General features: G+C 63.0%; 57 protein-coding genes and 1 pseudogene (1 of these 58 cut by a window edge). 35 read left to right on the top strand and 23 right to left on the bottom strand.

The features are described from left to right. The 6 genes and pseudogenes from ATN38_RS18785 to ATN38_RS18760 form a co-directional block, all read right to left on the bottom strand. Positions 1–572 (bottom strand): annotated as a pseudogene (locus tag ATN38_RS18785) (NADH-quinone oxidoreductase subunit C); its annotated part reaches 67 nt to the left of the window's first position; the annotation flags it as partial. 20 nt (positions 573–592) lie between these two features. After that, entirely contained in the window at positions 593–1,147 is a 555-nt protein-coding gene (locus ATN38_RS18780; RefSeq protein WP_003942234.1) for an NADH-quinone oxidoreductase subunit B family protein, read from the bottom strand. Between the two features lie 80 nt (positions 1,148–1,227). After that, positions 1,228–1,587: an NADH-quinone oxidoreductase subunit A gene (locus ATN38_RS18775; protein ID WP_003942165.1), complete on the bottom strand. Its 360-nt coding sequence runs from the start codon at positions 1,585–1,587 to the stop codon at positions 1,228–1,230. A 211-nt stretch (positions 1,588–1,798) separates the two neighbouring features. Beyond that, the gene (locus ATN38_RS18770) at positions 1,799–2,191 is read right to left on the bottom strand and encodes a response regulator transcription factor (protein ID WP_042450864.1); all 393 of its coding nucleotides are present in this window, start codon (positions 2,189–2,191) and stop codon (positions 1,799–1,801) included. A gap of 180 nt (positions 2,192–2,371) precedes the next feature. Continuing rightward, positions 2,372–2,806 (bottom strand): SRPBCC family protein, encoded by a 435-nt coding sequence (locus ATN38_RS18765; protein WP_003942203.1) that lies wholly within the window; start codon positions 2,804–2,806, stop codon positions 2,372–2,374. An 87-nt stretch (positions 2,807–2,893) separates the two neighbouring features. Continuing rightward, the gene (locus tag ATN38_RS18760) at positions 2,894–3,373 is read right to left on the bottom strand and encodes a toxin-antitoxin system HicB family antitoxin (protein WP_003942206.1); all 480 of its coding nucleotides are present in this window, start codon (positions 3,371–3,373) and stop codon (positions 2,894–2,896) included. Positions 3,374–3,527: 154 nt separating this feature from the next. Between ATN38_RS18760 and thyX the strand changes: the two genes are divergently transcribed. The 6 genes from thyX to ATN38_RS18730 all read left to right on the top strand — a co-directional run bounded on the left by thyX (position 3,528) and on the right by ATN38_RS18730 (position 11,844). Further along, a complete protein-coding gene (gene thyX / locus ATN38_RS18755) occupies positions 3,528–4,280 on the top strand; it encodes an FAD-dependent thymidylate synthase (protein WP_003942250.1) in 753 nt (250 codons plus the stop codon). 43 nt (positions 4,281–4,323) lie between these two features. Beyond that, entirely contained in the window at positions 4,324–5,229 is a 906-nt protein-coding gene (gene dapA / locus ATN38_RS18750) for a 4-hydroxy-tetrahydrodipicolinate synthase (RefSeq protein WP_003942142.1), read from the top strand. Continuing rightward, on the top strand, positions 5,230–7,239 hold the full coding sequence (locus tag ATN38_RS18745) for a ribonuclease J (protein WP_003942231.1): 2,010 nt from the start codon (positions 5,230–5,232) through the stop codon (positions 7,237–7,239). 59 nt (positions 7,240–7,298) lie between these two features. After that, positions 7,299–7,922 carry a TIGR03085 family metal-binding protein gene (locus ATN38_RS18740; RefSeq protein ID WP_003942175.1) on the top strand — a complete coding sequence of 208 codons (624 nt, stop codon included), beginning with the start codon at positions 7,299–7,301 and terminating at the stop codon, positions 7,920–7,922. Between the two features lie 124 nt (positions 7,923–8,046). Further along, positions 8,047–10,818, top strand: a complete 2,772-nt coding sequence (locus tag ATN38_RS18735; protein WP_218748348.1) for a DNA translocase FtsK — start codon at positions 8,047–8,049, stop codon at positions 10,816–10,818. Positions 10,819–10,863: 45 nt separating this feature from the next. After that, entirely contained in the window at positions 10,864–11,844 is a 981-nt protein-coding gene (locus ATN38_RS18730) for a TerC family protein (RefSeq protein WP_019748181.1), read from the top strand. Between the two features lie 16 nt (positions 11,845–11,860). Here the strand turns inward: ATN38_RS18730 and ATN38_RS18725 are convergent, their stop codons facing one another. Together ATN38_RS18725 and ATN38_RS18720 are read right to left on the bottom strand one after the other, a co-directional pair. Then, positions 11,861–12,145, bottom strand: coding sequence for a YciI family protein (locus tag ATN38_RS18725; protein WP_003942124.1), 285 nt, complete (start codon positions 12,143–12,145; stop codon positions 11,861–11,863). A 58-nt stretch (positions 12,146–12,203) separates the two neighbouring features. After that, a complete protein-coding gene (locus ATN38_RS18720) occupies positions 12,204–12,728 on the bottom strand; it encodes an amino-acid N-acetyltransferase (protein ID WP_007735157.1) in 525 nt (174 codons plus the stop codon). Positions 12,729–12,848: 120 nt separating this feature from the next. Here ATN38_RS18720 and pgsA point away from each other — a divergent pair, with 120 nt between their 5' ends. The 5 genes from pgsA (at position 12,849) to ATN38_RS18695 (ending at position 16,283) form a co-directional block, all read left to right on the top strand. Beyond that, a complete protein-coding gene (pgsA, locus tag ATN38_RS18715; RefSeq protein WP_003942125.1) occupies positions 12,849–13,490 on the top strand; it encodes a CDP-diacylglycerol--glycerol-3-phosphate 3-phosphatidyltransferase in 642 nt (213 codons plus the stop codon). After that, positions 13,487–13,984, top strand: coding sequence for a CinA family protein (locus tag ATN38_RS18710; protein WP_218748347.1), 498 nt, complete (start codon positions 13,487–13,489; stop codon positions 13,982–13,984). The genes pgsA and ATN38_RS18710 overlap by 4 nt, the downstream gene beginning before the upstream one ends. A gap of 90 nt (positions 13,985–14,074) precedes the next feature. Beyond that, a complete protein-coding gene (locus tag ATN38_RS18705; RefSeq protein WP_030535559.1) occupies positions 14,075–14,437 on the top strand; it encodes a helix-turn-helix domain-containing protein in 363 nt (120 codons plus the stop codon). A gap of 156 nt (positions 14,438–14,593) precedes the next feature. Then, positions 14,594–15,406, top strand: a complete 813-nt coding sequence (pspA, locus tag ATN38_RS18700) for a phage shock protein PspA (RefSeq protein WP_003942098.1) — start codon at positions 14,594–14,596, stop codon at positions 15,404–15,406. 31 nt (positions 15,407–15,437) lie between these two features. Further along, complete coding sequence (locus ATN38_RS18695) at positions 15,438–16,283, top strand: hypothetical protein (protein WP_256931972.1); 846 nt, start codon at positions 15,438–15,440, stop codon at positions 16,281–16,283. 39 nt (positions 16,284–16,322) lie between these two features. Here the strand turns inward: ATN38_RS18695 and ATN38_RS18690 are convergent, their stop codons facing one another. The 3 genes from ATN38_RS18690 to ATN38_RS18680 are packed head-to-tail and all read right to left on the bottom strand — an operon-like array spanning position 16,323 to position 18,208. Then, entirely contained in the window at positions 16,323–16,928 is a 606-nt protein-coding gene (locus tag ATN38_RS18690) for an energy-coupling factor transporter transmembrane protein EcfT (RefSeq protein ID WP_042450682.1), read from the bottom strand. Beyond that, a complete protein-coding gene (locus tag ATN38_RS18685) occupies positions 16,925–17,605 on the bottom strand; it encodes an energy-coupling factor ABC transporter ATP-binding protein (RefSeq protein ID WP_007735161.1) in 681 nt (226 codons plus the stop codon). The genes ATN38_RS18690 and ATN38_RS18685 overlap by 4 nt, the downstream gene beginning before the upstream one ends. Before the next feature lie 6 nt (positions 17,606–17,611). Then, positions 17,612–18,208, bottom strand: a complete 597-nt coding sequence (locus tag ATN38_RS18680; RefSeq protein WP_007735162.1) for a biotin transporter BioY — start codon at positions 18,206–18,208, stop codon at positions 17,612–17,614. 237 nt (positions 18,209–18,445) lie between these two features. Between ATN38_RS18680 and ATN38_RS18675 the strand changes: the two genes are divergently transcribed. The 8 genes from ATN38_RS18675 (at position 18,446) to recX (ending at position 24,936) form a co-directional block, all read left to right on the top strand. Beyond that, the gene (locus ATN38_RS18675) at positions 18,446–18,622 is read left to right on the top strand and encodes a hypothetical protein (protein WP_003942133.1); all 177 of its coding nucleotides are present in this window, start codon (positions 18,446–18,448) and stop codon (positions 18,620–18,622) included. A gap of 17 nt (positions 18,623–18,639) precedes the next feature. Beyond that, positions 18,640–19,353, top strand: coding sequence for a PIG-L deacetylase family protein (locus tag ATN38_RS18670; protein ID WP_007735164.1), 714 nt, complete (start codon positions 18,640–18,642; stop codon positions 19,351–19,353). 73 nt (positions 19,354–19,426) lie between these two features. After that, complete coding sequence (locus ATN38_RS18665; protein WP_218748346.1) at positions 19,427–20,065, top strand: TetR/AcrR family transcriptional regulator; 639 nt, start codon at positions 19,427–19,429, stop codon at positions 20,063–20,065. Between the two features lie 2 nt (positions 20,066–20,067). Next, the gene (locus ATN38_RS18660) at positions 20,068–21,603 is read left to right on the top strand and encodes a glycerol-3-phosphate dehydrogenase/oxidase (protein WP_054825714.1); all 1,536 of its coding nucleotides are present in this window, start codon (positions 20,068–20,070) and stop codon (positions 21,601–21,603) included. A gap of 12 nt (positions 21,604–21,615) precedes the next feature. After that, positions 21,616–22,779, top strand: coding sequence for a glycosyltransferase (locus ATN38_RS18655; protein WP_042450679.1), 1,164 nt, complete (start codon positions 21,616–21,618; stop codon positions 22,777–22,779). Between the two features lie 52 nt (positions 22,780–22,831). After that, the gene (locus tag ATN38_RS18650; RefSeq protein WP_003942185.1) at positions 22,832–23,026 is read left to right on the top strand and encodes a DUF3046 domain-containing protein; all 195 of its coding nucleotides are present in this window, start codon (positions 22,832–22,834) and stop codon (positions 23,024–23,026) included. 288 nt (positions 23,027–23,314) lie between these two features. Then, positions 23,315–24,352, top strand: coding sequence for a recombinase RecA (gene recA / locus ATN38_RS18645; protein ID WP_007735170.1), 1,038 nt, complete (start codon positions 23,315–23,317; stop codon positions 24,350–24,352). An 8-nt stretch (positions 24,353–24,360) separates the two neighbouring features. Further along, entirely contained in the window at positions 24,361–24,936 is a 576-nt protein-coding gene (gene recX, locus ATN38_RS18640; protein ID WP_042450677.1) for a recombination regulator RecX, read from the top strand. A 116-nt stretch (positions 24,937–25,052) separates the two neighbouring features. Here the strand turns inward: recX and ATN38_RS18635 are convergent, their stop codons facing one another. From ATN38_RS18635 to gluA, 4 genes are all read right to left on the bottom strand, one after another. After that, the gene (locus tag ATN38_RS18635; protein WP_218748344.1) at positions 25,053–25,949 is read right to left on the bottom strand and encodes an amino acid ABC transporter permease; all 897 of its coding nucleotides are present in this window, start codon (positions 25,947–25,949) and stop codon (positions 25,053–25,055) included. Continuing rightward, the gene (locus tag ATN38_RS18630) at positions 25,946–26,626 is read right to left on the bottom strand and encodes an amino acid ABC transporter permease (protein ID WP_042450674.1); all 681 of its coding nucleotides are present in this window, start codon (positions 26,624–26,626) and stop codon (positions 25,946–25,948) included. The genes ATN38_RS18635 and ATN38_RS18630 overlap by 4 nt, the downstream gene beginning before the upstream one ends. Positions 26,627–26,726: 100 nt before the next feature. Next, positions 26,727–27,563, bottom strand: coding sequence for a glutamate ABC transporter substrate-binding protein (locus tag ATN38_RS18625; protein WP_030535553.1), 837 nt, complete (start codon positions 27,561–27,563; stop codon positions 26,727–26,729). 124 nt (positions 27,564–27,687) lie between these two features. Then, positions 27,688–28,416, bottom strand: a complete 729-nt coding sequence (gene gluA / locus ATN38_RS18620) for a glutamate ABC transporter ATP-binding protein GluA (RefSeq protein WP_007735175.1) — start codon at positions 28,414–28,416, stop codon at positions 27,688–27,690. A gap of 231 nt (positions 28,417–28,647) precedes the next feature. Here gluA and miaB point away from each other — a divergent pair, with 231 nt between their 5' ends. Both miaB and ATN38_RS18610 read left to right on the top strand, forming a co-directional pair. Then, on the top strand, positions 28,648–30,195 hold the full coding sequence (gene miaB, locus ATN38_RS18615; protein WP_218748423.1) for a tRNA (N6-isopentenyl adenosine(37)-C2)-methylthiotransferase MiaB: 1,548 nt from the start codon (positions 28,648–28,650) through the stop codon (positions 30,193–30,195). Then, positions 30,192–30,782, top strand: coding sequence for a hypothetical protein (locus tag ATN38_RS18610; RefSeq protein WP_003942155.1), 591 nt, complete (start codon positions 30,192–30,194; stop codon positions 30,780–30,782). The genes miaB and ATN38_RS18610 overlap by 4 nt, the downstream gene beginning before the upstream one ends. Positions 30,783–30,875: 93 nt before the next feature. Here the strand turns inward: ATN38_RS18610 and ATN38_RS18605 are convergent, their stop codons facing one another. Further along, a complete protein-coding gene (locus ATN38_RS18605) occupies positions 30,876–32,261 on the bottom strand; it encodes a DUF349 domain-containing protein (protein ID WP_003942193.1) in 1,386 nt (461 codons plus the stop codon). Positions 32,262–32,400: 139 nt separating this feature from the next. On the opposite strand from ATN38_RS18605, the gene ATN38_RS18600 reads away from it, so the two are divergent. The 7 genes from ATN38_RS18600 to ATN38_RS18570 all read left to right on the top strand — a co-directional run bounded on the left by ATN38_RS18600 (position 32,401) and on the right by ATN38_RS18570 (position 39,675). After that, entirely contained in the window at positions 32,401–33,162 is a 762-nt protein-coding gene (locus ATN38_RS18600; RefSeq protein WP_058226374.1) for a class III extradiol dioxygenase subunit B-like domain-containing protein, read from the top strand. After that, the gene (miaA, locus tag ATN38_RS18595) at positions 33,150–34,085 is read left to right on the top strand and encodes a tRNA (adenosine(37)-N6)-dimethylallyltransferase MiaA (protein WP_218748342.1); all 936 of its coding nucleotides are present in this window, start codon (positions 33,150–33,152) and stop codon (positions 34,083–34,085) included. The genes ATN38_RS18600 and miaA overlap by 13 nt, the downstream gene beginning before the upstream one ends. A gap of 84 nt (positions 34,086–34,169) precedes the next feature. Further along, positions 34,170–34,841 (top strand): class F sortase, encoded by a 672-nt coding sequence (locus ATN38_RS18590; protein ID WP_065352412.1) that lies wholly within the window; start codon positions 34,170–34,172, stop codon positions 34,839–34,841. Positions 34,842–34,873: 32 nt separating this feature from the next. Then, complete coding sequence (gene dapF / locus ATN38_RS18585) at positions 34,874–35,743, top strand: diaminopimelate epimerase (protein WP_063316726.1); 870 nt, start codon at positions 34,874–34,876, stop codon at positions 35,741–35,743. 75 nt (positions 35,744–35,818) lie between these two features. Continuing rightward, complete coding sequence (gene hflX, locus ATN38_RS18580; RefSeq protein WP_003942213.1) at positions 35,819–37,294, top strand: GTPase HflX; 1,476 nt, start codon at positions 35,819–35,821, stop codon at positions 37,292–37,294. A 10-nt stretch (positions 37,295–37,304) separates the two neighbouring features. Next, positions 37,305–38,294: a hypothetical protein gene (locus ATN38_RS18575; protein WP_232319096.1), complete on the top strand. Its 990-nt coding sequence runs from the start codon at positions 37,305–37,307 to the stop codon at positions 38,292–38,294. A gap of 55 nt (positions 38,295–38,349) precedes the next feature. Beyond that, positions 38,350–39,675 (top strand): esterase family protein, encoded by a 1,326-nt coding sequence (locus ATN38_RS18570; protein WP_007735188.1) that lies wholly within the window; start codon positions 38,350–38,352, stop codon positions 39,673–39,675. Positions 39,676–39,714: 39 nt separating this feature from the next. Here the strand turns inward: ATN38_RS18570 and ATN38_RS18565 are convergent, their stop codons facing one another. From ATN38_RS18565 to ATN38_RS18550, 4 genes are all read right to left on the bottom strand, one after another. Then, the gene (locus tag ATN38_RS18565) at positions 39,715–39,972 is read right to left on the bottom strand and encodes an HPr family phosphocarrier protein (RefSeq protein ID WP_003942144.1); all 258 of its coding nucleotides are present in this window, start codon (positions 39,970–39,972) and stop codon (positions 39,715–39,717) included. Between the two features lie 97 nt (positions 39,973–40,069). Then, the gene (locus ATN38_RS18560; protein WP_007735189.1) at positions 40,070–42,139 is read right to left on the bottom strand and encodes a fructose-specific PTS transporter subunit EIIC; all 2,070 of its coding nucleotides are present in this window, start codon (positions 42,137–42,139) and stop codon (positions 40,070–40,072) included. A gap of 18 nt (positions 42,140–42,157) precedes the next feature. Then, entirely contained in the window at positions 42,158–43,153 is a 996-nt protein-coding gene (gene pfkB / locus ATN38_RS18555; protein ID WP_030535546.1) for a 1-phosphofructokinase, read from the bottom strand. Next, positions 43,150–43,917 (bottom strand): DeoR/GlpR family DNA-binding transcription regulator, encoded by a 768-nt coding sequence (locus ATN38_RS18550; RefSeq protein WP_003942134.1) that lies wholly within the window; start codon positions 43,915–43,917, stop codon positions 43,150–43,152. The genes pfkB and ATN38_RS18550 overlap by 4 nt, the downstream gene beginning before the upstream one ends. Before the next feature lie 191 nt (positions 43,918–44,108). Here ATN38_RS18550 and ATN38_RS18545 point away from each other — a divergent pair, with 191 nt between their 5' ends. The 3 genes from ATN38_RS18545 (at position 44,109) to ATN38_RS18535 (ending at position 48,470) form a co-directional block, all read left to right on the top strand. Next, positions 44,109–45,782, top strand: a complete 1,674-nt coding sequence (locus tag ATN38_RS18545) for a putative PEP-binding protein (RefSeq protein WP_050655800.1) — start codon at positions 44,109–44,111, stop codon at positions 45,780–45,782. Between the two features lie 75 nt (positions 45,783–45,857). Continuing rightward, positions 45,858–47,138 (top strand): uracil-xanthine permease family protein, encoded by a 1,281-nt coding sequence (locus tag ATN38_RS18540; protein WP_020907537.1) that lies wholly within the window; start codon positions 45,858–45,860, stop codon positions 47,136–47,138. 189 nt (positions 47,139–47,327) lie between these two features. Then, positions 47,328–48,470: an acyl-CoA dehydrogenase family protein gene (locus tag ATN38_RS18535; protein WP_007735194.1), complete on the top strand. Its 1,143-nt coding sequence runs from the start codon at positions 47,328–47,330 to the stop codon at positions 48,468–48,470. A gap of 92 nt (positions 48,471–48,562) precedes the next feature. Here ATN38_RS18535 and lexA read toward each other — a convergent pair whose 3' ends face one another. After that, positions 48,563–49,291, bottom strand: coding sequence for a transcriptional repressor LexA (lexA, locus tag ATN38_RS18530; protein ID WP_007735195.1), 729 nt, complete (start codon positions 49,289–49,291; stop codon positions 48,563–48,565). A gap of 264 nt (positions 49,292–49,555) precedes the next feature. Between lexA and ATN38_RS18525 the strand changes: the two genes are divergently transcribed. Then, positions 49,556–50,269: a LysM peptidoglycan-binding domain-containing protein gene (locus ATN38_RS18525; RefSeq protein WP_054782108.1), complete on the top strand. Its 714-nt coding sequence runs from the start codon at positions 49,556–49,558 to the stop codon at positions 50,267–50,269. Positions 50,270–50,463: 194 nt separating this feature from the next. Continuing rightward, a complete protein-coding gene (gene nrdR, locus ATN38_RS18520; protein WP_030535543.1) occupies positions 50,464–50,961 on the top strand; it encodes a transcriptional regulator NrdR in 498 nt (165 codons plus the stop codon). Positions 50,962–51,247: 286 nt separating this feature from the next. On the opposite strand, the gene hrpA is transcribed toward nrdR, so the two are convergent. Beyond that, the gene (gene hrpA / locus ATN38_RS18515; RefSeq protein ID WP_218748341.1) at positions 51,248–55,153 is read right to left on the bottom strand and encodes an ATP-dependent RNA helicase HrpA; all 3,906 of its coding nucleotides are present in this window, start codon (positions 55,151–55,153) and stop codon (positions 51,248–51,250) included. Between the two features lie 101 nt (positions 55,154–55,254). Here hrpA and ATN38_RS18510 point away from each other — a divergent pair, with 101 nt between their 5' ends. Next, entirely contained in the window at positions 55,255–55,884 is a 630-nt protein-coding gene (locus ATN38_RS18510) for a Pr6Pr family membrane protein (RefSeq protein WP_003942129.1), read from the top strand. On the opposite strand, the gene ATN38_RS18505 is transcribed toward ATN38_RS18510, so the two are convergent. Continuing rightward, on the bottom strand, positions 55,855–56,172 hold the full coding sequence (locus ATN38_RS18505) for a DUF2322 family protein (protein WP_030535540.1): 318 nt from the start codon (positions 56,170–56,172) through the stop codon (positions 55,855–55,857). The two genes, ATN38_RS18510 and ATN38_RS18505, sit on opposite strands and share 30 nt — an antisense overlap. Positions 56,173–56,301: 129 nt before the next feature. On the opposite strand from ATN38_RS18505, the gene ATN38_RS18500 reads away from it, so the two are divergent. Continuing rightward, the coding region (locus tag ATN38_RS18500) for an aminotransferase class III-fold pyridoxal phosphate-dependent enzyme (protein WP_218748340.1) at positions 56,302–56,593 on the top strand (292 nt) is incomplete at its 3' end.

The following is a 56,593-nucleotide window of genomic DNA, read 5'->3' as shown; positions in this document are numbered from 1 at the left end:
CCGAGCGGATAGTCCTTGCGCTGTGGGTGGCCCTTCCAGTCGTCGGGCATCTCGATACGGGTCAGGGCCGGGTGACCGTCGAAGACGATCCCGAAGAAGTCGTAGGTCTCACGCTCGTGCCAATCGTTGGTGGGGTATATCCCGACGATGGACGGAATATGTGGATCGGTGTCCGGCACGGACACTTCCAGTCTGATCCGGCGGTTGTGCGTGATCGAAGCAAATGGATACACGGCGTGGAGCTCGCGACCGGTGTCCTGCGGATAGTGGACTCCATCGACACCCAGGCAAAGTTCGAAGCGCAGTTCCGATTCGTCGCGCAGTCTGCGCGCGACCTGCGGGAGGTGAGACCGTTCGACATGCAGCGTCATCTCGTCTCGAAAGATCACTACCCGCTCGATTGCATCGGTGAAAGTGCTGCCCGCGCTGCGCAATGCGGCATCCAAGGAGTCCGCAACTTCGTCGAAGTATCCACCGAACGGTCGAGAGGCCTTGTCCTCTACTGAGATCGGCGGGGCGAGCCGGCTGTAGCCCGAGGTGTCACCACTGCCGCGGACTCCGAACATCCCCCTCGATCCGTTGTTGCCCGCGGTCATCGCAGAAGCCCCTTCATGTCGATGGTGGGGGTGGATGCCAGTGCGGCGCGCTCGGCTGCCGCGCGTGCCTCTTCGCGGTTCACGCCGAGGGGCATCTCCTGGATCTTTCGGTGCAGTTCGATGATCGCGTTCAGGAGCATCTCCGGCCGCGGCGGACAGCCGGGCAAGTAGATGTCGACCGGCACGATGTGGTCGACGCCCTGTACCACTGCGTAGTTGTTGAACATACCGCCGGACGACGCACACACACCCATGGCCAGAACCCATTTCGGCTCGGCCATCTGGTCGTAGACCTGACGAAGTACCGGCCCCATCTTTTGACTGACCCGCCCGGCCACGATCAGAAGGTCTGCCTGTCGCGGCGACGCGCGGAATGCCTCCATGCCGAACCGCGCCAGGTCGAAGCGACCTGACGTGGTTGCCATCATCTCGATCGCGCAGCACGCGAGCCCGAAGGTGGCAGGCCACAGTGATCCTTTGCGGGCATACCCTGCCAGGCCCTCGACAGTGGTCAGTAGAAATCCGCTGGGGAGCTTTTCTTCGAGACCCATATCCGACTCTTTTCAGTCGTAACAGCTGCGGTGTGACCGGTTTTGTCTGACGTATGTGTGCTGTACCTGTGTCCGCTGGCCTAGTCCCAACCGAGACCGCCTCGTCGCCATTCGTATGCGTATGCCACCGAGACGTTGACTATGAAAAGGCCCATCGCCGCGAGGCCGAACAAGCCGAGCGAATCGAAATGCACCGCCCACGGGTAGAGGAAAACGATCTCGATGTCGAAGATGATGAACAGCATTGCCGTCAGATAGAACTTGACGGGAAACCGCCCGCCACCGGCGGTACGGGGTGCCGGTTCGATTCCGCATTCGTAGGCTTCGAGTTTCGCCCTGTTGTACCGCTTCGGGCCGACCACGGACGCGAGAACAACCGACACCACAGCGAAGGCCATCGCGATGACCCCGAGGACGAGAATGGGGATGTAAGCGTTCATGTCACCCGAACTCCTCTCCGCTGTGCGGATGTCCGCCCAGCCCGAAGGTGCCGTTCGATTTCGATACTGCCAGCAATTCGATACTTATGTGACCTGCGACACCCACACTAGGGGAGGCCTCCGACATTGGGTTCGTTTTCGGGGTGCCGAGTTTCGCTCTCGAAAGTCCGAAGTAGTCGGCGCCGCAACGAATCACCGCTGCAACGGGTGCTCACCGGCTCAGTTGTCGACGCAGAAGCGCGATGACGGTGGAAGCAAGTTCGATCGGATCTATCGGCTGCGGCACTGAGGCTTCCGCTCTCGACCACGACGCCAGCCACGCATCGTCGGGTCGACCGGTCAGTACGAGGATCGGTGGACAGTCGGCGATCTCGTCCTTGAGTTGTTTCGCGACGCCCATGCCGCCCGCCGGACTCGCCTCGCCGTCGAGAATGGCGAGGTCGATTCCGCCGGCATCGAGCTTGGCTACGACGATCGGTGCCGTCGCGACCTCGATGTAGTCGATGGTGGGCATCGACGGATGTGGGCGCTCTCCGAGAGCGAGCCGAACTTGCTCGCGCGTGTGTGCGTCGTCGCTGTAGACGAGGATGCGCACGGGTGCCATGGAGTTGGGCTCTGCGGTCTCGGCGGACACGCGGCCGACGTTACTCCGGGCGGTCCCTGGCTACCGGCGAATCTTCAACATCGGCAGGGACTTCCGCGAAAACACAGCTCGGCTTCACAGCAAACGGCCCTTACCCGGCGATGAACGCCGAAGTAAGGGCCGCCTGAATTGCGTGTGTGCTCAGAAGTTTTCGACGAACTTCGTCAGGCCCTTGCTCGCTGTTTCCAGGGCCGTCTTCTGTGCCTTCTTCACCAGGAAGCCCGGCAGCGGGATCTTGGGATCGATGGTCAGTTCGAAGGTGACTTTGGTTCCACCGTCGGTGGGAGTCAAGACGTACGAGCCGTCCTGCTGGTTCTGCTGACCGCTCTCCACGAGGGTCCAGGTCACCTTCTCGTCGCCCTCGAAGGTGTAGTCGACTACCTGCTCGTCGTTGATTCCCAGAATGGACACGGCCATGCGAACGCGATGGGGGCGACCGTCGTCGTGGGTGCTCTCGATGGTGATCTTCTTGTGTGCAGACGACCACTCCGGCAGCCGATCGACGGCTGCTACGGCCTTCATCACCGTTTCCGGATCAGCCTTGATCTCGAATTCCTTGACGCCCGAAACGGCCATGAACGTGCTCCTTCTCGCCTTGCGGCAACGGTTCGTGATTACTGCAGTTGCGCAATTAGATCATTCGGTGATCGGGTTGGCGTCGAGCTAGTCCATGCCGTTCTTGCGCATCTGGTCCCGCAATGCGCCCTGGACGGCTTGTGAAACCCACGAGTTGAGGGAGACTCCGTTCTGATTGGCGGCCTCCTCGGCGCGGGCTTTGATCTGTTCCATCATCCTCAACGTCACCCGGCTGATATCTCCGCTGACGTCGTCGAACGAGTAGGTTGAGTCCTTCTTCTCGTCGTCTGCCTTCTCGTTTGCACCTTCGCCGCCGGTCGAGTTCGGCGGGCGAACAACGTCGACCAGTAATTCGCTTCCGTCGAGATTCACCTTGACCTCTCGGTCGCCCAGCTTCGCCCCGATCTCCTTGGCCAGTTCCGTCGCCGCGGCCAACAAGACCAGGCGGACCGAGGGTTCGATGGCGGCGGACAACGACGCCGCAATCCGGCGCGTGTGATCGTCGCCGAGTTCGGCTGCAGTGGCGAGGTCGTTCTGCAGCTTTGCGGTGTACTCCGAAATGTCCATGACACCACAGTGGCGTCAAAAGTGACGTCAGTCAAGGATGTGATGACGTCACTCGGTATCGAGGGCGGTCGACCGCTATAGAGTTGCCCAGCACCTGAGGCGAACGGCGCCCGGGTTTCGTGCTGGTCGTTTCGTGCTTGTCGAGGAGTGGGTTGTGCCGAACACGGTGTCACTGAAAGTGCAGTTGGTGGCGAAGTCCGAGTTCTTCCCGCCCGAGGACATTCCGTGGGAGACGGACGCGGATGGTGGCGAAGCGCTGGTCGAGTTCTCCGGTCGAGCCTGCTACCAGAGTTGGTCCAAGCCGAATCCGCGAACCGCAACCAACGCCGGCTATCTGAGGCATCTGCTCGAGGTCGGACACGTTTCGGTGCTCGAGCATGCGACAGTGAGCTTCTACATCACCGGTATCTCGCGCTCGTGCACTCACGAATTGATTCGTCACCGGCACTTCTCGTACTCGCAACTCTCGCAGCGATTCGTCCGTGAGAACGATGCAAACGTCGTCGTGCCTCCTGCTGTCGAAGGTGATCCCGAGCTCGAAGCACTGTTTCTGAATGCCACCGACGAAAGCCGTCGCGCTTACGGGGAACTGCTGACTGCCCTCGAAGGGAAACTGCAATCGGTGCCCGGTGCCCCGATGCGGGGCAAGCAAGCCAGGCAGGCTGCGCGCTCGGTGCTGCCCAACGCCACCGAGACGCGCTTGGTCGTGACCGGGAACTATCGGGCCTGGCGGCACTTCGTCGAGATGCGTGCCACCGAACATGCGGATGTCGAGATCCGGCGAGTCGCGGTCGAGTGCCTGCGTCAGCTTCGTGATGTCGCGCCAAATGTGTTCGGGGACTACGAGATTCTTCGCGGAAGCGACGGATCGGAAATTGCCGTCAGCGCATTTGCGGCCGAGTCGTGACTCGTGTGCAGAAGTAAGAGCTGAACCGGGTAACCTTCTGACCATGACCTACGGTGATTCCGCTTCTCTTGTCGAGCGTCCGTTCGGCACCATTTCCGTTGCGATGGTGACCCCGTTCACTGCCGACGGGAAGTTGGACGTCGACGCGGGAGTGCGCCTCGCAGCCCATCTCGTCGACAACGGCTGTGACGGCCTCGTTCTTGCCGGTACCACCGGTGAATCTCCCACCACCACCGAGTCCGAGAAGCTCGACCTGCTCCGCGCAGTGATCGACGCCGTCGGTAACCGCGCGAAGATCGTTGCAGGCGCCGGCAGCAACGACACCGCTCACAGCGTCGAACTCGCACGTGACGCGGCTCGCGCCGGAGCGCACGGTCTGCTCGTCGTCACCCCGTATTACTCACGTCCGCCCCAGGCCGGACTGTTTGCACACTTCACCGCCGTCGCCAACGCGACCGACCTGCCCGTCATGTTGTACGACATTCCGCCCCGCTCCGTCGTTCCCATCGAGACCGAGACGATCCGCCGACTCGCCGAGCACCCGCGAATCAAGGCCGTCAAGGACGCCAAGGGCGACCTCAACGCCGGCGCAGAGTTGATCGGCACCACCGAGCTTCAGTTCTTCTCCGGCGACGACCCGCTGAATCTGCCGTGGCTCGCTGTGGGCGCCACCGGCTTCGTCAGCGTCATCGGCCACCTTGTTCCGGGTCGTCTCCGCGACCTTCACACCGCGTTCGTGTCCGGCGACATCGCCCGCGCGCGCGAGATAAACCTCAGTTTGATCCCTGTGATTCGTTCCGTTGCCCGCCTCGGCGGTGTCAGCGCTTCGAAGGCGGGTCTGCGACTCATCGGAATCGATGTCGGAGAACCACGCCTTCCGCAGGTTGCACCCACTAAAGAGCAGATCGACGGTCTTGCCGCCGATCTGCATGCGGCAGGAGTTTTGTAAATGACCCGTCCCCCCCGACGTCGTAGTGCCAGTCGTCAAGCCGGTCCGCCTTCGCCTCCGGCTCCCGAAACGGCCGCAAAGGCCGCACCGGTAGAGGCACCAGCTGCGCCGGCGGCAGAAGCGGCCCCCGCCGCAGCCGCCCCGCCCAAGAAGGCCGCAGCAACCAAATCTGCAGCAACCAAGTCCGCTGCCACCAAATCTGCTGCACCCAAGAAGTCGACCGAAGACAGGTCGCCGCGCAAATCTTCCGGCGGTAACCGACCGGCAGCATCGAAGTCGGGCAACGGGCGCGGAAACAAGCGCCCCGAGAACCGTCCGGCCGTCGATCCCACGGGTCGCCTCGGAACACCCCCGAAGGCGCCGGCATCGGGTCTGCGCATCGTCGCGCTGGGCGGCATCGGCGAAATCGGTCGCAACATGACGGTGTTCGAGCACCGTGGCAAGTTGCTGATCGTCGACTGCGGTGTGCTGTTCCCCGAGGACCAGCAGCCTGGCGTCGACCTGATCCTCCCGGACTTCCGCTACATCGAAGACCGTATGGACGACGTCGAAGCCGTCATCTTGACTCACGGACACGAGGACCACATCGGTGCTCTGCCGTTCTTGCTGCGTCTGCGCGCGGACATTCCGGTCATCGGCGCGAAGTTCACTCTCGCTCTCGTTGCCGCCAAGTGCCGCGAGCATCGCCTGCGTCCGAACCTGGTCGAGGTCGTCGAGGGAAACACCACCACTCATGGCCCGTTCGACTGCGAGTACTTCGCGGTCAACCACTCGATTCCCGACGCTCTCGCGATCGCGATTCGCACCGACGCCGGCGTCGTACTGCACACCGGTGACATCAAGCTCGATCAGCTGCCTCTCGACGGCCGCCTGACCGACCTCGCCGGATTCTCCCGCCTGGGCGACGAGGGCGTCGACCTGTTCCTCGTCGACTCGACGAACGCCGAAGTTCCGGGATTCGTCACGCCCGAGCGCGAAATCGGGGGAGTGCTCGACAACGTCATCGGCAAGGCGAAGCAGCGTGTCATCGTGGCATCGTTCGCCAGCCATGTGCATCGCATCCAGCAGGTCGTCGACGTAGCCGCTCGGTACAACCGCCGCATCGTCTTCGTCGGCCGCTCGATGGTCCGCAACATGCAGATCGCCCAGGATCTGGGCTACCTGACGGTGCCCGACGGCCTCGTCGTAGACATCGACACCGCCGCCACCCTTCCCGACGATCGCCTGGTGCTCATTTCGACGGGTTCGCAGGGTGAGCCGTTGGCAGCGCTCTCGCGGATGGCGCGCGGCGAACACCGTCAGATCAACATCCGCGCCAACGACCTGGTCGTTCTCGCGTCTTCGCTGATCCCGGGCAACGAGAACTCCGTTTTCGCCGTGGTCAACGGTTTGGCCAAGCGCGGTGCCACCGTCGTGACCCAGCAGAGCGCCAAGGTTCACGTCTCGGGCCACGCGTCCGCCGGTGAGTTGCTCTACCTGTACAACGCGGTTCGGCCCACCAATGCCATGCCCGTCCACGGTGAATGGCGGCACCTGCGTGCCAACGCCGCGCTGGCAAAGGCAACCGGCGTGCCGGAAGAGCGCATCGTATTGGCCGAGGACGGCGTCGTGGTCGACATGGTGGACGGTCTCGCCGAGATCGTCGGACGCGTACCGGTCGGACACGTCTACGTCGACGGTCTGTCCGTCGGCGACGTCGGTGAGCCGACGCTGTCCGATCGCCTCGTGCTCGGTGAGGGCGGCTTCATCGCGATCACCATCGTCATCAACGAGTCGACGGGCCGTGCGGTCAGCACCCCCGAGGTGTCCGGTCGCGGCTTCTCCGACGATCCGACAGCGCTCAAGGCTGCCGCGGATCTCGTGGAATCGGACCTGGCCCGGTTGGCGAGCGAAGGCGTCATCGACGCTCATCGCATCGCGCAGTCGGTGCGCCGCGTCGTCGGACGCTGGGTCGCGGACAAGTACCGCCGCCGTCCGATGATCATTCCGACGGTCATCGCGGTTCCGTAGATTCGGCACAGCAGGTCGCTTCCGCTCGAACCCGGTCCGGTTCGAGTACTTTGGCGAAGGTGACCTTCGCTCATGACGAACGACTCGCCCTGGTGGACAGCATGGTCGAATTCGGCCCCGATGCTCCGACACTGTGTGGGGAGTGGACCAATCGTGACCTGGCAGCACATCTGATAGTCCGGGAGCGGCGTCTCGACGCCGCTCCCGGAATCATGTTGAGCCCTCTTGCCGGTCACACCGAGAGCGTGCGTAAGGCCGCAGCGGCGCGTCCGTGGGAGGAGATCCTCGACGACGTTCGGAGTGGGCCGCCTCGGTGGTCGCCGATGTACTGGCTCGACGCGCAGGTGAATACCACGGAAATGTTCGTCCACCACGAAGATGTACGACGCGCACATCTGAACTGGGCGCCGCGTCCGTTGTCGGAGGGTCGGCAGGCTCAGCTGTGGAAGTACGCCCGGCAGATCGGCAAGATGGGTTACCGCAAAGCCGCTGTCGAGGTCATTTTCGAACTTCCGTCCGGCGAGAGTGCGGTCGTCCACAAATCCGGCTCTCGCAGTGTTGTCCTGCAGGGTGAACCCGCCGAGTTGCTGCTGCACGCTTTCGGTCGCAACGAGGTGAAGATCGAAGCCAAAGGTGAACTGGCCGACGTTCAATCCGTGATGGCGCTCGATCGCAGTTTCTGATGGCCCCCTTCTGCCGGAGCCGAGCTCGACAGACGGGTTGTGAAGATCACGTTTCGCACTCGCCACCAGTGTTGCTGGTGTTGCGGATGGTCCAGATGGGGTCGCACAGACTAGCCTGAACTCCATGGCAGGTAAGTCGAGCGCCCGGGGATCCAGTACAAGCACGTCTACGTCCAGGGCATCGACCAGGTCGTCAGCCTCTACTCCGAGCGCGCGCGCAACCGCAAAACCTCGTGCCTCGCGCACCACGCGAACCGTATCGACTCCTCGAAATGTCACGACTTCGGCCAGGGCTGGTGGGCGCCCCGCGTCGGGCAAAGGCTCCAAGCCGGCGCCCAAGAAGGCGTCCGGTACGTCGTCGGCCGCGCGCCGCCCGGTATCGAAAACCTCTCAGCGGGCCAGCCCGTTGGCCGCTGTGGGCAAGGGAATCGGAGCCGGGTGGTCCCTGGCTGCCCGCGGCGTCGGCGCCACCACACGCACCGTCAGTAAGGTCGGCGAGATCGAAGCCGGCCACCGCCGCGACGGAATAGCGCTCGGCCTGATCGCATTCAGCGTCGTCATCGCCGGTGGCGTCTGGTTCAAGGCCGGTGGTCCGATCGGCGGCGGCATCGACACCCTCGTGCGGGCGATCTTCGGCGCGGCCTCGGCCGTGCTCCCCATCGTCGGCGTCGGCCTCGCGATCCTGTTGATGCGCACCGAACCGAAACCTGAGATCCGGCCCCGACTGATCATGGGATCGCTGCTGGTCGGTCTGCCGGCGCTCGGCCTCTGGCACATCATCTCGGGTTCACCGACAGACGCCACCGGTCGCTCCAACGGCGCAGGGTTTGTCGGATACGTCGTGGGCGGCCCGCTCACCAACGGGCTCACCGTCTGGCTGTCTGCGCCGCTGCTGGTCATCGCCGCCGGATTCGGAATCCTCCTTCTGACCGGAACGACTCTGCGTGAGGTGCCGAGCAAGTTCCAGTCCTTCTTCGGCGCCTCGTATCGCTCGGATGAATACGGCGACTACGGATCCGAATTCGACGAGGACGGTGAGCACCACTACGGCGAATCTGCTTACGATCCTTCACTGTTCGACGCCGACGGCTACCCGGTCGACACCTACGCCGAGCCGCCGCTCAAGCCCGCCAAGCGGCCCAGCCGACGCGCACCGATCGACAACTACCCGACGGACGAGTTCGAGTCGGGCGACAAGAAGACCGAAGTCCTCGGCCTGTGGAACGCCGACGACACCGCAGTACCCGACGAGCCCGTCGCGGCTGCGGCAGCGCCCGTGGTGGAGACTCCGGCGCCGCGCCCCAAGGTGCCTGCGCGTTCGGTCCCCATCGCCAAGCCCGTGCCGAAACCCGAACCGGAGCCGGAGGAGAAGGAACACTTCGTCACCGATCGGGTCACCGACGGCGACTACAACCTCCCGCCGACGACGTTGCTGATCGAGGGAGACCCGCCCAAGCTCCGCAGTTCTGCGAACGACGCGATGATCGAGGCGATCAGCGAAGTCCTCGAACAGTTCAAGATCGATGCCGCTGTTACCGGTTTCACCCGCGGACCGACGGTGACGCGCTACGAGGTCGAACTCGGCCCAGGCGTGAAGGTCGAGAAGATCACCGCGCTCGCCCGCAACATCGCGTACGCCGTGGCAACCGACAACGTCCGCCTCCTGGCCCCCATTCCGGGTAAGTCCGCGGTGGGTATCGAGGTACCGAACTCCGACCGCGAAATGGTCCGCCTCGCCGACGTTTTGAACGCGCCGAGCACCCGACGCGATCACCATCCGCTGGTGATCGGTCTGGGTAAGGACATCGAAGGTGACTTCGTCAGTGCGAACCTCGCGAAGATGCCCCACCTTCTGGTGGCAGGCTCGACCGGCTCGGGTAAGTCGAGCTTCGTGAACTCGATGCTCGTCTCGTTGCTCACCCGAGCAACGCCGGAAGAAGTACGGATGATCCTCATCGACCCCAAGATGGTCGAGCTCACGCCGTACGAAGGTATCCCGCACCTGATCACGCCTATCATCACTCAGCCGAAGAAGGCAGCGGCAGCGCTGGCCTGGTTGGTCGAGGAGATGGAACAGCGCTACCAGGACATGCAGGCCAACCGGGTGCGTCATATCGACGACTTCAACTCCAAGGTCAAGTCCGGCGAAATCACCGCCCCGCTGGGCAGCGAGCGCGTCTACCGTCCGTACCCCTACATCCTCGCGATCGTGGACGAGCTGGCAGACCTCATGATGACCGCGCCGCGCGACGTCGAAGAAGCAATCGTCCGCATCACGCAGAAAGCCCGTGCTGCCGGTATCCACCTGGTGCTGGCAACGCAGCGCCCGTCCGTCGACGTCGTCACCGGCCTGATCAAGACCAACGTGCCTTCGCGTCTGGCGTTCGCGACGTCTTCACTGACGGACTCGCGAGTCATCCTCGATCAGCCCGGCGCCGAGAAGCTCATCGGTATGGGTGACGGGCTGTTCCTGCCCATGGGCGCGGGTAAGCCGACCCGTATGCAGGGCGCGTTCATCACCGACGAGGAAATCTCGGCGGTTGTCGACTTCGCGAAAAACCAGGCCGAGCCCGAGTACACCGAAGGTGTCACCGCACAGAAGGCAGGGGAGAAGAAAGACGTCGACCCCGACATCGGCGACGACATGGATGTCCTCCTGCAGGCCGTGGAATTGGTCATCACGAGTCAATTCGGTTCGACGTCGATGTTGCAGCGCAAGCTACGAGTCGGGTTCGCCAAGGCCGGCAGACTGATGGACCTCATGGAAAACCGCGGCGTCGTCGGACCCAGCGAGGGCTCGAAGGCACGCGAGGTGCTCATGAAGCCCGAGGAGCTCGACGGTCTGCTGTGGTCGATACGCGGCGGCGACCCGGATGAGGCACCTGCAGACGAGTAGGGACACCTCGGCGGAGAAGCCGTCGACAGACGACCGGAGGAACCCGTGCATGTGACGCCGTTGGCTTGGGGAATCACGATCGTGGTGATCCTCGGCCTGTTCGTCTTCGACTTCTTCGCCCACGTCCGCACTCCGCATGCGCCGACCTTCCGGGAGTCCGCATTCTGGTCGACGGTCTACATTTCGATCGCCATCGTCTTCGGCCTCGTCGTGATGTGGATCTGGGGCACCACGTACGGCGGTGAGTACTTCGCCGGCTACGTCACGGAGAAGGCGCTCTCGGTCGACAATCTGTTCGTCTTCGTGATCATCATGTCGACGTTCGCCGTCCCGCGAGAGTTCCAGCAGAAAGTCCTGCTGATCGGCATCGTCCTCGCATTGGTGATGCGCGGAATCTTCATCGGAGTCGGTGCGGCCGCCATCAATGCGTACAGCTGGGTGTTCTACCTCTTCGGTGCGTTCCTGATCTACACCGCGTACACCCTGATCCGCGATCACGGGCATGAGAAGGAAGCCGAGGAGAAGCGCGACAGTCGCATCATCTCACTCGTGAAGCGGGTGCTGCCGACAACCGAGGAATACGACGGGGACAAACTGATCACCCGGATCGACGGCAAGCGCGTCGTGACCCCGTTGTTGTTGGCGCTCATCGCAATCGGGTTTGCCGACGTGCTCTTCGCGCTCGATTCGATTCCGGCGATCTACGGTCTGACCCAGGAACCGTATCTGGTGTTCACCGCCAACGCCTTCGCGCTGATGGGCCTACGGCAGCTGTACTTCCTGATCGGTGGGTTGCTCGAACGGCTGGTCTATCTCTCGTACGGGCTCTCGATAATCCTGGCGTTCATCGGTGTGAAATTGGTACTTCACGCGTTGCACGAGAACACCCTCTCGTTCGTCAACGGAGGTGAACACGTCTCCGTCCCGGAAATCTCCACGGCACTCTCACTCGGAGTGATCATCGGAGTATTGGCGGTGACGACGGTCGCGAGCCTGTTGAAGACTCGCGACCGGGCGGGGGAGTAAGCCGGGGCCGGGGCTCTCAGGCGCTGAACTGACCCAACACCGGAACCCACTCGGTGATCCGGACCTTCTCGATCAAATCGGCGATCGCGAACGGATCGTGGGTGAAGAGGAGGGAAACGGTGTCGGCGTCTGCGGCGTCGACGATGATCAGCGCGCCGTTTCCATCTGCAAACGGGCCGGATGACAAGACGATCGAGCGGGAAACCAGATCCGCGAGCCACGCGCGGTGATCGCTACGGACTTCGTCGCGCTGAGCGTTCTTCTCGGGCGCGTAGGTGTATTCGACGAGGAACAACGACATCGTGAACCGCTTTCGGGGCTGGTGATCGAGATGGTGGTGTGTGAAGAGTCTGAACGGTTCAGAGAGTCAGGAGCATGCGAGTATTGCCGAGTGTGTTGGGTTTCACATAGCTCAGATCGAGGAACTCGGCGACGCCGGCGTCGTAGGACCGACACATTTCCGCATAGACCTCGGCGGTGACGGGGGTGCCGTCGATCTCTGCGAATCCGTGACGGTGGAAGAACTCGGTCTCGAACGTCAAAACGAACAACCGTTCCAACTCCAATTCCTTGGCGACCTCGATGAGTTTGTCGACGACGTGGAAACCTGCGCCCTGGCCTTTGGCGGTCGGATCGACTGCGACGGTGCGGATCTCACCCAGGTCCGCCCACAGCACATGCAGTGCGCCGCAAGCGATTACCTGGCCGCCTCGCTCGGCGACCCAGAACTCCTGGACTGCCTCGTACAGCGTCACGAGATTCTTCTCGAGGAGGATCTTGCCGGCGTAGATGTCGATCAGACGCTTGATTTCGGGGATGTCCGACGTTCGCGCGCGACGCACGATCAACTGGCTCTCGGTATAGGTCGGCGCGGTCGAAGTCATGTGGTGCACATTAGTCAATGGCCCTACCGATATTCTAAGTCGCGTGCCTGTCCGCCCCACGCAATTCCCGCGCCGCTCGGCTTTGTCCCGGGTTCGGCTCACCGCCTGTGCGGTGATCCGATGAGTACCCCGCGCGATCAGACCGACGCCCATCGCGCCGCCGTCGGCCCGTCCGACGGCACACCTGTCGCGGACAACCCGGTTCCGTTGCTGAACATCGCGAACATTCTCACGATGGTCCGAATGGTTCTCGTTCCGGTTTTTCTCGTTGTTCTGTTCGTCGACGGCGGACACTCGACGTGGTGGCGTCTCGGGGCAATGGGCGTGTTCATCGTCGCCGCGATCACGGATCGGATCGACGGCCAATTGGCTCGGAAGTACGGTCTGGTCACCGATTTCGGCAAACTCATGGACCCGATCGCGGACAAGGCACTGATCGGCGCCGCGCTGATCGGTCTTTCGGTTCTCGGTGACCTGTCGTGGTGGGTGACCGGAGTGATCATCGCCAGAGAACTCGGAATCACGCTGTTGCGGTTCGCGGTACTGCGGCACGCGGTCATCCCGGCGGGCAAGGGCGGCAAGCTCAAGACCCTCGTGCAGGCCGTCGCGATCGGGTTCTACCTCTGCCCGCTGCCGAGCAGTTGGGACATCGTCAGCGGATTGCTGATGGCTGCTGCCGTCGTGCTGACGGTGGCGACGGGAATCGAATACATCGTGCAGGCGATCAGGCTTCGCGCCGGAGTTCGCGCAGTCGAGTCATGACGGACCCGCTGCTCGCACTCGGAGTGGTCGAACTCGTCGACGCCCTTGGCGCCGCGAGGCAGACTGTCGCCGCCGCCGAATCTCTGACGGCTGGCTTGTTCACGGCTGCGATCGCGTCCGTGCCAGGGTCGAGCGCGGTGCTGCGTGGGGGCCTGGTCGTGTATGCGACCGACCTGAAAGCGACGCTGGCGGGCGTGGATCCCGAGCGTCTGGCAACGGACGGCCCCGTGTCCGAGAGCACCGCCGTGGCTTTGGCGCTCGGCGCCCGGACGAGGTGCGGCGCCGACTGGGGTATCGGACTGACCGGAGTCGCCGGTCCGAGTGAGCAGGACGGACACTCGGTCGGAACGGTGTTTCTCGGTATCGCCGGCCCGGACGGAACCGAATGCGTACCCCTCGCGCTCGGCGGCGAACGGTGGGAGATTCGGACAACCGCAGTCGCAACTGCCGTGTCGCGGTTACGTGATCGTGTCGCAGAGCGTGCGGCACGATAGGCTCGGGAACCAATCGGATGTGTTCGGACGTTGACGATTGTGAAGACGTACGACCATGCACGATGAGGTCACGGATGAAGGAGGAGCGAGATGGCGCTGCTATTGCGTGAGGCAATCGGTGACAGTCTCCGGCGTACGCGCGTTTCGCAGAGCCGCACGCTACGTGAGGTGTCGAACAGCGCGCGTGTGAGCTTGGGCTATCTGTCCGAAGTGGAACGTGGACGTAAGGAAGCATCGAGCGAACTGTTGGCGGCGATCTGTGATGCGCTCGCAGTCCCACTGTCCGACGTGCTGGTCGACGTGAGCGAGACCCTGGCCACGAAGAAGAGCGCTCCGGTCGCTGGTCGACAGGTCGCCGAACCCGCCGTGTCGGCTTCCGGTTCGCCGACAATCGCACGCGACACCCGCGTCGTGATTCCGGCGCCGAACGCTCGAAGGTTGGCGGCGGCGTAGCCACTACCGGCCGTAACCGATAGATTTTGTACGTAACCGCCGGTTTCCAGCAGGTGGGGTCAGAGCAGATAGGGCGCAGCCCTTGTTTCGGTGCGCGACGGTCGCGCTCCGGGTCGCGTTCGGCGCGGCGCATCAGATGGAGGCAGGATCAAACCAATGGCTAATCCTTTCGTCAAGGGCTGGAAGTACCTGATGGCGCTCTTCAATTCGAAGATCGATGAGAAGGCAGATCCAAAGGTTCAGATTCAGCAGGCGATCGAGGACGCACAGCGCCAGCATCAGGCGTTGTCCCAGCAGGCTGCGTCGGTGATCGGTAATCAGCGTCAACTCGAGATGAAGCTCAGCCGTCAACTCGACGAGGTCGAAAAGCTCAACGCCAACGCGCGCCAGGCCGTCAACCTCGCCGATCAGGCCGCTGCTGCCGGCGACAACGACAAGGCGATCCAGTACACCAACGCTGCCGAAGCTTTTGCGGCCCAGTTGGTGACGGCCGAGCAGGGCGTCGAAGATCTGAAGGCACTGCACGACCAGTCCTTGCAGGCCGCCGCTCAGGCCAAGAAGGCTGTCGAGCAGAACGCGATGACTCTGCAGGCAAAGGTTGCCGAGCGCACCAAGCTGCTCAGCCAGCTGGAGCAGGCCAAGATGCAGGAGCGCGTGAGCGAGTCCCTTCGGTCCATGGACAGCACGCTGTCGGCTCCCGGCAACACACCCAGCCTCGATGCTGTGCGCGACAAGATCGAGCGGCGTTACGCCGACGCACTCGGCTCTGCCGAGCTCGCCCAGAACTCCGTTCAGGGCCGCATGATGGAGGTCCAGCAGGCCTCGGTCCAGATGGCAGGGCACAGTCGCCTCGAGCAGATTCGTGCTTCCATGAAGGGCGAGGCACTGCCTTCCGGCGGCGCAGCTGCCACTCCTGCGACTCCGTCCGTCGAGAAGCAGCCCCCGGCTGCCGGTCAGACCGGGCAGTAGCCGAATCCTCGATGTCGGCAGTGATGCTCTGATGTTTTCTTCACGAGACGGTCGATCTGGGCGCGAGCCCCGGTCGGCCGTTCCCGTTTCCGTATCCGGCGCCTTCGGAGCGTTGGGACGCACCGCAGGCACATTGCGCGAGGTCGGACTGTCTGCGGCGGATGCCGCTCGGCGGTGGCAGGACCCGCGCGCCAAATTCGAGCGCAAACGTGCCCGTGCACGTCGACGCGCTCAGCGTTGGGGTTTCATGTCCGGCGGATCAGTGGTCGGCACGGCCGGCCTTGCTGTTGCGTCGGCCCCCGAGTGGTCGGTGGTCGTGGCAGGCGGGGGAGCGGCACTGTTCGCGGTTCCCGCCGTCATCGCGGTCGGCCGCTACCGTTCGATGAGTTCCGGCCCACCGCCGTCGGCGCCGATTCGCCGGCGCTTGCCACCGTCGTCGTCTCGCGCGTTCATCCCGATGTCTCGCCTCATCGGCGCCGAGACTTCGTTGTTCGAGATCTTGAGTGTGCTCAGACGCGCCGACACCATCGACCCCGGTGAGTTGGACGAAATCACTGTTACCGCCGATTCGGCATTGAGAGCGATGTTCGCGGTGTCTTCGGATGTCGTCGCAATGGAACGCGCCGTGGCCGCTACACCCAAGGTGACCGAACCTCTTGATCCCACCATCGACGGCGCAGTTCGTGAGTTGCAGTCGGGGTTGGATCAGTACGAGGATCTGGTGACTTCGGCAGCTGCTCTGACAGCGCCTCACAGCCCGTCGGCGCTCGTGGGATTCAACCGAGAACTCTCGGCGCTGCACGCGGCCGCCGAGCGGCTCTCGGCGCTTGCCGACGCCATCGGCGAGGTGGACGACATCACCCGCAAGTACAACTGATCGGCTCTCGCGCCTGATCGATGCACACTGTTCGACATCTCAGTCGTCGGCGCCGCGGGCCGCCAGCGCTTCACCCATTGCGTCCGCGGTCATCAGGGTGCCGACGATGACCGGAACTGCGAAGGATCGCAGCGAGAATCCGAGCCCTCGCGCCTTGCGTGCCTCTGACACCTGTGTGATGACCTCGAACATCAGCGGGATGCACCGGATCGTCATTGCGAGGAGCAAAGCGATCCGTTCGGGATTGACGCCGAAGCGTCGCAAGGGTGTCAGGAACCGGGTGATCGCGTCGAGCATCTCGGAGATCCGTGTGGTCAGACCCATGATCGCCGCGAAGGCGATCGAAATGATCAGAACCCCGCACACGACGGCCGCTCGCTGCCATCCCGCGACTATCAGCTGGAACGCCCCGATGAAGAGCAACATCCACAGCGCCGGACGCAGCTGCCGGATCGCAGTCATCGGAGGAATGCGCGCAATCGCGTACAGGGCCACAACGACGATCGTGGGAGCTGCCAGTTGCCACGGCTCGCGCACGAAGATCGAGACGGCGAGGATGGCCACGACCAAGGCGAAGAGCTTGATCCCCGTCGGCATCCGGTGCAGGAGTGAGCGGCCCGGACGGTAGACGCCGAGAGTGGTCACGAGACCAACGACCGGTAGTGATCGATGGAGTCGGCGGGGGAGCCGTCAGCGACGACGCGGCCTTGGTCGACAACCAACACCCGTTCGAAGGACTCGAGGAGATCGAGTTGGTGGGTCACGACGATCAGTTGCTGATCGAGTGACTCGAATACCGAGCTGATCAGCCGAGAGTTGCGAAGGTCGAGGAGCGTGGTGGGTTCGTCGGCGACGAGTACGTTCGGTTCCGTCACCATGATGGCCGCGAGCGCGAGGAGCTGTTTCTGCCCGCCCGAAAGCTGGTGGGTGGGATGGTCGGCGTGCCCGGCGAGGCCGTAGCGTTCGAGCACCGAGGCCACCTTTGCGGCGCGCTCGGCTTTGCCCAATCCGCTACGGCGGAGCGAGAATTCGATGTCCTCGGCAACCGTCGGCATCACGATCTGGTGGTTGGGATCGGTGAAGACGAATCCGACCTGCTTGCGTACGTCGCGGCCCTTCTTCGCCGTGTCCAAGCCGTTGACGTGGACGTGTCCTTCCGTCGGCACGACCAGTCCGTTGATCATGCGAGCGAGCGTCGACTTGCCGCTTCCGTTCGCACCCACGATTCCGATTCGCTGCTCGCTCAGTCGCAGATCTATCTGCTGCAGGACCGTTCGTTCACCGAAGCTGTGTCCGACGTTCTCGAAGACGATCTCACTCATCGGAGATTAATTCGCCACCACGGTCTTGTTCGACGAGATCACCGAGTCGCGCAGTAGTGCCGGGTATGCCCGGTGAACCTGGGACGCGACCAACGCGGTGACGACTGCTTTTGCGGCGTCGAGCGGGATGAAGGCGGCGTTGGCCGACCATGCGGCAACGAAGCTCATGTGTCCGCGGACCATCATTCCAACGATGCCGAACGCGTAGAGAACGACGACGCCGCCGAGAAGGTTGATGCCGATGCCCGCGATGATCCGGTACTTGGGCAGCATCTTGGCGGTCAGCCATCCGATGACAAACGCCGTCGGGATCCAACCGATGAGGAATCCGGCTGTCGGGCTCGATAGAGACACGAGTGCGGTGCGACCGCCGGCAAGGACCGGTAGACCGACCAATCCCAGAGCAATGACCGTCAGGACGGCGAGAACACCCTTGCGCGGTCCGAGTAGAGCGCCGGCCATCATGACGCCCATGGACTGAAGGGTGATCGGCACGCCGGAAATGCCGATGTTGATCGACCCGGGTAGGCCCAGCGCGATGATGAGTGCGGCGAAGACGGCTACATGCGCGAGATCGCGAGCGGGGAAACGGGTCGTAGACACTGCGGACGTGCTCCTTCGGCATACGGGATCGAACTTCGCGAGTTTACGCCAGGAGCAAGCTCCCATGGGTTGGACACCTGACCTGCGTGAGGGCCGGTCTCGGGGTGAACCCTGATCTTTACCTGAACTTGCCGCTGAGCTGCTGCTTTGTCACGCCAGACCTGTCAGGCTGGTTCTACGGACGACGCAGCACCTGTCCGATTCGACTGATTATTCAACGGCACGTTGGAGGTAAGCATGTTTTGGAAGATCGTTTTGGCCGTCGTACTGGTGTGGGTCGCACTCGCGGTGGTCGGTGCGCTGATCAAGGGGCTTTTCTGGGTTCTGGTGGTCGGCGCTGTCGGCTTCGGAATCTACTTCCTGGTGAAGGCGATGTCGGGAAGTGACGACAATTCGCCCGCTTCGCGGTTCTGACGGGCAAGATCTGCCCTATGGAAAACTTCCCCGAGGACTGGCAGCGCGCGATTGTCATCGTGGCGCATCCCGATGACATCGAATACGGCGCAGCCGCAGCAGTGGCGCAGTGGACCGATCGCGGCAAAGACGTGCGATATGTCCTGGCCACGCGCGGCGAGGCCGGAATCGCCGGTCTGTCGCCCGAGGAGTCCGGCCCGATCCGCGAGGAAGAAGAGCGTCGCTCGGCCGCGATCGTCGGTGTCGGTGAGGTGGAGTTCCTCGGCCTGCCCGACGGTCGTCTCGTGGAAGGCTTGGAGTTGCGCTCGACTCTCGCCGCAGCAATTCGCCGCCACCGTCCGGAATTGGTGGTGACGATGAACTTCTCCCACACCTGGGGCCCCGGCTATCTGAACAGCGCAGATCACCGTGCACTCGGGATCAGCGTTCTCGACGCAACTGCCGACGCAGCGAACGAATGGATCTTTCCCTCATTGACAGCGCAGGGACTGGCGCCGTGGTCCGGTGTTCGGTGGGTTGCGGTCAATACGATGACTCCCACACACTGCGTCGACGTGACGTCGACGGTCGATCGCGCCGTGGATTCGCTCGCGGAACATGCGCGATATCTGGCGGCGCTGAGTTCCACGCCGATCCGGGAACAGGCGCGCGCACAGATCGACATGGTCAGCGGACCGAAGCCTGGTTTCGACGCCGAGCGAGCAGTTGGTTTCGAGTTGTACTATTTCTGATGATCTCTGAGCGAGAGAAATCGCAAGTCCCGACGGGATTACCGGTGACTTGTCCGGTATTGTGTTACACACGATGGTAATCCGTAACGCAGATGACTCAATTGCCCCTCGCAAGGCAGATGGTCAGCGCATCCCCAGCCGCGAGATCGACGACGTGATTCTCGACGCAGCAAGGTCGTGTGTCCTCGATTTCGGAATGCAGCGAACCACACTTGCCGAGATCTCGCGTCGGGCCGGCGTGAGCCGACCGACGGTCTACCGGCGATGGCCGGACACGCGAGCTGTCGTCGCGGACCTGCTCACCCGGGAGATCCGATCGGTGCTGCCCGAGGTGACCTTCAACGGGTCTGCCGGCACGTTGCTCGTGGAGGCGATCGGTGACGTCGTCGGCCAGATTCGCGACCATCCGCTCTTCGTGAAAATTCGGCAAGCCGATCAAGAATTGCTGACGACCTACATCGTGGACCGGCTCGGCGCGAGCCAGAAGTCGATTCTCGAGCTGATCACATCCGTTGTCGCGGCCGGCCAACAGGATGGTTCGATTCGCGAGGGAAGCGTCAACGAGATCGCGGCGATGGTTCTACTGATGGCTCAGTCCGTCGTCATTTCTGCCCCGACTCTCGAGCCGGAGCTTTCCTCCGATGCGTCGGTCGAGCAACTTCGATATGCGGTCGCTGCTTATCTGGCACCCGTCAAGAATCCGGGAGAATAGCTGTGAGCCCCCTAGATTCAGCAGGCAGCGATTCAGCGCTCAACGCACAACGGCGTACTCGTGAACTCGAGCAGTTGGCGAACGGCGATTCGGTCGACGTCCTGGTGATCGGCGGCGGAATCACCGGTGTCGGTGTCGCTCTCGACGCCGTGACTCGTGGGCTCAGTGTTGCGCTGGTCGAAAAGCACGACCTCGCGTTCGGCACCAGCCGCTGGAGTTCGAAACTCGCACACGGCGGCCTTCGGTACCTGGCTTCCGGCAATGTCGGTATAGCGCGTGAAAGTGCGGTCGAGCGCGGCATTCTCATGACGCGCACCGCGCCTCACCTCGTTCGCGCCATGCCTCAACTCGTACCGCTGTTGCCCGAAACGTCGTTCTTCGGGAAGGCCCTGGTGCGTACCGGTTTCCTGGCCGGTGACGCTCTGCGCATGTCGGCGCGAACCCCGGCTTCGGTGCTGCCCAGATCACGGACGGTCAGCGCTGCGCGGGCGCGCGAATTGGCTCCCGCGGTCAAGCAGGAGAACCTACGAGGCGCCTTGACCGCGTTCGACGGGCAGCTCATCGACGACGCTCGCCTCGTCGTCGGTATCGCCAGAACCGCAGCGTCGCACGGCGCGCGAATCCTGACCCGCGTCGGTGCATACGACGTATCGGGAACGTCGGCCACCTTGCGTGACGAGTTGACCGGGTCCGAGTTCTTGATGCGTGCCCGCGTCGTGATCAATGCGACCGGTGTCTGGGCTGATCAGGTCGACTCCAGCATCACCCTGCGCCCAAGCCGCGGGACGCACCTGGTGCTCGATGCGGCGCGATTGGGGAACCCCACGGCAGCGCTGACCGTGCCGATTCCCGGCGAGACCAACCGTTTCGTCTTCGCCCTGCCCGCGCAGCTCGGCCGGATCTACCTCGGGTTGACCGACGAAGCAGCGCCGGGGCCGGTGCCAGACGTGCCGTCGGCGTCCGAGGACGAGATCGACTTCCTGCTCGACACCGTGAACACGGCGTTGGAAGTTCCGCTGACCCGTGGGGACGTCTTGGGGACCTTCGCGGGTCTGCGTCCGCTGCTGGACACCGGTGAAGGCTCGACGGCCGACCTATCGCGCAATCACGCTGTAGTCCGTTCGGACTCGGGCTTGGTCACGGTGGTAGGCGGAAAACTCACGACGTACCGCAAGATGGCCGAAGACGCCGTCGACGCTGCGGTCGAGGTCGGGTCGCTGAGCGCCGGGGCATGTCGGACACGCGCGTTGCCGCTGGTAGGCGCTGCATCACCGGCGGAATTGAAGAAGATCAAGGCACCCGCGTCATTGGTGGCGCGATACGGCACCGAGGCCGAGGTCGTTGCCGCGGCGAGCGGCGATCGTCTCCGGTCGGTTGCGGACTTGGAGATCTGCGGTGCCGAGTTCGATTTCGCGGTGTCGCATGAAGGCGCCCTCGACGTCGACGACGTCCTCGATCGCAGGACGAGAATCGGATTGGTGGCTTCGGATCGCGAACGCGCACTGGGTGCGGCGGAACAGGCCTTTCACCCGGTGTGACACTCTGATCCGGTGCGTGTAGCCGTTGTTGCCGGGCCGGACCCGGGTCATGCTTTTCCCGCAATAGCGTTGTCGCTGGCGTTGATCCAGGCCGGCGACGAACCGATCCTGTACACGGGGACCCGGTGGGTCGAGGCAGCGCGAGCAGCCGGCGTGGAAGCCGAGCCGCTCAAGGGCTTGGCCCCGCGGCCGGGAGACGACGATCTTGATGCAGGCGCTCGGATTCATTCGCGCGCCGCCTATATTTCCACCGAACTGCTTCCCGACCTGAAGTCCGTCTCCCCGGATCTCGTCGTTTCCGACATCCTCACTGCCGGAGGCGGATTGGCCGCCGAAAGACTTGGCATCCCCTGGGTGGAACTCTCGCCTCACCCGCTGTACTCACCTTCACGGGGGTTGCCGCCGATCGGCAGTGGGCTCGCTCCCGGCGTCGGAATTCGTGGTCGACTCCGCGATACCCTGATGCGCGCAGCGACGGGACGTTCGATCAAGCAAGGGTTGGCCCAGCGATCCCAGGCCCGTGTCGGTGTCGGACTGCCCGCTCTGGATCCCGGTCCGCAAGCGCGGCTGATCGCAACACTTCCGGCACTCGAAGTGCCTCGCCCCGACTGGCCGGAGCGCGCTCACGTCGTCGGACCGCTTCTGTGGGAGCCGACCGAGGTGATTCTGGATCCACCGCCAGGTGACGAACCGCTGGTTATGGTTGCGCCCTCCACGGCGCACACCGGCGCAGTGGGAATGTTCGAGGGCACGGTCGAAGGACTCGGCGGAGCCGGTGTGCGGCTGATTGCGTCGATGCTCGACGGGGCTGAAGGTGAGCATCCTGATTGGGTTCGTGCAGGTCTCGGACGCCAGGACGCGATGCTGCGTGACGCGTCGGTGTTGGTATGTGGCGGCGGGCACGGCATGTTGGCGAAGGCCCTGCTGGCCGGCGTGCCGACGGTCGTCGTTCCCGGGGGCGGGGACCAGTGGGAGTTGGCCAATCGCGCTGCGCGGGCAGGGACGTCGGTGATCGTGCGGCCCGCAGATGCTCAGTCGATTCGCGATGCCGTACTGCAGGTGCTCTCCGACAAACGATTCGCGGAAGCTGCGAGAGCGGCTGCCGCGACTGCGTCGCAGGTCACCGATCCGGTGGCGGTGTGCCGACAGGTGGTCAACGGAGGTGTGACGGCGTGAGCACGTTGCGCCTGAATGCAGGTGCACCGCTCTGTGGACTACGGTGGCGGCTGTGCGGTTGACCGAATTTCATGAAATGGTGCGCGAAGAGTTCGGGCAGGTACGAGGCGACTCGATGCTGATCGACCATGTACTCCAGAGTCTCGACGGAATGACTGCCGCGGAGGCCGTCGAAGCAGGCTGGGAGCCTCGCGAAGTGTGGCGTGCGCTCTGTGTGGAGTTCGACGTACCACCCGCCCGCCGCTGATTCTTCGGCGTGTCGAACGTCTCCCATCTTCTGTTCGAACACGTGTTCGTCTATGCTGAACCTGTTCGGTGGTGACGCTTCTTTGGTAACTGCGAACTTTCGATGTTCTACAAACGCGGTGACCTACAAACGCGGTGATCGACAAGCGCTAAAGCAAGATCGAAAAGTCTGTCGGTGGCCGGATCTACTCTGATCGCAACACACCAACAGGGTCGGCTCAGGCAGGCGCTGAAGAGACGGAGTCTGCTCAGGCAGGCACTGAAGACTGAAACAAGGATGGGGATCACGATGGCACCACAGGCACCTGATCGGGACAAGGCACTCGACCTCGCGTTGGCGCAGATCGACAAGAACTTCGGCAAGGGTTCGGTGATGCGCCTGGGTGAGGGTGTCCGCCAGCCCATCGCCGTCATTCCCACCGGTTCCATCGCGCTCGACGTCGCGCTGGGTATCGGCGGACTGCCGCGTGGCCGCGTCATCGAGATCTACGGCCCGGAGTCCTCGGGTAAGACCACCGTGGCACTGCACGCAGTTGCCAATGCTCAGGCCAACGGCGGCATCGCGGCGTTCATCGACGCGGAGCACGCACTCGATCCCGACTATGCAGCCAAGCTGGGCGTCGATACCGATGCACTCCTGGTCTCGCAGCCCGATACGGGTGAGCAGGCCCTCGAAATCACCGACATGCTGATCCGTTCAGGCGCCCTCGACATCGTCGTGATCGACTCCGTGGCCGCTCTTGTTCCTCGCGCCGAGATCGAAGGCGAGATGGGTGACAGCCACGTCGGTTTGCAGGCTCGACTGATGAGCCAGGCGCTGCGCAAGATCACCGGTGCCATGAACAACTCGGGCACCACCGTCATCTTCATCAACCAGCTTCGCGAGAAGATCGGTGTGATGTTCGGTTCTCCCGAAACCACCACCGGTGGTAAGGCACTGAAGTTCTACGCTTCGGTCCGCCTCGACATCCGTCGTATCGAAACTCTCAAGGACGGTACCGACGCAGTGGGTAACCGCACTCGCGTCAAGGTCGTCAAGAACAAGGTCGCGCCGCCGTTCAAGCAGGCCGAGTTCGACATTCTCTACGGCCAGGGCATCAGCAAGGAAGGCTCGCTCATCGACATGGGTGTCGAGCACGGGTTCATCCGCAAGTCCGGCTCCTGGTACACCTACGAAGGTGACCAGTTGGGTCAGGGCAAGGAAAATGCTCGTAAGTTCTTGCTGGAGAACACCGATATCCGTGACGAGATCGAGAAGAAGATCAAGGAAAAGCTCGGTATCGGTGCTGACGTCACTGCAACCGACGAAGCTCCCGCCGACTTCTGAGTTCAGTCATGAGCTTCGACGACGGTGACAACGGCGAGAATGCTCGTGAAGAGTACGGCGCTCCTCGGCGTCGATCCCGTCAACGATCCGAGAAGCCGTCGCAACGCGCAGAAGGTGGGACGGAGGCGCAGGCCAAAGATGCTTGCCTACGCCTCCTGACCGACCGGGCGCGCAGTCGTTCCGAGCTGGAAACAAAGCTGAGCGGGCGCGGCTTCGAGCCCGAGATCATTGCCAAGGTCCTCGATCGACTCCAAGAAATCGGGTTGATCGACGACGCAGACTTCGCGAACCAGTGGGTTCATTCGCGGCATACGTACTCGGGCAAGGGAAAGCGTGCGCTTGCAGTCGAGTTGCGGCTCAAAGGAATCGACCAGGACACCGCTTCCGAAGCGTTGTCACAGATCGATCCGGAAGATGAACGCGAGCGAGCAGCGGAGCTGGTTCGGCGGAAGCTGAAGAACAAGCCCGTCGATGATCGCGACAAGGTCACGCGTCGACTGGTCTCGATGCTGGCACGCAAGGGATATTCAGCTGGGATGTCGTACGAGGTGGTCAAAGCCGAGATGGCTGCTGCAGAGCTGTAGGTAACCAGACCGTAGGCAAAAAGCACCGTAGGCATCGAATACCAAGAGCGGGGTGTGTCACCGGATTCGGTGACACACCCCGCTCCTCGTGTCAGTGGAACAGCAGGTCGATCAGCTCACGGCTTGGTCAGGTCCATACCCGGTACCGAAACGGCAGCGTCGCCAACCGGAGCCGCGACGGGCCCCTTGCCCTTTCGCTTCCCGGACCGCAGGCGCTTCTCCACCTTGGTTGCCAGGTACGTGAGCGAGGAGTTCAGGATGATCATGATGACCGCAGCCACCATGAGTGCCGGAAGGTAGTTCTGAAATGCAGCGCCCAATTGCGTGGACTGCCGAACAAGTTCGGTGTAGCCGATGATGTAGCCCAGCGCTGAATCCTTGAGTGCAACAACCATTTGCGATATCAGTGCGGGGAGCATGGTTGTGACCGCCTGGGGTAGCAAGATCGTCACCATGATTTGAGATTTGCGCATGCCGAGAGCTTTGGCGGCTTCGCTTTGTCCACGGGGGAGTGAGTTGATTCCCGAGCGAACAATTTCCGCGATCACCGATCCGTTGTAGAGCGTCAAACTCACCACGACGGCGGAGAGTGCCAAGTAGTCGAGCTTGACAATTTTGTACTCGGCAAAAACCGCATACATGAAGATGATCAGCAGCAGTACGGGAATTGCGCGGAACAATTCCACGATGACACCACTGACAACGCGTACTGCGCGGTGATCGGACAATCTGCCGATGCCGAGAATTGCGCCCAGGATCAGTGCAAGCACGATGGATAGTGCCGCCGCGATCAAGGTGCCTTTGATGCCGGGAAGCAGATAGGTCGTCCAGACGTCCGCCTGTAGGAAGGGATCCCATTTGGCCGCTGTCAACTGCCCTTTGTCGTCGAGCGCGCGATACACGACAAACGCAATGGCGAGGGCGAGGACGGCTACGACAACCGACGCGAATCGGTACAGTGCCCGGGCCTTCGGGCCTGGCGCGTCGTAAAGAACAGTTGCTTGTTTGGTCATCGTGCGACCTCGAATTTCTTGGCGAGCTTGCCGAAGAGCAATCCCGTCGGCAGCGTCAAGATGACAAAGCCGACGGCGAAGATTCCTGCGGTCAAGAAGAGTGCGGCTTCGTTTTCGAGAATCTCCTTCATCAATTTCGATGCCTCGGACACGCCGATGACGGCGGCGACGGTGGAGTTCTTGGTCAGAGCGATGAGGACGCTACCGAGCGGTGCGATCACGGCGCGAAATGCCTGAGGAAGAACGATGAGTCGGAGGTTCTGGAGGAAGGTCAGCCCTAGGGATCGTCCTGCTTCTGCCTGTCCCGCATGGACGGTGTTGATTCCGGCGCGGATCGACTCGCACACGAACGACGCGGTGTAGACGCTAAGTCCAAGGATCGCCAAACGGAAGTTGTTGTCGATCACGAAGGTTGACGAACTGGTTGATGCCAGACTGATGTCGAGAGTTTGGTACAGACCGAACACACAGAAGAGCAGAATCAGGGTGAGCGGCGTATTGCGGAAGACAGTGACGTAGGCGGCGCCGAGGAATCGGGCCACGGGTACGGGTGACACCCGCATGGCGGCAATAACCACTCCGAGGATCAATGCGCCGATCGCCGAGAAGATCGTGAGCTGGATAGTGGTCCAGAACGCTTCGAGTATCTGGCTTCCGTAATCGTCGATTATTTTCACTTACGGTCTCCCCAGTTCATGGGTCGTTGTTGAAAGTGCTTGCCCAGGTGGGATTTCCGAATATGGAAATCCCACCTGGAATGGCTACTGCTCAGTTGGATCAGTATCGGTCGACGGTGGGCGGAGCGGGCATCGTGTAACCGGACGGTCCGACCGTCTCGTTGAATGCTTCGGCCCACGCACCGGAAGAGATCATCTTCTCGATGGCATCGTTGACCTTGCCGCGACCTTCGGAATCGTCCTTCGCCAAGCCGATGCCGTAATTCTCCGTGGTGAACGGCTCACCGGCGATACGGAATGCGCCGGGGGACTGAGCCGCGTAGCCGGCAAGAATGATGTCGTCGGTGGTGACTGCGTCAACCTTGCCATTGCGTAGCGCCTCGACGCACGCCGAGTAGGTGTCGAACTCCTGGAGCTGGACGTCCTTGGCGTAGGTGTCCTTGACCTTCTGTGCGGGAGTGGAACCAGCCACCGAGCAGAGAATCTTGCCGCCGTTCAGAGATTCGGGGCCGGTGATGTCGGTATTGTCCGCGTTGACGAGCAGCGACTGGCCGGCGACGAAATACGGTCCGGCGAATCCGACCTTCTCCTTGCGAGCGTCCGTGATGGAGTACGTGGCGACGATGTAATCGACCTCACCGTTCTGGATCAACGTCTCGCGCTGGGCGGACGGTGATTCCTTGAACGTGATGTTCTCCGGTTTCACGCCCAGCTCGTTTGCGACGTACTTCGCGACCTCGACGTCGAAACCTGTGTACGTGCCGTCCGAATTGCGCAAGCCGAGTCCTGGCTGGTCGAACTTGATGCCGACGGTGAGCTTGCCGTCAGCAGCGTTCTCACTGATCGATTTGCTCTCCTCGCCGCCACCACAAGCCGTGGCAGCGAACGCGATAGCCATGATTCCGATTCCGAAACGGACGGAGCGATTGATCTTCATGAAGATCCTCTCAGTTGTCGACATGCAAACGGTGCAGTCGAGATGAACGGTGCAGCCGAGGTGAACGGTGCAGTCGAGCAAGTTGTCTTGTGGACGAGGACAGGACTGTCGGAGGGGACTGTGATCAGTGAGTGAGGATCTTGCCGAGGAAGTCCTTGGCCCGATCCGACTTGGGATGGGTGAAGAACTCTTCGGGCGTGGTGTCTTCTACGACCTGACCGTCAGCCATGAAGAGCACACGGTCGCCGGCCTTGCGGGCGAATCCCATCTCGTGCGTGACCACGAGCATGGTCATGCCTTCCTTGGCGAGGGAAGTCATGACGTCGAGGACCTCGTTGACCATCTCGGGATCGAGAGCGGAGGTGGGCTCGTCGAACAACATCACCTTCGGCTGCATCGCAAGAGCGCGAGCAATCGCGACACGCTGTTGCTGACCGCCGGAAAGCTGCGCCGGGTACTTGTCGGCCTGATTGGCGATACCGACGCGCTCGAGCAATGCCTGCGCCGTCTTCTTGGCTTCGTCCTTCTTCGCCTTGCGGACCTTCATCGGTGCGAGCATGACGTTCTCGAGGATCGTCTTGTGTGCGAACAGGTTGAAGGACTGAAAGACCATCCCGACGTCGGCACGAAGTGCGGCAAGTGCTTTGCCCTCCTCGGGGAGCGTCTTGCCGTCGACGGCGATGGTGCCCGAGTCGATGGGTTCCAGGCGATTGATGGTGCGGCACAGAGTCGACTTACCGGAGCCCGACGGACCAAGGACGATCACCACTTGGCCCTTGGGTACTTCGAGATTGACCTCTTGCAGGACGTGAAGTTCCCCGAAGTGTTTGTTCACCGAGGTCATCGAAATCATGGATGTGGAATCGCCGGAGGTGGTCGGCGTCGTCGCATCGTCGGCTTGGGTCATAAACGAGAACCTTAGGCGTAGTTTGCGTCGACGCCCGTGATTTCGCCATGGTTCTTGCCATATGTAATGGAAATTTTACTGTGACGACGTTTATGTCGCGTTTCGGCTGTTTATCAGGGCGTTATTACACGTCGTAGTGGACGTGAGCTAGGCTGAAGCGTGTCACTGATCGACGAAATGTCCCCTGCACTTCCGGAGCCGACTGCAGTTCCGGAGCCGACTGCGAAGTCTGTTCGCACCTACGAGGTGCGGACGTACGGCTGTCAGATGAACGTCCACGATTCCGAGCGACTGTCCGGTCTGCTCGAGGACGCCGGGTATTCGAAGGCGGAGACCGGAACCGATCCTGATCTTGTCGTCTTCAACACGTGTGCGGTCCGCGAGAACGCGGACAACAAGTTGTACGGCAACCTCAGCCAGCTCGCCCCGAACAAGGAGGCGAACCCCGACATGCAGATCGCGGTCGGCGGGTGCCTGGCGCAGAAGGATCGTGACATCGTCGTCAAGAAGGCGCCGTTCGTCGATGTCGTCTTCGGCACTCACAACATCGGCTCGCTGCCCGCGCTGCTCGATCGTGCGCGTCACAATCAGCGCGCCGAGGTCGAAATCCTCGACGCACTCGAGGCGTTTCCCTCGACGCTGCCAGCCAAACGCGAATCTGCTTATGCAGGTTGGGTTTCCATCTCGGTGGGCTGCAACAACACGTGTACGTTCTGCATCGTTCCGGCCCTGCGTGGCAAGGAAGTGGATCGACGTCCCGGCGACATCCTGGCCGAGGTGCAGGCACTCGTCGACGAGGGTGTCTCGGAAGTGACCCTGCTGGGACAGAACGTCAACGCCTACGGCGTGTCGTTCGCCGATCCGGAGCAACCGCGCGATCGCGGAGCCTTCGCCTCCCTCTTGAAGGCATGTGGACACATCGACGGCCTCGAACGGGTCAGGTTCACATCGCCGCACCCGGCAGAGTTCACCGATGACGTCATCGAAGCTATGGCAACCACTCCCAACGTCTGCCCGCAACTGCACATGCCGTTGCAGTCCGGTTCGGACAAGGTTCTCAAGGCGATGAAGCGCTCGTACCGCAAGTCGAAGTACCTCGGGATCATCGAGAAGGTGCGCGCCGCAATGCCGCACGCCGCCATCACCACGGACATCATCGTCGGGTTCCCGGGGGAGACGGAAGAGGATTTCGAGGAGACGCTGGACGTCGTGCGTAAGGCGCGATTCTCCAACGCCTACACCTTCCAGTACTCCAAGCGCCCGGGCACGCCGGCGGCGGAGATGGCCGATCAGCTTCCCAAAGAGGTTGTCCAGGAACGCTACATGCGATTGCTCGCCGTTCAGGAAGAAGTGAACATCGAGGAAAATCGCAAGCTCGTCGGCACCGAGGTCGAACTCTTGGTGGCAGCGGGGGAGGGTCGGAAGAACGCGGCGACTCAACGTCTCAGTGGTCGCGCGCGAGACGGCCGCCTGGTGCATTTCCGCCCCGAGGGAAACCTCGACGGCACAGTCCGACCCGGTGACGTGGTGACGGTCGTCGTCACCCACGGAGCCCCTCATCACCTCGTGGCAGATGACGGAGTGCTCACGCACCGTCGGACCCGCGCCGGTGATTCGTTCGAAAAGGGCATCACACCCAAGACCCCACCCATCGGCGTAGGTCTCGGACTACCGAAGATCGGTGCCCCGGCCCCACAACCCGTCCAGATGGGATGCAACGCATGACCTCGCAACACGAGAACACGACACCACAGCCGGGCGACGACGCCTTCGAGGGCTACCGCAAGGATCTCGACGACGCGGAACGCAAGGTCGCGGGAGAAATCGATCCGGGTGTGCGCGCCATGGTTGTCGCGGTTGCGGTGCTCGTGCTTGTCGGCACCCTTGCACTGCCCCATGCGGGAGTTGCGAACGGCTGGGATGTGCTCGCGTACAACCAGGACGCGGAAACCGAACGGATTGCACTGTTCTCACGCTTGTTCGTGTGGTTCGTCGTCATCTTCGGCATCGGATTCTCGATGCTCGCGCTGGTCACGCGGCGTTGGAGTCTGGCCTGGGTCGCACTCGCCGGCAGTGCCGTGGCGAGCGCTCTCGGCATGATGGCCGTCTGGTCGCGTCAGACCATTCCCGCCGGTTTCAATGTGGCAGGACCGTCGATCGGGCTGATCATCGGATGGTTTGCCGTCGTGTTCTTGACGTTCCATTGGCTCAAGGTGGTCTGGACACGAACCAACATTCAGCTCGCCGCCGAGGAGCAACGCCGGATCGCTGCGGCCGAAGCCGAGAAGCATCAGGAATGGAACGTCGGCTGACACAGCAGGCCGTCCGTCCAAAGCACAAGACAACGCCGGCTGACTCCTTTCGGAGTCAGCCGGCGTTTTGTTGTCTTTACAGCTCGTCGTCGATTACTCGTTGACGGCGCTTTCGGCAGCTTCGGCCCACTCACGCCACTGCTTGGCCTGAGCGAGAGCCTTCTCGGCGTCCTTCGTCTTGCCGGCAGCCTGAGCCTTGGCGGCCTGCTCCTCGAACTGGCTCACCCGCTCCTTGAACTGCGCGACCCGGGCAAGTGCTTCCGGATCGGTGCGACGCCACTCGGCGTCGACCGCGTCGCGCACCTTGGTTTCGATGGCCCGGAGCTTCGCTTCGAGTTCCTGCATTCGGTCGCGCGGCACCTTGCCGATCGCGTCCCACTTCTCCTGCAGGTCGCGAAGCGCTGCACGAGCATTCTCGAGTCCGTGCGCCGGGTCGATGTTCGCGTTCGCAGCGAGCAGCTCTTCCTTCGCGACTGCGTTCTGCTCGAATTCGGCGTCGCGCTCGGATGCAGCAGCGTTGCGCGCGGCGAAGAACACGTCCTGAGCGCCCTTGAAGCGCTTCCACAGGTTGTCGTCGGCCTCGCGCGGTGCGCGGCCGGCAGCCTTCCACTCGCTGAGCAGATCGCGGAATTCCCCGGCGGTCTGTCCCCATTCAGTGGAGGTCGACAGCTTCTCGGCGCGCTCGACCAGTTCTTCCTTCGTCGAACGGGCGCTCGCACGATCCCGGTCGAGTTCGGCGAAGTGCGCTCCACGTCGTCGGTTGAAGGACTCGCGAGCCTTGGAGTACCGCTTCCACAGCGCGTCGTCGACCTTGCGGTCGATTCCGCGAATCGTCTTCCACTCGTCGAGAATCTCGCGCAGTCGATCACCCGCGGTCTTCCACTGCGTCGACTCCGAGCCGATCTGCTCGGCCTCGACTGCGAGGGCCTCCTTGCGGGCGGTGCTTGCCGCTCGCGACTGTTCCTTCTCTTCCTTCGCGTGCGCTGCGGCCTCGTCGGAACCGGCAACGATCACGTCGAGTCGGCGAGCCAAAGCGTCGAGGTCACCGATCACTGCAGCGGTCGAGAGGGATTCGGACAGAGCGATGGCGGCAGCCTTGGTCTTCTTGGCGTCTCCGGCGCCCGACGTCAGTCGCGCCTCGAGTAGCGAGACCTCGGTCGCGAGGTCGTCGTAGCGACGACCGAAATGGGCGAGGCCCTCGGTGGCGTCGCCGGCCTGCCACGAACCGATCTGACGTTCACCGTCAGCGGTCTTCACCCAGGCGGTTCCGTCTTCCTCGACGCGTCCGAACTTGCTCGGGTCGCTGGCCGGTGCGGCGGTGACGGCATGCGAGGCTGCTGGTCCGGGGCGAGGTGCTCCGGGGCGGGGCGCACCGGGGCGTGGTCCACCAGGTTTGGGAGCGCCGGGTTTGGGTGCTGCCGGGCTCGGGCTGGCCGAACTGCTGTCGGCGCCGGTGGTGGGTTCACTGTTCTCGGTCATCGGTCCTCGTCTCTGCCGCGCGTCACGGCTGCCTGATCGCATTCCTGGTTCCATTGAACCCGGTACTCACGTTCTCCGACTATTGAATCAGGTAAGAGGGTGTGAGGTCGCCACCTCGGGGTCGACTAGCGTGGCAACTGTGTTGACTTCCGCTGTTCTCGTCCCCTCGGCGCCGTTACTCGTGCCGGAATTGTCCGGTGATTCGGCCGAGTCCGCTCAGGTGCGTGCTGCAGCGACAACCGCCGTGCGCCGGCTCGCTCACGAGGCGGTGCACTGGGTGGGCGTCGGCGTCGGCCCCGAGAATGCAGAACCCGAGAAAGCAGCAGGCGAACTCTGGCGATCGGGCGTCGGACGTGGGCAGATCGGTACGTTCGCTGGATTCGGCGCCGATGTCCGGACGTCACTGGACGCGGATGCGGCAGGCGAACCGATGCCATCTCTCGAACTGTGCGCCCTTGTTGCCGGCTGGCTGCGTGGCCGAACAGACGTGGAGATAACCGTCGACATGCACGTCGTCAGTGCAAAGGCGTCGGCGAATGAATGTCGTGAGTTCGGGCAGCAGCTGCGCAAGCAACTCGACAGCGACAACCGACCGCAAGGGCTTCTGATCGTTGCTGACGGTGCGTCCACGCTGACGGCAAAGGCGCCAGGAAGCTTCGACGAGCGCGCCGCGGGTGTGCAGTCGGCCATCGACGACGCCCTGACGGCCGGTGACCCGGAGGCGCTTCTTGCTCTCGATCCCCAGCTCTGCCGGAGTGTCGGAGCCCAGGGGCGCGCGGCGTGGCAGGTCCTGGCCGGTGCCTTTACGGGCTCGTCTCGGTCAGCCCATCCTCGCGCGACGGCCGACTACAGCGATGCGCCGTTCGGCGTCGGTTACCACGTCGGGACGTGGCGGCCGTGAACGTCCCTGAAGAACTTCGCCCGATCGCAGTTGTCGGTCCGACAGCGTCGGGAAAGTCCGATCTCGCGTTGGCACTGGCCGAGGAATTCGGCGGTGAAATCATCAACATCGACGCGATGCAGCTCTATCGCGGCATGGATATCGGGACCGCCAAACTGACGCCGGCCGAGCGTCGCGGGATTCCGCATCACCTGCTCGACGTTCTCGACGTGAAGGAGACCGCCACCGTCGCGCGTTATCAAAGCGACGCGATCGCGATCGCCGAGAATCTGATCGTGGCGGGCAAGGTTCCGGTGATCGTCGGCGGATCCATGATGTACGTCCAGTCTCTACTCGACGAATGGTCCTTTCCGGCAACGGATCCCGAAGTTCGTGCGAAGTGGGAGGCAGTGCTGGCCGACGGTGGGGTCGGTGCGGTGCATACGGCGCTTGTTGCTGCTGATCCGGTAGCAGCGGCGTCGATACTGCCGACGGACGGTCGGCGGATGGTTCGGGCGCTCGAGGTCGTCGAGCTGACAGGTCTGCCGTTCGCGGCCTCGGCGCCGCAGATCGGTGACCCTCGATGGGGAACCCGCATTCTCGGCGTGGATCGGGATACGGAAGAACTCGACGCCCGGATTCGGTTGCGAACCGAGCTGATGTTTTCAGGCGGACTTGTCGACGAAGTCGCCGTACTCATCGAGCAAGGATTGCGTGAGGGCGTCACAGCGCCGCGAGCCATCGGCTACGCACAGGTGCTCGCACATTTCGACGGTGAATACGATCTGGCCGAAGCACTCGAACGGACGTTCATCGGGACGCGGCGCTACGTTCGCCGCCAACGATCATGGTTCCGTCGTGACGCACGCGTGCACTGGCTCGACGGTGCCGATCCGGAGCTGGCTCGCTCGGCCTTCGCTGCCCTTGCATATCGCGGCCTGTAACACGATCGCCCCGATCAGCTATCTTACAGTTAGCTCTTTCGCGATCCATTCGTTTCGCGATCGACGGACTGGAGGACAACGAACATGGCGCAGACCGGGACACACGCGCGACCGAGAGGCCGACGCGCGGGTCGGCTGCCGCTTCTCCTACTGCTCGTCACATTTCTCGCGGTCGGCGGGGTGCTCGTCTATTTTGCGGTGAGTGCGGCCGGGAAGCCCATCAGCGCACCTGTTCCCGAAGCACCCTTCGACGTGGGAGCTCCAACCGATCCAGGGGCGACGTGGGCGCCTGCGCCAACGGATCTGCCGCCGAACACGCTCGCGATTCCCGATCTCGATGTGCGAGCCGACATCGTGACCAGTGGGTTCGGCGCCAACCGCGGAATGATCCTTCCGCATCCTGACAAGGTTTCGCATTTCACCAACGGTGTGCAGTTCGGATCTTCGGAGGGCACCAATCTTGTTGCCGGCCACGTCGACGACGGTGATCGCACGCACGGCGCCTTGTGGGCGCTGCACCAGATGAAGCCCGGAACACCGATCTACGTGAGCGACGACACCGGAACGATGTTCACCTATCACGCAGCGAGCCTGAAGCTGTACGAAAAGGTGGCTTTGCCGGCCGAGTTCTTTTCCGAAACGGGTGCGCCCAGGCTGGTCCTCGTGACCTGCGGCGGCGCAACCGTGCCCGACCCCTCGTTGCCGTCCGGCTTCACGTACGAACAGAACGTCGTGGTCACCGCGTCACCTGCGTGAGTCGGTCGGCAGGTCCGGATAGGATGGCGACCATGGATTTCAGTAAGGGCCACGGCACGCAGAACGACTTCGTTGTTCTCCCTGACCTCGACGTTCGGGTCGATCTCGAGCCGGCGCGAGTTTCAGCGTTGTGTGATCGTCAGCGTGGCCTCGGCGCCGACGGCATCCTTCGTGTCGCCCGGGCAGGCGCACTTGCGGACGCGGGCGTGCTCGGTGCGCTGCCCGACGGCGTCGCTGCCGAAGACTGGTTCATGGACTACCGCAACAGCGACGGCTCCATCGCGGAGATGTGCGGAAACGGAGTTCGCGTATTCGCCCACTATCTCAAGGCCTCGGGCTTGGAGAGCAAGGACGAGTTCGTGGTCGGCAGCCGCGCCGGAGCGCGTCCGGTCGTGGTGCACGGCTACGACGCCACACATGGTGACGTGACCGTGGCGATGGGCCCGATCAAGGACCTCGGCACCAGTTCGGCAACAATCGACGGCCGCGTCTTCGCCGGCGTCGGCATCGACGTCGGTAATCCGCATTTGGCGTGTGTCGACGAGCACGTGACGGCAGAAGTTTTGAGTGCGCTCGATTTGAGTGTTTCTCCGGGCTTCGATCCCGGGTTCTTCCCGCACGGGGTCAACATCGAGATCGTGACGCCGATCCACGACGGTGGGGTCCACATGCGCGTACACGAGCGTGGTGTGGGCGAGACTCGTTCCTGCGGAACCGGAACGGTCGCAGCTGCGGCCGCGGCGCTGAGGTACGACGGCCGCGATGAAGGCTCGGTACTGGTGCGCGTGCTCGGCGGCGAGGTACAGGTCACCGTCGAAGGCGGCAAAGGGTCGTTGCGGGGGCCCTCGGTTCTGGTGGCGAGCGGAACGATCAGCGACGCGTGGTGGCAATCGCTTGTGTGATATCGCCCGCGGGAAATACGCCTGCAGGAAATACGGATGCACCGTGGCCAGGTTTCGTGGGACCATGGATCTTGTATGACGAACACACATGAAAACGAAGAGTCCACCGCTCACGAGCAGTCCGAGTACGCGCAAGCCGAATACACGGCAGCGTCCGCATCGGGCAACCCGTCGACCGGTGAGATGCAACTCGCAGATCGCGGCGCCCTGCGCCGCGTGGCCGGTCTGTCGACCGAGCTCGAGGACGTCACCGAAGTCGAGTACCGCCAGCTTCGACTCGAAAGAGTTGTCCTGGTCGGCGTCTGGACGCAGGGAACTGCCGAGCAGGCCGAGGCGAGCATGACCGAGTTGGCCGCACTTGCCGAGACGGCCGGCTCCGAGGTCCTCGAAGGACTGGTTCAGCGTCGCGACAAACCCGACGCTGCCACCTACATCGGTTCCGGCAAGGCGCAGGAACTGCGCGAAGTAGTCCTGGCGACCGGCGCCGACACCGTCGTCTGCGACGGTGAGCTGACGCCGGCGCAGCTCACGGCGCTGGAGAAGATCGTCAAGGTCAAGGTCATCGACCGGACAGCTCTGATTCTCGACATCTTTGCTCAGCACGCCACGTCTCGTGAGGGTAAAGCCCAGGTGGCTTTTGCTCAGATGGAGTACATGCTCCCGCGTCTGCGTGGTTGGGGCGAGTCGATGTCGCGCCAGGCCGGTGGCCGTGCCGGCAGTAACGGCGGTGTGGGCCTGCGTGGTCCCGGTGAAACGAAAATCGAGACGGACCGTCGCCGTATTCGTGAGCGCATGGCAAAACTACGCCGCGAGATCAAGGGCATGAAGGCCGCTCGCGACACCAAGCGCACACGTCGACTGCAGAGCGACATCCCGTCGATCGCCATCGTCGGATACACCAACGCGGGCAAGTCGAGTCTGCTCAATTCGCTCACCGGATCGGGTGTGCTCGTGGAGAACGCGTTGTTCGCCACCTTGGACCCGACCACTCGCCGCGCAGCACTCGACGACGGCCGCGAGTACGTACTCACCGACACGGTCGGCTTCGTGCGACACCTGCCGACTCAGTTGGTCGAGGCATTCCGCTCGACTCTCGAGGAAGTAACCGACGCGGATCTGCTGCTGCACGTCGTCGACGGTTCGGATCCGTTGCCGACAGAACAGATCAAGGCTGTTCGGGAAGTCGTCACCGATGTTCTGCGCGAGACGGATTCGAAGGCTCCGCCGGAGTTGATCGTGGTCAACAAGATCGACGCGGCAGATCCGGTTACGTTGACGCAACTACGTGGTCTGTTGCCTGGTGCCGTGTTCGTCTCGGCGCGGACGGGTGAGGGAATCGCCGAACTAAGAGCACATCTCAGCGAGGTGCTGGTTCGGCCGGAGGTCGAGGTCGACGTGCTGGTGCCGTACACGCGCGGTGACTTGATGGCTCGAATCCACTCGGACGGAACGATTTTGGAATCGACTCACGAAGAGGCGGGAACGCGGGTGCACGCACGTGTGCCACAGATGTTGGCCTCGGCATTGGTCGAGTACGCACCTAGTGCGTAGTTTCGGGGCCGTGGTCGCGGTGATTGCTGCGACTACGGCAACCGCACTGCTTCCCGGAGCGCTCGCACAGGCGTCGTCGTTCGAACCGAGCGAGTTCGCCCCACTCTGTACGCCTACCGATCCTGCGCTCCAGGAGTTGTCGGGGATGGTCGTCGTCGACGATCGGATCTACGCGATGGGCGACGGCGGCAGTGACGACTTCGTATTCGAAATGGACCTGAACTGTGTTGTCCAGAAACAGATTCCGGTCCCGATAGATCCTTACGACGTCGAAGATCTTGCGGTGAGTGGGCGAACGCTCGTTCTGTCGGACACCGGTGACAACCTCCGGACCCGCGAAACAGTGGCGTTCATCACGATGGACCTCGATTCCGGTGACGGTACGTTGCACCGCCTCACGTACCCGGACGGTGCGCACGACACCGAGTCGATACTGCTAGACCCCGACGGCCACGTTTTTGTCGTGACCAAGGAATTGTTCGGCGAAAGCAGTGTCTACACACCGATCGGGGATCAGAAACTGAGTGACTTGGCGCAGCCCGGCCCGACGCCGCTCGAGCGCGTCGGAGCCGTGTCCCTCGGACCGGAGAAGCCCGTGTCGGTGATGTTCACCGGGGGAGCGGTGTCGTCGGACGGTTCGGCGATCGCACTTCGGAGTTACTCCGACCTGTACCTGTACGAAGTCGTGGACGGCGGAATCGGCGCGACGCTCACCGGTACCGAACCGCTGCGGATCCCGCTCCCGAAGGAGCCTCAGGGTGAGGCGGTGGCATTCAACGATGCGGGCGATGTTCTGATCGGTTCGGAATCTGCCGGCGGAGCGTTGCCTCCGGTGTACGTGATGCGAGCGCTCGTGGACGCGACAGAAGCGACGGCTGACTCGTCTGCCGGTTCGGTCGGTGTCGGGGTCGATCCGTGGACATTCGTGTGGGCCGGGTTGGTCGCGGCAGGATGTGCGATCGGGGGCGCGGCATTCGTGAGATTTCGACGACGCCGCTGATTCCCGATAATTCCACGAATTCGCAGACCGACGGTAGATGTGGATACTGGAACGAATGCACGGGCATCAACTCCTGACGCGGCTCTCGCGTATGTCACTCGAGCACGGACACATCACCGCAGCGCTGCTCGTGGGTTCCGTCATCGTCGGCGTCGGCACGTTGCTTCTGCTTCGGTGGTTGCCGCGTAGGGCCGCGTTGGTCGCGCTAGGTCTGTCAGTGCTCGGATCAGCCACCGGTGCGACGTTCGTGTGGCTCAGCTTTCGGCCGCTGCCCGCGCAGCTACCGGCGTCGAATTTTGTCTGGATAGCGCTGGCGATGTTCGGAGTCATCGGCGCCGCACTCGTTCTCCTTCGGCGCCCAGGGCTTGCGCGTGGCCTTTCGGTGACGGCATTCGCCGGGCTGGCCGCGATCGTCGCAGTAGGTCAGGTCAACGCGCAGACCGGCACCTATCCCACACTCGGCTCACTGGTCGGGCACTGGCCGGTGGGCTCGGTCGAGAACGTTGCCTTCGATTCGCTCCCCGGGGCCGAACCTTGGGTACAACGGGGACTGCCCACCGAAACTCATTGGCAGGTTCCGGTGCGGATGCCGAGCAACGGTGTCGTGACGGAAGCGGCGATTCCAGGAAACGTTTCGGGATTCGACGCGAGGCCTGCGACGCTGTATCTCCCGCCGGCCTATCTTGCCGATCCGCGTGCCGAGTTGCCCGTACTGGTGTTGGTGGCGGGCGAGCCCGGCAGCCCCAGCGACTGGCTGGACAGTGGCCGGCTCGCGACCACCGTCGACGCCTATGCGTCGAGGCATTCCGGGCTTGCTCCCGTCGTGGTGGTGCCCGACGCGTTGGGGGACTACGACGCCAACCCCGGCTGCATGGATTCTGCGCTCGGCAACGTCGCGACGTATCTGGACCAGGACGTCCCGAACTGGATCGAATCGAACCTTCAAGTGAATCCGGACGCTGCGCAATGGGCTATCGGTGGGTTCTCCTACGGCGGGACATGCGCGATCGAGATGGCCGTGAACTTCCCGGACCGATACCCGTCGTTCCTGGACTTCTCCGGCCAGGACGAACCGTCGACCGGTGATCACGAGGACACCGTGGCGGCCATGTTCGACGGTGACGAAAGCGCGTTCGACGCGGTCAACGCCCGAGACCTGATGGCGCAGAATCGGTATCCGCAGTTGTCGGGTGTATTTGTCGCGGGTGAGGACGACGACATCTACCGCCCTCAGCAGGAGATCATGTTCGAGGCTGCACGCGCCGCCGACATGAACGTGGACTACTACACCCTTCCCGGCGGGCACTCGGGTGATGTGTGGGGCACTGCTCTGGAACTCGAAATGGACTGGCTGGGCCGGACACTCGCACTGACTCCGTGAGAGTGTCCGGCCCGCTGCACAGCACCGACTGACATCAGGTCAGGCGTCGAGATCAGCGGCTACCAGCTCGGCGACCTTGGCGAGTGCGTCGGCGTCGTCGGACTCGATGGTTACTTCGGTGTCCTTGGCGGCTCCGAGCGTCATGATCATCAGTGCCGACCCTGCATCCACCGGTTCGCCGTCGGCGACTGCGAGGGTGACCGTGGCGCCGGAGGCTCCGACTGCTTCGGCGATGAGAGCGGCGGGGCGGGCGTGGAGGCCGACTGCGGAACCGACGGCAACTGTCTTGCTGGGCATGGGATCTCCTCGTTGTAGAACTGTCGTTGCGGACGTTATGGGGTGTTCGGGCAGATCTGGTGACTCAGGTGGTGACTGCAGTGTTGCCTGCTGTCGATCATGCCGCAGCGGGCACGATTTCGGGGTCGAGTTCGGCATCGGACGGCCCCTTGCGGAAGAACTCCTTGGCTCCGACGACGGCGAGCGCAGCTACCACGGTTCCCGCGGCGAGCGAGACCAGGAACCAGCCGATTCCGCCGACTGCGAAGAAGACGAAGATGCCGCCGTGCGGGGCGCTGAGAGTGACGTCGAAAGCCATGATCAGCGCGCCGGTGACCGCGCCGCCCGCCATCATCGAGGGGATCACGCGAAGCGGGTCGGCAGCGGCGAACGGAATCGCGCCCTCGGAGATGAATGCCGAACCCAGCAACCAGGCAGCCTTTCCGTTCTCCCGTTCGGCTTCGCTGAAGAGCTTGGGACGCAGCACCGTCGAGGCAAGTGCCATGGCAAGCGGCGGAACCATACCGGCAGCCATGACAGCCGCCATGATGCGCAAAGTGGCCGGGTCGTTGACGTTGAGTCCGGCGACGGCGAAGGCGTAAGCCGCCTTGTTGACCGGTCCACCGAGGTCGAAGCACATCATCAGGCCGAGAATGATGCCGAGGAAGATGGCCGAGCTGCCGGACAGTCCGTTGAGCCAGTCGGTGAGACCGGAGGTGATCGCGGCGAGCGGACGCCCGAGGACGATGAACATCAGTGCTCCGACGACCAGCGTCGCGAACAGCGGGATGATTACCACCGGCATCAGGCCTCGCAGCCACTGCGGGACGGCGATCCGGCCGATGTAGAGCGCGACGACACCGGCGATGAGACCACCGACCAAGCCGCCGATGAAACCGGCACCGACGAACACGGCGACCGCGCCGGCTGTGAAGCCGGGAGCGATGCCAGGCCGGTCGGCGATGGCGAAGGCGATGTAGCCGGCCAACGCGGGCACCAGGAAGCTGAATGCCAACGAACCGATCTGGAACAGCACTGCGCCGAGATAGGTGGCCAGACCACCGTCGGGAAGGTTGGTGATCGAGTTGTTGAGAACGATGTCCTTGGCCGGACCGGAGATCTCGTATCCGCCGAGCAGGAAGCCGAGTGCGATCAGCAGACCGCCGGCCGCGACGAACGGGATCATGTAGCTGACACCGGTCAGGAGGACCTGACGGAGGTGGGTGCCGAACCCTACGGAACCGGCATCGGAATCCGCGGCCGCTGCGGCGGTGCCGTCAACGGTGGCGGCGGCGGGATTCTCGGAGGCGCGCAACGCTTCTGCGAGCATCTTGTCCGGCTCGTTGATTGCCCGCTTGACACCGGAAGCGACGACGGGCTTACCGGCGAATCGTTCGCGGCCCTTCACTCCGACGTCGGTGGCGAAGATGACCGCGGCGGCTCCGGCGATCACCGAAGGGTCAAGGGGGGTGCTTCCGCTCGAACCTTGCGTTTCGACGTGAACCTTGATGCCGGCGCGTTCACCCGCGGCGACGAGTGAGTCCGCCGCCATGTAGGTGTGAGCGATTCCGGTCGGGCAGGCGGTGACCGCGACGATGTGACGCTCCGCGGGCGCTGGTGCCGGGGTCTCCTCGGTAGCGTGTTTCCCGGTGGAAACAGGTGCCGGGGGTGTCGCTGCCGCAGCCTTTGCTGCAGGATCCTTCGGTGCGGGATTGAGTACCTCGTCGACCAGTCTCACGATCTCGTCCGGCGTCGACGCTTCACGAAGTGACGTGACGAACGCGGGCCTGACGAGTGCTCGGGCCAAGGAGGAGAGCAGCTTCATGTGCTCGGCCCCGGCGCCTTCGGGCGCCGCGATCAGGAAGACCAGATCGGCGGGGCCGTCGGGTGCACCGAAGTCGACCTTCGGATCGAGTCGAGCAAACCCCAGGGACGCGGACGAGACAGCCTCGGCGCGGCAGTGGGGAATTGCGATTCCGCCGGGCAGTCCGGTCGCGGACTGCGCTTCGCGAGCGAGTGCGGCGTCGACCAGTCCCGCGGCGTCGCTCGCCCGCCCCGCTGCAGTCAATCGCGCTGCGAGAGAACGAATGACATCTTCCTTGGTCGAACCCAGGTCGGTGTCGAGTGAGATCAGTTCGGGACTGATGATCTCCGGGCCGGAACTGCCGGCTGCGGTGGTATCGGACATGTCAGGTTCCTTAGGGCGTCAGGCGAGTTCGGTGGGGACGGGGATGGGAGAGGCGGCATCTGCTGCAGATACCGAAACCGCTGCCAGATCGATCTGTTCGGGTGTGGGAAGGGTTGTGCCGGGAAGGGAGGCAGCGGCGCTTCCGTAGGCGACCGCGTGACGTAGCCGCTCGGATTCCGAGCCGCCGCCCGCTTCGGCGAGGATGTAGCCGGCCAGCGACGAATCGCCTGCGCCGACGGTACTGACTGCGACAATCGGGGGAGCGGTGGCGATCCACGCGCCGTCGGCCGTGACGAGGACGGCACCGGCTGCGCCGAGTGTGGCGAGCACACTGCCGACGCCGCGGTCGACCAATCGCTGTGCCGCCGTGATTGCAGGCCCGGGATCACCGTTCTCGGCAGCACGTTCGAGGACGTGGCCGTCGACGCCGGTCAGTTGCGCGAGTTCCTCGCCGTTGGGTTTGAGCAGATCAGGTGCCGAGCCGGGGAAGCATTCGGCGAGTGCCGTCAGTGGGGCGTCCGAGGTGTCGACCGCTACCTTGCACGGGTGATCGCGCAGCGCCGCGACAAGTTCGCCGTACCACCCCAGAGGAACGCCGGGAGGCAGTGAGCCGGACAGCGCGAACCACAGTGCGGTATCGGCGCGGGCGATCAACTCCTGTGCCAGGGCGTCGAGCGTCGAACCGGACAGCGTTGCGCCGGGTTCGTTGATCTTCGTCGTGGTCCCGTCCGGTTCGGCGATGGTGATGTTGGTGCGAGCCGGACCCGTTGTGGCGACGCCGATGTGGGGAATCCCACCGGCTGCGAGCGCCGAGAGCAAGGGATCGCCACCATTTCCCGGTAGCACCGCGAGCACGTCGAGGTCGGCTGCGGCGAGAACACGCGCGACGTTGACCCCCTTGCCGCCGGGGTCGCTGCGAGTGGAGTGGGCACGTAGGACGGAGCCTCGTTCGAGCCGTTGCTCGAGTTGTACGGTCCGATCGATACTCGGGTTGGCTGTCAGTGTGACGATCATGCGATCACCACCTCGATTCCGTGGTCGTGGAACTCGGATGTGTCTGTGGGACTGATCTCTTCGTCGGTGATGAGGACGTCGATGCTGTCGAGTGGTGCGAAGCTGATCAAGTGCTCGCGGCCGACTTTGCTGGAATCGGCCACCACGACAACGTGATTGGCGGCCTTGACCATCGCTCGTTTGACGGCGGCCTCTTCGCTGTCCGGGGTGGAGAGTCCGTGCCCGACGCTGATCGCGTTGGTTCCGACGAAGGCGACGTCGACCCGCAACGTGCTCAGCAGGCGCAGAGCGTCCTCGCCGACCGCGGCTTGCGTCACCCCGCGTACTCGTCCGCCGAGCAGGATCAGGGAAATCGAGTTCATCGATGCCAGTCGTGCGCCGATCGGCACGGAATTGGTCACGGCCGTGAAGTCGTTCTCGGTCGGAAGTTCGGGGATCATGCGGCCCGTGGTCGTGCCCGCGTCGAAGATGACGCTGCCGCCGGTAGGAGGGAGATAGGTGACCGCGCAGCGGGCGATCCGGTCCTTCTGTTGCGCGCGGGTCTGATCGCGTTCCGCCATGCCCGGTTCGGTCACGTGGAGGGATCCGGTCGGAACGGCGCCGCCGTGTACACGCCTGATCTGTCCGATCCGCTCGAGGAAGGCCAGATCGCGACGCACGGTCTCGGTGGTCACACCGAAGGTCTCCGACAGCGCCGCCACGGACATGCGTCCGCGCTGCGACACCATGGTGCCGATCGCTTGTTGGCGTTCTTCCGCGTACACGTGCTCTCCGATTCCGAAATGTGATCCGACGGTGCGTTGTGGATCACAGTGAATGTTGCTTTATGTTGTTTTACGCCCGAGTGTGTTGACATGTCAAGACTTGGGAGTAATCTTCGTCACAACGAAGGTGAGGGCTTTACGCGCTCGAGGTGATCCGGTGTGACACCGGGCCCATCGCTCAAGGAGGACAGATGACCGAACAGCTCAACCGAATCACCGTGCACGGCACCCCCGTCGTGCCCGGAATTGCCTACGGCCCGGCTATCTGGCCGTCCAGCCGACCAGAACTCGTCACCGATGCGCCCGCACTCGACGAGGCCGATCGAGAGGCCGCTGCAGACGCCTTCGTCGCAGCAGCGAAGGCTGTCGAGAACCGCCTTCTCGGACGGGCTGCCGAAGCCACAGGCGCGGCCGCCGAGGTCTTGCAGGCCAACGCAGCGATGGCAGCCGATCGCGGCTGGATCGGGGCGGCAAAGAAGTCGATCGCCGGCGGAGTGCCCCCGGTGCAGGCTGCGATCGCGGCGACGGAGCAGTTCGTGGTGCTGTTCACCAAGGTCGGCGGTGTGATGGCCGAGCGCGTCACCGATCTCGAGGACATCCGCGACCGCGTGATCGCCGAACTCTCCGGATTGCCCGAACCCGGAGTTCCGATGCCCGAGACGCCGTCGGTGCTGTGCGCGGACGATCTGGCTCCTGCGGACACCGCGGGCCTCGATGCAACCAAGATCATCGGACTCGTGACCATCTTCGGCGGCCCGACCAGCCACACGGCAATCATCGCGAGGCAGTTGGGCATCCCGTGCATCGTGGCTGCGAAGGAATTGGAATCCATCGCGGCCGGAACACCGATTCTGATCGACGGAACCACCGGCGACGTGATCGCGGAGCCGGATCCCGAACAGGCGCGCGAACTGGTCGAACAATCCCGGATCGATCGCGAACGCGTCAGCACGTGGACCGGACCAGGCCGGACGTCGGACGGTCGGCCGGTAGACGTTCTCGCCAATGTTCAAGACGGCGCGGGCGCTCGCGCCGCGGCGTTGACCGCAGCGGGAGGCATCGGGCTCTTCCGGACCGAACTCTGCTTCCTCGGCCGTGAGACCGAACCGACCGTAGACGAGCAGGCGGCGATCTACGCCGAAGTTCTCGAGGCCTTCGCAGGAAAGAAGGTCATCATTCGCACGTTGGACGCGGGTTCGGACAAGCCGCTCAAATTCGCCAACCATCAAGAGGAAGCGAATCCGGCCCTCGGCGTTCGTGGGGTCCGAATCGCCTGGCAGGACATGGGAATTCTCGACCGCCAGCTCGACGCGATCGCGGCAGCCGCGGCGTCGACCAACTCGTCCCCGTGGGTCATGGCACCGATGATCGCCACCCCGGCCGAGGCGAAACGTTTTGCCGATGCGGTGCGGGCACGCGATCTTGTTCCCGGTGTGATGGTCGAGATCCCGGCGGCGGCGCTGTTGGCCGACCAGATTCTCGAACACGTCGAATTCCTCTCGATCGGTACCAACGACCTCGCTCAGTACACGATGGCCGCTGATCGGATGTCCTCCGAACTCGCCGACCTGACCGATCCGTGGCAGCCCGCGGTGCTCGCCCTTGTCGCACGTACGGCCCAGGCCGGTCAGGCGGCAGGCAAGCGCGTCGGCGTCTGCGGTGAGGCGGCCGCCGATCCACTGTTGGCGTGTGTTCTGGCCGGACTCGGAGTTTCCTCGCTGTCGTGCGCTGCGGCGTCGGTCGCGGGTGTGGGAGCGAAGGTCGGGTCAGTCACCATGGCGCAATGTGAGGCGGCTGCGGCGGCGGTGCTGGCAACCGGTGATCCGGTGGCAGCGCGCAAAGCGGCGGCCGACGCAATCAGCTGAACTGGTTTCGTTGGTCTCGGTCGGAGACCGAGCGCCTGACCTTTAGTATTTCGACCTGTGATCGAACGAGAAACAATGACCGGGGCCGGCGGAATCGGCTGGACTGTCCACGGAGACGGCAAGCGGATCGCCGACGGCGCCGTCGTGGCGCCGGACGAACGACTGAGTTGGCCGCGCACCATCGGGATCGGGATGCAGCACGTCATCGCGATGTTCGGAGCGACACTGCTCGTTCCGACCATCACCGGCTTCCCCGTCACGACGACGCTGTTGTTCTCGGGTATCGGCACCGCGCTGTTCCTGCTCATCACCCGGGGCCGGATCCCGAGCTATCTCGGTTCGTCCTTCGCGTTCATCGCCCCGCTGACAGCGTCGGCAGGATCGGGCCCGGCCGCGCAGCTCGGTGCCGTCATGGCCGTCGGCATCGTGTTGATGTTGATCGGCGTCGCCGTACGTCTGATCGGCAGCCGGGTCATCGACGCCGTCATGCCGCCGGTAGTGACAGGCGCCGTCGTCGCGCTGATCGGTCTCAACCTCGCTCCGACGGCGGTCGGTTCCTTCGAATCGCAGCCGCTGATCGCCACGGTGACGCTCGTTTCGATCCTGCTGGTCACGGTCGTCGGTCCCGGGCTGCTCGGCCGGTTGGGCATTCTGGTCGGCGTAGTGATCGGCTGGGTCTTCGCCGCGGTCATCGGTGGTCTCGACAGTGAACGAGTGTCCGCTCTGCGCGAAGCCGACTGGTTCGGGCTGCCGAGTCTGCACGGACCGTCGTTCGACTGGTCGGTGATCGTGCTCGCGCTGCCCGTGGTGATCGTTCTGGTCGCCGAGAACGTCGGACATGTCAAAGCGGTGTCCGCCATGACGGGTAAGTCCCTCGATGACCTGGCCGGAAATGCGCTGTTTGCAGACGGTCTCGCCACGACCTTGGCGGGCGCCGGCGGCGGATCCGGAACCACCACGTATGCCGAGAACATCGGTGTCATGGCAGCGACGCGTGTGTACTCGACCGCGGCGTACTGGGTAGCGGCCGCCACCGCCGTGATCCTGGCATTTTCGCCCAAATTCGGTGCACTGGTCTTCACGGTTCCGAACGGCGTCATCGGCGGTGCGACGATGGTTCTCTACGGACTCATCGGCATTCTCGGTGTGCGCATCTGGATGGAAGCGAAGGTGGACTTCACCGATCCGGTCAACCTGACCGTCGCCGCTGCCGCACTGGTTGCCGGCATCGGGAACCTGACGCTGACCATTGGTTCGGTCGAGCTGGGCGGCATCGCTTGGGGGTCGATCGGCATCCTCGTCGCCTACCCGATCATGCGATACCTCGCCAAATTCCGTACTTCGAGTAACAGATAACCGCTACAGTCACGAATCGTGATCGTTCGGGTCATCGACGGGTATCGCAACAGGTTCTACCGTCGGAGGCAGTGACGTGGGCCCGCGAACTTCGGCGTGCCCAGTCTCAGCGAAAATATCCCGACCGGGTACATCGTCCCCACCGGGTACATCACTGAAGTGCCGTATATCGAATTGCAAGGAGTCGGCGTGGAGCGCACCCTGTTCGAACCGGAACATGAACTCTTCCGGGAGTCGTACCAGAAGTTCTTGGCACAGCACGTGGCACCGAACCACGAGAAGTGGGAAGAGCAGAACATCGTCGATCGTGACGTCTGGGTCGAGGCCGGAAAGCAGGGATTCCTGGGAACCGCGGTACCTGAGGAATTCGGCGGCGGCGGTGTCAAGGATTTCCGCTACAACGCGATCATCACCGAGGAAACCACCAAGGGTGGCTTCAGTGGTATCGGCTTCACGCTGCACAACGACGTGGTGGCGCCGTACCTCCTGGAGTTGACCAACGAGGAGCAGAAGCAGCGTTGGCTACCCGGATTCGCGTCGGGTGAGCTGATCTCGGCGATCGCGATGACCGAACCGGGTACCGGTAGCGACCTGCAGGGCATCAAGACGAAAGCAGTTCGCGACGGGGACCACTGGGTACTCAACGGTTCGAAGACCTTCATCACCAACGGAATCAACGCCGACATCATCATCGTTGTCGCGTGCACCGACCCGGACAAGGGTGCTCAGGGCTTCAGCCTCCTCGTGGTCGAGCGGGACATGCCCGGCTTCGAGCGAGGACGCAATCTCGACAAGATCGGCATGAAGGCTCAGGACACCGCCGAACTCAGCTTCACCGACGTACGCGTTCCCGCTGCCAACCTGCTGGGCGAAGAGGGAATGGGCTTCTTCTACTTGATGAAGAACCTTCCCCAGGAACGACTCTCGATCGCCGTCGTTGCTGCCGCCGCAATGGAATCGGTTCTCGAGAGCACGATCCAGTACTGCCGTGACCGCAAGGCATTCGGCAAGTCGATCGGCAGCTTCCAGAACACCCGATTCGTACTGGCCGAATTGGCAACGGAGACCACGGCAGTGCGCATCCTGGTGGACAAGTTCATCGAGCAGCTCAATGCCGAGAAGCTGACCGTGCAGGAAGCTGCGATGGCGAAGTGGTGGACCACCGAAGCTCAGGTCAAGCTCATCGACCGCTGCCTCCAGCTGCACGGAGGCTACGGCTACATGAAGGAATACCCGGTTGCCAAGGCGTACATGGACTCTCGTGTGCAGACCATCTACGGGGGCACAACCGAGATCATGAAGGAGATCATCGGACGTTCGCTGAATCTCTGATTCGGGTGATGGACCGCTGATCGTCACGAAAAGACTCTGGGCCCCGGCTGATGCCGGGGCCCAGAGTTTTGTGATCGAGGGTGCGAGCGAACTCAGATCTTCCGCATGACCGTGACAACCTTGCCCAAGATGACGGCGTTGTTGCCGGGAATCGGCTCGAAGAGGTCGTTGTGCGGCATCAGCCACACCTCCTTCTTCGTACGCTTGAACGTCTTCACGGTGGCTTCGCCGTCGATCATTGCGGCCACGATGTCACCGTTCTCGGCGACGTTCTGCTGACGGACGACAACCCAGTCGCCATCGCAGATCGCTGCATCGATCATCGACTCACCGACAACCTTGAGCATGAAGAGCGAACCTTGGCCGACGAGCTCGCGGGGGAGTGGAAACACATCCTCCACAGCTTCCTCGGCGAGGATCGGTCCGCCGGCAGCGATGCGGCCCAGGATGGGGACGAACGCCGGCTCTGGCAGCGGGTCGGCACTGTTGTACTCGCCGGAATGCTTCGACACCGACGCGATGGCGGTATCGGCCGCAACCTCGTCGAGACCCCGAACATCGACTGCACGAGGGCGATTGGGATCGCGTCGAAGGAAGCCCTTGCGCTCCAACGTTCGCAGTTGATGCGCGACCGACGACGTGGAGGTAAGCCCCACCGCATCCCCGATTTCGCGAATGCTCGGCGGATACCCGCGCTCCGTCACCGAATCTCGGATCACTTCGAGAACGCGCCGCTGACGCTCGGTGAGCGTCTCGCTCGACGGAGACGGAACTGCAGAAGCTCCTGCCTCCGCGGCTGTGCTGGAGCGATCGTCCTTCATGGCCTGTTGCCTCCGTGTCTGAAGAAGTCGTGTCTGAAAAACTGCCTGCAAAAGTGCCTGCAAAGTGCCTGGTGCAAGTCGCGCAGAAACCTGTCGGTGCCTCCTGCCAACATTCGAGCTGTCGACAAACACGGAGGCTTTCGCAATTCCCGCTGTGTGGTCTGACACGAATCTAGCCGGATTTGCTCGCGGTTTCAAACATCTGTTCGATTCGTGTCGCTCCAAGTAGAGACATTGTCGGCCAGGCGTGGTAGAAATTCGAACATGCGTTCCATCGAACGCATGATCGAACACATCGATCGGTGTCGACCAGCGGAGGTCACGATGGGTAACGCAGCACTGAAAAGCAACAGGGTTTTCGACGACGCGATTGGTTTCGACGCGTTTGGTTTCGACGGTACGTCGGCACTGAAGTACCACCCCTCGTTCTATGGGCCCGATGCAGACGCTGTGTCCTTCGAACGGCGCGGAGCGGCCGAAATGCATGGCGTGGCCAGGGATGTCGACAACGAACCGCAGGCGGCCGTCGTTCGCCGGGTTCCGGCGGTGGGCGCGGTTTCAGGTTCGCGTTCATTGCGCGAATCTCCTCGCCGGTGGGACAGCGAGCACGATTCGTCACGCCCGTACGGAGGAAGTTTCGCGCACCGAAACAGGGTCGGTGTGTCACGGGTCGAACATGAAGTGGCCGCCGAGGATGTCACTTGGAAGACGGTTTTCCTGGGCGCCGTATTCACCGCATTCGCAGTGTTGGCGTTGGTGGGGATCGGCGCTTTGTCGAGTGGTGACGTAGCTGCGACAAACGGCGCGACCGAAGTGGTTCGTGTTGCCGCGGGTGAATCCCTCAGTGATATTGCTGCCAAGGTTGCACCTGGCCAGGCTGTCGGTTCGGTGATCGAGCAGATCATGGATCTCAATGCGATGTCGAGTTCCGGACTGTCAGTGGGACAAACGCTGATCGTGCCGGCCTCGGGGCGCTGACCTACCCCGTACCGGGCGGGGGCGTACCGAGCGTGAGAGCAGTCCGTTCACAGCGAGTAAGCTGTCCACTTGACAGTCCCACCACCTCGGGTGGTCGCGTTGAGTACGTGGATCTGCTCTGTAAATCGTCGGAGGATTTGCAGTCGGTAGCGAATCTGAGTTGCGGCCATTTCGGCGACAACGAAGGAACCCCGATGCATTGCCCGTTCTGCCGGCACCCTGATTCCCGAGTGGTCGATTCGCGCGAGGCCGACGAGGGCCAGGCGATCAGGCGGCGTCGTTCGTGCCCCGAGTGTGGCCGCCGATTCACCACGGTCGAGACGGCAGTTCTCTCGGTCGTGAAGCGCAGCGGCGTCACGGAGCCTTTCAGCCGAGAAAAGGTTGTCAAAGGTGTGCGTCGCGCATGCCAGGGCCGCCAAGTGGACAACGATTCGCTGAATTTGCTCGCCCAACAAGTCGAAGATGCCGTTCGAGCTTCGGGTTCTGCCGAAATTCCCAGTAACGAGGTAGGGCTCGCGATCCTCGATCCGCTTCGAAATCTCGACGAAGTCGCCTACCTGCGATTCGCATCGGTGTACAAGTCCTTCAGCTCGGCTGCGGATTTCGAACGTGAGATCACCGACATGCGCGAGCATGCAGAGACCCGTGCCGCCGAGAAGGCTCCCGGCGCCGAGACCGTTTCCGTCGACTGAGGCCTTCGCCTCAGATAACGCTGAGAGCACAGAGCGGTCTTAGGTAACGCTGAGAACACAAAGCGAACAATCGAACAAATCGGGCACGTTATTCGCTTAGTGTCTACCAGGTACGTTCGTCCGCATCTCGGATCTTCACGGAGGCGTTATGAACTTAGTTGCAGTTCTCGGAGTCGTGAACAGCCTGGTAACCCTCGGGTTCGCCAACACTGTTGCCACCTTTGGCGGTTTCCTCACCAACGTCAACATTCAGACAATCTACTGATCGCGCAATTCTCGCCGAACGTCAACGCTTGATCGTTTCGATAGCTTTCAGGACTCGCTTTTCGGAAATCGGTGTGGGTGTACCGAGGGACTGCGCAAACAGGCTCACGCGCAGTTCCTCGATCATCCAACTGATCGCGTCGACATCTCGAGCAGTGCGACGCTCGTCGGGAAGCGAACTCAACAACCGGTCGTACGCTGCGTACACCCGGTCGAGGACATCCATCGCCTGCTGATCTCGTTGTGCACTTGCGGGCAGAGCTTCGAGACGGAATTTTGCTGCGGCAAGATACCGCGGCAAATCGCGTAGGCGGGCCGAGCCCAATTCGGCGACAAATCCCGGAAACAGCAGTGAGGTCAACTGTTCTCGGACGTCGTCTGCTGCTTCGCCGCGGGAGCGGTCCAGAACGACGCTCAGTCGGTGTGCTTGTTCGAGGATCGGAACAATCATGCGCAGGATCGCGGAAACGCGTCCGGCCAGTTCGGAGCGTGCGATCTTCACCAGGGCATCGAATGCCTCAGGCGTGCGTACCGGTCCACCGTGAGCCGAGATCACTTCGTTGGCAGCTGCCACCCGGCAATCTTCGACGAGGGCCTCCAAGCCGCCGTCCGGATTCTGGCCGAGAGCCAGACGCTGCGTGTTCGACAAGCCGGCGGTCACTGCCTTGAGTTGGGTGGGAACGGCCGCGAGGAGAAGCGCCCGCGTACCTTCCCTCATCGCCTGCGCCTGCGCGGCCGGCGTACTCAGGACACGAACGGCAACTCCGCCGTTCTCCGGCACCAGAGCTGGGTAGCCGGTCACCTGCTGTCCGCCGATGGAGCGAGTGATGGTCTGTTCCAATGCGCCCAGCGTTTCGGATGTCCAGACGGTTGCCGCTGCCCGTTCGGTTCCGGTTGCCGCCTTGGCCACTTCCTTCTGCACGCGCGGGGCGAGCGTGCGTCGTAGCTGCGCCAGATCCTTACCCTTCGCGAGAACCTTGCCAGATTCGTCCTCGACGACAAATGTCATCCGAAGATGGTCGGGCAGCGCGGCGGGATCGAAGTCCTTGGCGTCGATCTGGATCCCGCCCAAGTGCGAGAGTTCGCGGGCCATCGCGGTCATCAACGGCTCGGATCGAGGTTTGACTGCTGCCAATGCTGCGGCGGCATAATCCGGAGCCGGCACGACAGCGCGTCGGATGTTCTTGGGCAAGGTCTTGATCAGAGCAGTAACCAGATCGACGCGCATACCGGGGACCAACCAGTCGAAGCCGACCGGCTGAAGTTGCGCGAGCAGGCCGACCGGGATGTGCGCGCTGACGCCGTCGTCGTCCTTTCCCGGCTCGAATTGGTAAGTGAGCGGAAACTGCATGTCGCCTTGGCGCCAGGCGTCCGGGTACTCGCCGCCCAGTACTGCAGCTGCGTCGGAGTTGACCACCGTTTCCGGTGTGAAAGTCAGCAGACTCGGATTCTTGCGCCGCTCGGTCTTCCACCACTGGTCGAAATGCTTGGCGGATACGGCTTCCTGGCCGATACGTTCGTCGTAGAACTCGTAGAGAGTTTCGTCGTCGACGAGGATGTCGCGTCGGCGCGCGCGGTTCTCGAGTTCTTCGACGTTGTCGAGGAGTGCACGGTTTTCGTGGAAGAACTTGTGGTTCGTCTGCCATTCGCCCTGCACGAGCGCATGGCGGATGAAGAGATCGCGAGAGGCCTCGGGATCGATTCGTGAGTACGTCACTGCGCGGCCGGTTACCAGAGGAACTCCGTAGAGAGTGACCCGCTCGTATGCCATCGCCGAGCCGCGCTTGGAGGACCAGTGCGGTTCGGAATAGGTCCGTTTCACCAGGTGCGGGGCGAGCTTTTCAGCCCACTCGGGTTCGATACGCGCGGACATGCGCGCCCACAGCCTCGACGTTTCCACGAGTTCGGCGGCCATGACCCAGCGTGGTGGCTTCTTGAACAGTCCCGATCCGGGGAAGATCGCGAAGTGGCTGCCTCTGGCGCCGAGGTAGTCCCGCTTCTCGCCCTCGCGTAGCCCGATATGCGAGAGCAACCCGGCAAGGAGCGACTGATGGATCGCGTTCTCGCTTGCCGGTGTCTCTCCCACTGTCCAGCCGAGACCGCGGGTGATCTGCCGGAGTTGCCCGTGCAGATCCTGCCATTCGCGGATGCGGAGCCAGTGCAGGAACTCGTTCCGGCACATCTTGCGAAACTGGTTGGAGGACAGATCGTTACGTTGTTCGCGTAAGTAGTCCCACAGTTTCAGGTAGGCCAGGAAGTCGGAGTTCTCGACGTTGAAGCGGGCGTGCTTTTCGTCGGCGGCTTGCTGGAACTCGGCGGGCCGCTCGCGAACGTCCTGGATCGACAACGCCGCGACGATGACAAGGGTTTCGTGAAGGCAACCGTTGTTCTTGGCTTCCACCAGCATCCGTGCCATCCGCGGATCCACCGGAATCTGGGCCAGCTCGCGGCCGACCGGCGTCAGTTCGGGGTGGCTGGCCTCGGAACCTCGCGCGATGGCGCCGAGTTCCTCGAGGAGTCCGATTCCGTCCTTCACGGCGCGCTGGTCCGGCGGTTCGACGAAGGGGAATGCCGCGATGTCGCCCAGGCCAAGGGCCGTCATCTGCAAGATCACGGATGCGAGGTTGGTTCGCAGGATCTCCGGTTCGGTGAATGCCGGCCGTGACTCGAAGTCCTCCTCGGAATACAGGCGGATGCAGATTCCTTCGGCGACGCGGCCGCAACGCCCGGAACGCTGACGAGCTGACGCCTGCGAAATGGGCTCGATCGGCAACCGCTGAACCTTGGTGCGCACCGAATATCGCGAAATGCGCGCGGTTCCCGGATCGACGACGTACCGAATGCCGGGAACGGTCAGCGAGGTCTCGGCCACGTTGGTGGCAAGGACGACGCGTCGGCCGGTGTGCGGCGAGAACACTTTGTGTTGCTCGGCAGCAGACAGCCGCGCGTACAGCGGGACGATTTCGGTGTTGCGAAGACGCCGATCGCGTAAAGCATCTGCGGTGTCGCGAATTTCGCGTTCGCCGGAGAGGAAGACCAAGATGTCGCCTTCGCCCTCCGCGCTCAGCTCGTCGACCGCCTCGCAGACCGCGTCGACGGGATCGCGGTCGAAGGTGATGTCGCCGGATTCGACGGTCAGTGGCCGGTAACGCATTTCGACAGGGAATGTTCGCCCGGATACCTCGACGATCGGCGCGGGCTTACCGTCGACAGCGAAGTGCTTGGCGAAGCGCTCGGGATCGATGGTCGCCGACGTGATGATGACCTTGAGATCGGGTCGGCGGGGGAGCAGCTGAGCCAGGTAACCGAGGATGAAGTCGATGTTGAGACTGCGTTCGTGCGCTTCGTCGATGATCAGCGTGTCGTAGCGTCGGAGCATACGGTCGCGCTGAATTTCGGCGAGGAGAATGCCGTCGGTCATGAGCTTGACGTAGGTGCGGTCCGAGACCTGGTCGGTGAACCGCACGGTGTATCCGACGGCGTCGCCGAGTTCGGTGTCGAGTTCTTCGGCGATACGTTCGGCAACGGTGCGTGCTGCCAACCGGCGCGGCTGTGTGTGTCCGATCAGACCGCGGACGCCACGTCCGAGTTCGAGACAGATCTTCGGGATCTGGGTTGTCTTACCCGAGCCGGTCTCGCCGGCGACGATGACAACCTGATTCTCCGAGATCGCGGTCGCGATGTCGTCCTTGCGCTGACTGACGGGCAGAGCTTCCGGATACGAGACTGCGGGAACATTGGCGGAGCGTGCGGCCAACCGCGTGCGCGCCGTTTCGATTTCCTCGGCCAGCGCCACCAAAGCGTCTGGTGTGCGGGCACGGTCGAGTTTGCGACGGAGTCGACTCTCGTCGCGGAGTGAGACCTGCGCCAGCGCGCTCTTCAGGTCACTCCGCTTGGTGGAGAGCGGGGCCGGTGGTGTTGTAGACATGCTGATGACAGCCTATCGAACGCGTTCACAACTACCGCTCGCAGATCGTGCTGATGTGCAAATATCGACCGGTGACGACAAATACCGCAAATGAGTCATCGGTGCCTGTCTTGTCGACGCCGATCGCCGTGCGAGCCCTGAGACTGTTGTTTGCTGTGTTCGGACTTGCCGCTTTGCTGTGGATCCCGATCCGTGACGCGGCTGAGCTGTCTCTGTCGAACTATCTGAGCTACTTCACCATCGAGAGCAACATTCTTGCGGTGATCGTGTTGCTGGTCGGTGCAATTCGAGATCCACAATCGCAGGCGTGGCAGTCGATCCGAGGGGCGGTGACGCTGTACATGGTGATCACCGGGATCATCTACGCCGTGCTCCTGGCCGATATCGACGTCAATTTGAACGATGCCTGGATCAACTCGGCACTGCATCGGATTCTTCCCCTGGTCATGCTTCTCGACTGGGTGTTCTTCGCTTCGAGGCACAGGATCTCCGAAGCCCGCTCACTGCAGTGGCTGCTGTTTCCGGTGATCTACGCGGTGTACACGTTGATTCGAGGGCCGATCGTCGACTGGTATCCGTATCCGTTCATGGATCCTCGCCACCAGGGCTATCTGGCCCTGTTCATCGGATTCGTCGTACTGGGCATCGCGATGGCCCTGATGGCGTTGGCGGTCAATGCCGTCGGACGGCTGGGAGCCGGGTTACGCGGACGGAACGCTGCGAAGTCCTAGGGGATTGCCGGAGGCGAGCACCTGCTCGAGGCGGTCCACGTTCGGATGCTTACCGGGGTTCGCCCGGGCGTCCTCGGTGTGCTCGGCGAAGATCGTCAATCCTGCCGAGGCGGCTTCGGGTGTCAGCGCGCCGTAGACCTGAGCGAGATGGTTGTACACCTTGACCGAGCCGGACTTTCCGGGCTTGTTCTCGACGGTGTCGAGGACGGTTCCGTCGGCGTCGAGTACCTCGATGGCGGCCAGATGATCGATGGCGGGCAGTGCTGCAAGATTGTCGGCAAAAGTCATGGTCGACAGATTACGGGTGCGCCCGTGAAAGCCGGTGCCGGGCGAGCGCCGTCGTGCGCGGATTTCCGGTGTCGATATAGTCGCAGCACATCGTTTGCACACCAGCATCGTTTGTATTCGAAGGGGACAATGATGGCTTCGGCATTGTGGCACGGGTTCGCGGACATGGGCGCTGTGGAGAAGAACGGCGCGTTTGTCGTCTCACGCGGTGAGGGCGCGTACATCTGGGACCGCGAGGGCACTCGGTATCTGGATGCGACGGCGGGCCTGTGGTTCACCAATGTCGGGCACGGCCGCACCGAGATCGCGGATGCGGTAGCGGCTCAGTTGTCGAAGATCGCTCATTTCTCCAACTTCGGTGATTTTGTTCCCGAAACCACGCAGGTGTTGGCCGAGCGTCTGGCGGCCATCGCGCCGGTTG

Source organism: Rhodococcus sp. FH8 (assembly GCF_019266085.1).
GTDB classification, from domain to species: Bacteria; Actinomycetota; Actinomycetes; order Mycobacteriales; family Mycobacteriaceae; genus Rhodococcus_F; species Rhodococcus_F qingshengii.
The sequence above is the reverse complement of the archived record's forward strand: the minus strand, read 5'-3'. Positions and strand labels throughout refer to the sequence as shown.

What these genes read in the sequence shown, in the direction of transcription:
- ATN38_RS18670 (WP_007735164.1), top strand. Translation starts at nt 18,640, where the DNA reads ATGGAAAACTTCCCCGAGGACTGGCAGCGCGCGATTGTCATCGTGGCG.
- ATN38_RS18545 (WP_050655800.1), top strand. Translation starts at nt 44,109, where the DNA reads ATGACCGAACAGCTCAACCGAATCACCGTGCACGGCACCCCCGTCGTG.
- ATN38_RS18605 (WP_003942193.1), bottom strand. Translation starts at nt 32,261, where the DNA reads ATGACCGAGAACAGTGAACCCACCACCGGCGCCGACAGCAGTTCGGCC.
- ATN38_RS18675 (WP_003942133.1), top strand. Translation starts at nt 18,446, where the DNA reads ATGTTTTGGAAGATCGTTTTGGCCGTCGTACTGGTGTGGGTCGCACTC.
- ATN38_RS18765 (WP_003942203.1), bottom strand. Translation starts at nt 2,806, where the DNA reads ATGGCCGTTTCGGGCGTCAAGGAATTCGAGATCAAGGCTGATCCGGAA.
- hflX (WP_003942213.1), top strand. Translation starts at nt 35,819, where the DNA reads ATGACGAACACACATGAAAACGAAGAGTCCACCGCTCACGAGCAGTCC.
- ATN38_RS18625 (WP_030535553.1), bottom strand. Translation starts at nt 27,563, where the DNA reads ATGAAGATCAATCGCTCCGTCCGTTTCGGAATCGGAATCATGGCTATC.
- gluA (WP_007735175.1), bottom strand. Translation starts at nt 28,416, where the DNA reads ATGATTTCGATGACCTCGGTGAACAAACACTTCGGGGAACTTCACGTC.
- ATN38_RS18635 (WP_218748344.1), bottom strand. Translation starts at nt 25,949, where the DNA reads ATGACCAAACAAGCAACTGTTCTTTACGACGCGCCAGGCCCGAAGGCC.
- ATN38_RS18770 (WP_042450864.1), bottom strand. Translation starts at nt 2,191, where the DNA reads ATGGCACCCGTGCGCATCCTCGTCTACAGCGACGACGCACACACGCGC.
- recX (WP_042450677.1), top strand. Translation starts at nt 24,361, where the DNA reads ATGAGCTTCGACGACGGTGACAACGGCGAGAATGCTCGTGAAGAGTAC.
- ATN38_RS18695 (WP_256931972.1), top strand. Translation starts at nt 15,438, where the DNA reads ATGTTTTCTTCACGAGACGGTCGATCTGGGCGCGAGCCCCGGTCGGCC.
- recA (WP_007735170.1), top strand. Translation starts at nt 23,315, where the DNA reads ATGGCACCACAGGCACCTGATCGGGACAAGGCACTCGACCTCGCGTTG.
- ATN38_RS18525 (WP_054782108.1), top strand. Translation starts at nt 49,556, where the DNA reads ATGCGTTCCATCGAACGCATGATCGAACACATCGATCGGTGTCGACCA.
- ATN38_RS18745 (WP_003942231.1), top strand. Translation starts at nt 5,230, where the DNA reads ATGACCCGTCCCCCCCGACGTCGTAGTGCCAGTCGTCAAGCCGGTCCG.
- ATN38_RS18710 (WP_218748347.1), top strand. Translation starts at nt 13,487, where the DNA reads ATGACGGACCCGCTGCTCGCACTCGGAGTGGTCGAACTCGTCGACGCC.
- ATN38_RS18705 (WP_030535559.1), top strand. Translation starts at nt 14,075, where the DNA reads ATGGCGCTGCTATTGCGTGAGGCAATCGGTGACAGTCTCCGGCGTACG.
- miaB (WP_218748423.1), top strand. Translation starts at nt 28,648, where the DNA reads ATGTCCCCTGCACTTCCGGAGCCGACTGCAGTTCCGGAGCCGACTGCG.
- nrdR (WP_030535543.1), top strand. Translation starts at nt 50,464, where the DNA reads ATGCATTGCCCGTTCTGCCGGCACCCTGATTCCCGAGTGGTCGATTCG.
- ATN38_RS18540 (WP_020907537.1), top strand. Translation starts at nt 45,858, where the DNA reads ATGACCGGGGCCGGCGGAATCGGCTGGACTGTCCACGGAGACGGCAAG.
- ATN38_RS18590 (WP_065352412.1), top strand. Translation starts at nt 34,170, where the DNA reads ATGGCGCAGACCGGGACACACGCGCGACCGAGAGGCCGACGCGCGGGT.
- pfkB (WP_030535546.1), bottom strand. Translation starts at nt 43,153, where the DNA reads ATGATCGTCACACTGACAGCCAACCCGAGTATCGATCGGACCGTACAA.
- ATN38_RS18570 (WP_007735188.1), top strand. Translation starts at nt 38,350, where the DNA reads ATGCACGGGCATCAACTCCTGACGCGGCTCTCGCGTATGTCACTCGAG.
- hrpA (WP_218748341.1), bottom strand. Translation starts at nt 55,153, where the DNA reads ATGTCTACAACACCACCGGCCCCGCTCTCCACCAAGCGGAGTGACCTG.
- ATN38_RS18565 (WP_003942144.1), bottom strand. Translation starts at nt 39,972, where the DNA reads ATGCCCAGCAAGACAGTTGCCGTCGGTTCCGCAGTCGGCCTCCACGCC.
- ATN38_RS18780 (WP_003942234.1), bottom strand. Translation starts at nt 1,147, where the DNA reads ATGGGTCTCGAAGAAAAGCTCCCCAGCGGATTTCTACTGACCACTGTC.
- ATN38_RS18735 (WP_218748348.1), top strand. Translation starts at nt 8,047, where the DNA reads ATGGCAGGTAAGTCGAGCGCCCGGGGATCCAGTACAAGCACGTCTACG.
- ATN38_RS18720 (WP_007735157.1), bottom strand. Translation starts at nt 12,728, where the DNA reads ATGACTTCGACCGCGCCGACCTATACCGAGAGCCAGTTGATCGTGCGT.
- lexA (WP_007735195.1), bottom strand. Translation starts at nt 49,291, where the DNA reads ATGAAGGACGATCGCTCCAGCACAGCCGCGGAGGCAGGAGCTTCTGCA.
- dapA (WP_003942142.1), top strand. Translation starts at nt 4,324, where the DNA reads ATGACCTACGGTGATTCCGCTTCTCTTGTCGAGCGTCCGTTCGGCACC.
- dapF (WP_063316726.1), top strand. Translation starts at nt 34,874, where the DNA reads ATGGATTTCAGTAAGGGCCACGGCACGCAGAACGACTTCGTTGTTCTC.
- ATN38_RS18665 (WP_218748346.1), top strand. Translation starts at nt 19,427, where the DNA reads ATGGTAATCCGTAACGCAGATGACTCAATTGCCCCTCGCAAGGCAGAT.
- ATN38_RS18560 (WP_007735189.1), bottom strand. Translation starts at nt 42,139, where the DNA reads ATGTCCGATACCACCGCAGCCGGCAGTTCCGGCCCGGAGATCATCAGT.
- ATN38_RS18775 (WP_003942165.1), bottom strand. Translation starts at nt 1,587, where the DNA reads ATGAACGCTTACATCCCCATTCTCGTCCTCGGGGTCATCGCGATGGCC.
- pgsA (WP_003942125.1), top strand. Translation starts at nt 12,849, where the DNA reads ATGAGTACCCCGCGCGATCAGACCGACGCCCATCGCGCCGCCGTCGGC.
- ATN38_RS18725 (WP_003942124.1), bottom strand. Translation starts at nt 12,145, where the DNA reads ATGTCGTTGTTCCTCGTCGAATACACCTACGCGCCCGAGAAGAACGCT.
- pspA (WP_003942098.1), top strand. Translation starts at nt 14,594, where the DNA reads ATGGCTAATCCTTTCGTCAAGGGCTGGAAGTACCTGATGGCGCTCTTC.
- ATN38_RS18760 (WP_003942206.1), bottom strand. Translation starts at nt 3,373, where the DNA reads ATGGACATTTCGGAGTACACCGCAAAGCTGCAGAACGACCTCGCCACT.
- ATN38_RS18505 (WP_030535540.1), bottom strand. Translation starts at nt 56,172, where the DNA reads ATGACTTTTGCCGACAATCTTGCAGCACTGCCCGCCATCGATCATCTG.
- ATN38_RS18685 (WP_007735161.1), bottom strand. Translation starts at nt 17,605, where the DNA reads ATGAGTGAGATCGTCTTCGAGAACGTCGGACACAGCTTCGGTGAACGA.
- ATN38_RS18610 (WP_003942155.1), top strand. Translation starts at nt 30,192, where the DNA reads ATGACCTCGCAACACGAGAACACGACACCACAGCCGGGCGACGACGCC.